This is a genomic window from Streptomyces sp. NBC_01537, assembly GCF_045040445.1.
Taxonomy (GTDB): domain Bacteria; phylum Actinomycetota; class Actinomycetes; order Streptomycetales; family Streptomycetaceae; genus Actinacidiphila.
In genome coordinates this window covers 1,869,416-1,927,086 of sequence record NZ_CP109392.1, presented here as the reverse complement: position 1 = coordinate 1,927,086, position 57,671 = coordinate 1,869,416, and the positions used below count along the sequence as shown (strand labels likewise).

Sequence of the window (57,671 nt, the reverse complement as noted above, 5' to 3'; positions counted from 1 at the left end):
GTTGGGGCGGCTGGACCAGCTGGTGCCGAGCTGGCGCGACGACCCGGAGGAGCTGCCCTGGCTGGGCAATGACGCGGGCCTGTACCTGGGCACGGTGATCATCCGCACGGTGCCGGGGGCCGCCTGGCAGGTGTGGCCGAACGGGCAGCCGGTGGTGACACTCGGCTCCGGACGGGAGATCGACGTGGTGGCGATCGGCCACGACTGGGCGGAGAGCGGTACGCCGGAGCTGTCGCAGGCGTACGCCGAGGCGTCGGAGGTCTGACCGCTCGCAGTTCGACCGCTCGCAGGTCCGACCGTCGGGCGGCGGGTCAGATGACCCGCTCCGCGCCCTCCCGCATCGCCTCGAATTGCCGTTCGAAGCCGTGCGCGAAGGACCCCGGCGGGGTCGTGGAGAGCCGGTACACCAGCGACGAGTTGGGGTCGCTGCGCGCGCCGATGACGGCGGCGAAGGTCGTGCCGTCCAGCCGGATCATCCGCCATACGGGCGGCGCCATGTAACGGTACACCTCCATCTTGAGGGTGCCCTCCTCGGCCAGTTCGGCGAGCAGTTCCTCCGCGAAGCGCAGGCTCGCGGAGAAGAACCGCGGCGTCTCGCCGACCTCCTCGGCGATCCGGGACACCGCCGGGCTCTCGTGGTGCAGGATCAGCACCCGCAGCAGGGGCTCGCATTCACGGCCGACCCTCGTTAACGGCCCCCGCAGCAGCGAATCCCCCATCGCGACCATGCCCAGGGCCCGTACGCCGATCACGTCCACCGCCCCCGCGCTCGCGGCCGCCTGACGGATCTCGGTGAACGCCTCCGGCTTCGTCCGGGCCACCGCCGCCACTTGCGGATGTTCGAACAGGTCCTGCGGACCGGACTGGCTGAAGCGCAGCGGCGCGAGCCCCATGAGCAGCCGCGCGTCGTCCGGCATGCGCAGGCCGGCCGCGATGCGTTCGAAGACATCGATCCGGACCACCACCCGGCGGTTGCGCACGATTTCGTTGACGCGCCCCTGCAACAGCCCGGTGGCGGCGGCTATCCGTGACTGGCTCGCACCGCCGTACTGCTGGGCGAAGCGCAGGATGGCGCCCGCGTCACGGCTCCGCAGAGCCTCACGTATCTCTTCCCGGAGCCAGGCCCAATCGGGGATCTCGACGGAGTCGCCTGAGGACGACGAAGACTGACCGGACATGTGTGAACTCTCCCGCCCGCGCAGACGGCCCCTGGACTTGTTACCAGGAGGTATATCGCCGTGAGAATAGCGCGGGGGTATCGCTTTCACAGGGTCTTCACGGAAAGCTCAGCGCCACCTGCACCATCAATGAGGTGGACAAATGAGTGAAAACCTGGCCGCACAGGCGCCAATCCTCCGAGATACCGGAGAGCAGCCCGGTGAAGAACTACCCCCGCAAGCCCGCCCCGAACCGGTCGCCGGCACCGCCCTCGCCTCCGTCGAGCACATCGAACCCGTGGACTACCCGCCGACCACCCTGCTGGTCGGCGAGGTGTTCCTGCCCTGCGACGAACAGGCTCCCCGGCAGGCCCGCCGGATCCTCGCCGCGACCCTGGACGTGTGGGGCCTGGGGCATCTCCTGGAGACGGCGAGCGTCGTGCTCGCCGAGCTCGTGACCAACGCGGTGCGCCATGCCGGCGGCCGCCAGATAGGCCTGACCCTGTGGCGCAGAATGACCCTGGTGCACATCTCGGTACGCGACTGCTCGCGCTCGCTGCCCTGCCTGATCCTGACCGGCCCGTTCCCCACCACCGCCGAGAGCAGCCGCGGGCTGCAGCTGGTCGCCGCGTACACCTTCCGCTGGGGTACGGAACTCCTCCCGGGCGGCAAGCGTGTCTGGGCCGAGATCGCGGTCTGACGGACCGTCCGGCGGTGCATGATGGCCGCATGGACTCCCTGCAGCAGATGCCGAACATCGGAGCGGTCCTCGCGGATCGCCTGCACCGCGCCGGTGTGACGGACGCCGACGAGCTGCGCCGGCTCGGCGCCGGCCGCGCCTTCGAGAAGATCCGGGAGGGGCTCCCGGAGGACGCCTGCACGCACACCCTGCTCGCCCTGGAGGGCGCGATCCGCGGGACCCGCTGGACCGCCATCCCCAAGCCGGAACGGGACACCCTCGTCCACCGCGTCCTCGGCTGAGCCCGACGACCCGGAGAGCTCCCCGGGTCGTTGCTGTCTGAGGGTCTTTCACGCATTCAAACCACCTTGACCATCCCTTTGCCCAAGCCACAGGTTTGCCATGGGACGGGCATGGTGGGGGCACAGACTGGTCCGCTTGGCTCATGGGTGAACCGATCTCTCCTGGCGTCGAGTACGCCGGACCTTGAGGAGCTACTGACCCATGACTCGTGTCCTGAGGATCCGCCGCCGGACGGCACCCGCAGCCGTCGTACTGCTGGCCGCCTCGACCCTGTTGCTGGCCGGCTGCGGATCGGACTCCTCGTCCAGCAGCGGCACCGGCGCCGGCGGCAACAGCACCGCCTGTCCCTCCGGCGGCCCCGGCGGCGGCCAGGGCGGCTCCGGCGCGCCGTCCGGCGCACCGACCGGCAACATGAGCGGCGCGCCGTCCGGCGCGCCCACCGGCAACGCCTCCGGCATGCCGACCGGTGCCGCCCCCTCCGGTGCCCCCTCCGGCGCCCCCGGCGGCGGCCAGGGTGGTCAGGGCGGCCAGGGTGGCGGCCAGGGCGGCTGCGGCTTCGGCGGCGGCGGCCAGGGCGGCGCCAGCCCGGCGCCCACCAGCTCCTGACGGTTGTTCGATTGCTGAAGCCCCCGGGTCCGACGGCCCGGGGGCTTCGTCATGCCGGGTGCTACGCGGGAGTAACGTTCCGCCGTCCAAGTCATTGACAGTCGTCTCCGGCGCCCCGAATCTGATCACGTCAACGAGGACACAGGCCACAGGGGGGAACAATCATGCGCAGACGTATGCTCGTTCGGGGGGCCGCCGCCTTCGGCGCCGCGATCGCCCTCACCGCCGGCACCGCCCTCCCGGCCGCCGCGCACGGCTCGCAGGGTTCTCCGGGCTCACACGGTGCCCGCGACTACGTCGCACTCGGCGACTCGTACACCTCAGGACCGGTCATCCCGGTCCAGGTCGACGCCAACTGCGCCCGGTCCAGCAGCAACTACCCCAACCTGGTCACCGCGCGGCTGCGACGCACCGCCCTCACCGACGTGAGCTGCGCCGGCGCCACCACCGCCCAGATGTGGCAGGCCCAGGGCACCAACCCACCGCAGCTGGACGCCGTGACGAAGAGCGCCGACCTGGTCACCCTTCAGATCGGCGGCAACGACATCGGCTTCGGCACCATCATCGGTACGTGCGCCTACGTGGCCGCCACCGCCCCCACCGGCAGCCCCTGCCGGGCGTACTACAACGCGAGCGGTACGGATCAGCTGGAGGCGAGCATCGCCCAGACCGCGCCCAAGATCGCGGCGGTCCTCGCGGGCATCCACAAGCGCGCCCCGCATGCCGACGTCGTCGTGGTCGGCTACCCGGACCTGCTGCCCGACAGCGGCGTCGGCTGCCGCCCCGCCGTCCCGTTCGCCGACGGCGACTTCGCGTACCTGCGCGACACCGAGAAGAAGCTCAACGCGATGCTCGCCCGGCAGGCGCGCGCCGCCCACGCCACCTACGTGGACACCTACGCCCCGACCATCGGCCACGACATGTGCACCGCCCCCGGCGTGCGCTGGATCGAGCCGCTGGCCCCGGCCTCGCCCGCCGCCCCCGCGCACCCCAACGCGCTGGGGGAGCAGGCGATGGCGGCGGCCGTCCTGGACCGGCTGCTGTGCGTCAGGCAGGCCGGCTGACCACCACCGAGACCGCGACCAGGGCCGCCAGCAGCAGCCCGGTCGCCAGCACCGGAATGCCGGTGAAGGTCACGGCGAGCACCAGGACGGCGGTGCCCGGGATGAGCAGCGCGTGCGCGAGGCTCACATGGTGCGGCCGGACGTGCAGGACGTACAGGACGAGAAGGAACACCGCGACGGGCACGGTCACGGCGGCCCCTGCGGCGGCGTGCGAGAGGTGGGCGTGGTGGGTGGCGTAGTCGATGTTGACCGCCAGGCCCGCGCCCACCGCCGCCACCGAGGCGAAGACCAGGTAGTGGCCGTATCCCCAGGGAATGCTCACCCGGTTGGAGGTCAGGAACTGGGCGGCCGGCTTGGCGAAGTACAGCCACCACACGGAGAAGACGATCAGCAGCCCGCCCCCGGCCACACCGAACAGCGCGAGCGGCGTCTCCCGTTCGTCCAGCGCCTGCTGCACCGCCAGGGTCGCCGCGAGCACCGACTCGCCCAGAACGATGAGGGTGAACAGGCTGTACCGCTCCGCGATGTGGTGCGGATGCCACGGCGTCTGCCAGGAGGCCTCGGCGATGATCGGTACGCAGACGTCCAGGATGCCCAGGGCCACGAAGGTCGCCGTCCGCCACCCGTCCGGCACGAAGAGCCAGCCGACCCACGCGCACTGGATGACGACGATCCCGGCGGCGTAGCGCAGCGCCGTGGCCCGCCCCTCCGGATGGGAGCGGGCGGCCCGCAGCCACTGCGACACCAGCCCGGTGCGCATGACGACATAGCCGATCACCGGCAGCGTGAAGTCGTGCTCGGCGAAGGCGCGCGGCACCCCGGCGGCCAGCATCAGGATGCCGGTGATCTGCACGAACGTGGTCAGCCGGTAAGGGACGTCATCGATGTCGTACGCGGAGGCGAACCATGTGAACCCCATCCAGGCCCACCAGATGGCGAAGAAGACCATCAGATAGCTGACCAGCCCGGACGACACATGGCCGGCGGACAGCGCGTGGTGCAGCTGGGCTGCGACCTGGGCCACGGCCACCACGAAACACAGGTCGAACAGCAGCTCCAGCGGCGTCGCGGCGCGGTGCGGCTCCGCCGGGTCCCGGGCCGCCATCGGGCGCAGCCAGGGCGATCTCCAGAAGCTGATCTGTGGTTCGCTCACGCGGTCATTCTGCCGTCGCGATGGCCGGACGACTGACCGGTGTGGATGCCGGGCGGGTGACATCGGCGACGACCTCCACCACGTCCGGGCCGTACGCCGTCGAATTGATCACCTTCAGCAGCAGGCAGAACGAGCCGTCGCCCCCGTACTTGCGGGCCAGCCGCGTGTGGTGGCGGACCAGATAGCGCACGGCCGCCTGATTGGTGATCGCCGTCTGGCCGGAGGAGAGAAAGACCGGCCGGCTGTTCCCGGTGTTCTCGTCGGCGGCCAGACGCGCCAGCAGTACGTACTCCACCGACCCCTTGTCCAGCCGGTAGGTCTCCCCGGCGATGGTGAGCGCGCCCCGGTCCGGGCCGAGGTTGTCGGGGTTGACCTCGACGCCGGGCAGCATGGTGCGCAGATGGGCCGCCATCCGCTGGTTGGACACCGGCCCGCCTATGCAGAACTCCGTACGCGCCCCGAAGCCCTGCCACGCCGTGTCGTGCGGCAGGATCTCGGCGTGCGCCCGGCAGTCCTTGACGATCGAGGCCAGCTCGATCAGCGCGAACACGTCGTTGCGCGCCACGCTCCAATCCCGCGATCCCGGGTCGCGGTTGACCACCAGCAGGCACTCGGAGCCGGTGGGCAGCCCGAAGAAGCGCTGCTGGTGGCCGAGTCTGCGCCGCCAGAGGTAGGTGCGGACGAACCAGCCGAGTGCGGCGCTGATGGCGGTCGCGGCCAGGCCCAGGATGATGTTGCGCAGGTCGTCGCTCATGGGCGCGAATGGTAGCGCTGTCCGGGGTATTCGCACTGACGTGCTCCTGACGAGTTGGGCGTGATCCCGATACGCTGCGGGGCACGGTCCGCGGTCGCCCAGGTGGAGGTCCACGTATGCGTCGTCGCAGTGTGTCGCTGTTGGCTGTCGGTGCGGCTCTTGTCTCGGTGGCCGCCGCACCCCCGACGGCTCAGGCGGTACAGCCGGCCCCCGCCAAGGTCCCGGTGGCCGTCGGCTACGGCGGAGCCGTCGCCAGCGTGGACGTGGACGCCTCCGCCGCGGGCATCGAGGTGCTCAAGCACGGCGGCAACGCGGTCGACGCGGCCGTGGCCACCGCCGCCGCGCTCGGCGTGACGGAGCCGTACTCCTCCGGCATCGGCGGTGGCGGCTACTTCGTCTACTACAACGCCAGGACCCACAAGGTCTCCACGATCGACGGCCGCGAGACCGCCCCCGCCTCCGCCACCGACCAGCTCTTCGTCGAGAACGGCCAGGCCATTCCCTTCGCCGACGCCGTCACCAGCGGCCTGAGCGTAGGCGTCCCCGGCACGCCCGCCACCTGGTCGACGGCGCTGAGCACCTGGGGCTCGAAGTCCCTGAAGCAGGTGCTGAAGCCCGCCGAGCACATCGCCCGCGACGGCTTCACCGTCGACGCGACCTTCCGCGACCAGACCAGCGCCAACCAGGCCCGCTTCGCCGACTTCCCCGACACCGCGAAGCTCTTCCTCCCCGGCGGGGCGCTCCCGGTGGTCGGCTCCACCTTCACCAACCCCGACCTCGCCGCCACCTACGAGGAGTTGGGACGCAAGGGCGTCAAGGCGGTCTACGACGGCGACATCGGCGCCGACATCATCAGCACCGTCCGCAATCCGCCGGTCAGCCCGACCTCGACCCGCGTCGTGCGCACCGGCGATCTGAAGGCCTCGGACCTGAAGGCGTACAAGGCCAAGCAGCAGGCGCCCACCAAGATCTCCTACCGGGGCCTGGACGTCTACGGCATCGCCCCCTCCTCCTCCGGCGGCACAACGGTCGGCGAGGCGCTCAACATCCTGGAGGGCACCGACCTCTCCAAGCTGACCGACGCCCAGTACCTGCACCGCTACCTCGAAGCCAGCCGCATCGCCTTCGCCGACCGCGGCCGCTGGGTCGGCGACCCGGCCTTCGAGAACGTCCCGACCGCCGGACTGCTCTCCCAGTCCTACGCCGACTCCCGTGCCTGCCTCATCAAGGACGACGCCGTCCTCACCAGCCCGCTGGCCCCCGGCGACCCCGCGAACCCGGCCGCCTGCGCCACCTCGGGCGACGCCGCCCCGACGACGTACGAGGGCGAGAACACCACCCACCTCACCGTGGCCGACAAGTGGGGCAACGTCGTCTCCTACACCCTGACCATCGAGCAGACCGGCGGCAGCGGCATCACCGTCCCCGGCCGCGGCTTCCTGCTCAACAACGAACTGACCGACTTCTCCTTCGTCCCCGCCAGCGCCACCGTCCACGACCCCAACCTCCCCGGCCCCGGCAAGCGCCCCCGCTCCTCCATCTCCCCGACCATCGTGCTGAAGAACGGCCGCGTGGCCTTCGCACTCGGCTCCCCGGGCGGCTCCACCATCATCACCACCGTCCTGCAGGTCCTCACCGAGCACGTCGACCGCGGCCTCTCCCTTGAGGACGCCATCGCCGTCCCCCGCGCCAGCCAGCGCAACACCGCCGCCACCAGCGTCGAAGCCGCCTTCCTCGGCACCCCTGCCGCCGCCACGCTCGCCGCCCTCGGCCATGTCTTCGCCGCACCCGCCGAGATCGGCGCCGCCACCGGCATCCAGCGCCTCCCCGACGGCCGCTGGCTCGCCGCCGCCGAGCCGGTCCGCCGGGGTGGTGGCTCCGCGCAGGTCGTCCAAGCCAGCGGTACGCCCTAGGTCCCTTCTGCCGGGTCTCCGTGGCGTCGCGGTGTCTGGCACCAGCGCTGGCGGCGTTGTCGTCAGTCAACGACGCTCCGCGTCGCTTCCCTCCTCCGCCTTGCAATCGCAGGCGCCAGCCACCGCTCCTTCCCCCACGGAGACCCGGCAGAAAGGACCAGTCATGGCCGCCACCGTCTGGGTGCTGCTCGTCCTCCTCGGTGGCGCCGCCTACATCGGCTGGCGGCTCCACGCCTACCCCGGCGGCTGGGCCTACGCCTTCGGGGACGCGTACGCCGCCGAGCGGCGCGACCTCGCCGAGGCCCGCCGCGGGGTGCGCGAGCTGGAGCGGGCTGCCCGCCGCGAGCTGTCCGAGGCCAAGGGCAAGGTGCGCGGCGAGGAGACCCGCTACCGCGAGCGCATCCGCGGCGCCGAGCAGCGCCTGAAGGAGCTCCAGAACCCCGGCCGTGGCGAGCTACAGCAGACCCTCGGCGAACTGACGCTCTATCAGCACGTCCTCCGGCACCGCTCCGAGGACATCCCGCTCGCCGGGCTCAAGGTCCGCTTCGAGTCCTCCCGGCACAAGTACTACATAAAGGTCACCCGCCCCAACGGCCGCGTCCGCGACGTCCACTACCCCCGCACCCAGCCCGAGGACGCCGTCCGCCGCTTCGCCGTCCGCATCGAGAACGCCGTCGCCGACGAGAACGACTTCCTGACCCGTCGCAAAGGCCTCATCGCCGACACCGAGACCGAGCTCATACACGCCCGCGCCAACACCCTCTCCCAGGAGGCCGCCCGGGAAGCGCTCGCGCGCGTGACCGCCCGCCACAGCGCGGACGACCGCCTCCCCGCCGCACGGGCCGAACTCGACGCCGCGCGCGGGCGCTGGCACGCGGAGACGGGGCACCTGCCGCGCACGTGATGTTCGACCCGCCGTCACCGTGCCCCTACTGAAAACTCCCCGTAGCCACTCCGTAACACCGCTGGTGTCGAATGCCAGGCGGACCACACGCTTCCGCCGCCCTCGCGCGGCGGACAGGGAGGAGCGACCGTGGAGCGCAGGGCGCGCGCGGGACTCGGTGATGCCACAGGCGGTGCGGTGGCGGAGTTCACGCTCTACTTCCGCTCGCTCGTTGCCGCGGTGGGCGACACGCCCGGCTGGTACGGAGTCTTCGCCTCCCGCGACCCGGAGGGCGTACAGGCGTATCTCGACGGCGCCGACGTGACGCCCTGGGACGTGCTGCTGGCCGTCCTCCACGATGTGGCCGCCCTGCACGGCAGACCGGTCTCCGGGGAGGGGCTGGCACTGGCGGAGCGGCTGTACACCGCCGCCGTGGCCGAACTCGACGCGGCGCCCGGAGCCGAACAGACGCTGCGCGCGCGGCTCGACGCGATGCAGCGCGAACGGCAGTACGCGATGCTGCACGAGCGCGACACCGCCCGCGCGGTCCAGCAGGGCACCGCCGACCCCAACGACCTGGCCTGGGCCCGGGACGACCGTGAGCGGGCCACCGCCCGCTGCCTGGAGCTGCAGGGCCGCCTCGACGCCCTGCCTGCCCCCGTACTGCCCGCCCCGGCCCTGCCCGCTCCGACGAACGCCGCCCAAGCCCCGGCCCCGGACGACTGGTTCCGCGATCCCGAACCGGCCCCGACTGCGAGGGTCCCCGCCCCGCGCACCGAAGAGGCTCCCGCCGCCGTACCCGCCGCCCCGCCGGAGCCGGAGCCCGAGCCCGAGCCGGCGCGCCGCACGAAGCGGGACCGCCCGCGCGGCGGCGCCCGCTACGGGGGCGCGCGCTTCGCAGGGGCGCCCGAGACGCCGACCCCGGCGGCAGCGCCGGAGCCCGAGGCCCCCACCGCACGGGTGGCGCGCGGTGCCCGCTTCGCCGGGGCGCCCGAGGCCCCGAGTGGGCGCAAGGAGGAGCGGCGCGCCGCCGAGGCCCGGGTGGCCCAGGAGCGGCAGGCGCACCGCGTGGCGGCCCAGCAGACCGCCGCCCGGCTCACCGAGCTGCGCCGTGGCGGCCGCAGCGGCGAGGTGTACGTCCTGATGAGCGAGGCCGCCGCCGCCCCCGCCGAGCAGCTGCCCCTGCTGGCCGCCGCCATGGAGCAGAGCGGCCTCGCCGCCGACGTCGGGACCCTCCTGTGGGAGGTTGCCGCCCAGAACCCGCCGCGCCTTGCCGCCGCGGCCGCCGCCCTCGCCGAGTCCGGCCGCCAGGACGACTGCCGCACTCTTCTCAACCAGGCCGCCGCCCGCCCCGCCGCCGACGTCGCCCTCACCGCCGCCGCCCTGGTCGACACCGGCCACCGCTCCGAGGCCGTCACCCTCCTGGTCGCCGTCGTCCGCGCCCGAACCCCGGAGGACGCCGCCGAAATCGTCTACGAACGCCGCGAACTGGCCGGGCCGCTCCTGGACGCCGCCGGCCTGCATTCCGGCTCCCGCCGCCGGGATGTGGCAGCCGCTTTGCGCCGTGCGGGTCTCCCGGACCGCTAAATGTGATCGCCTTCGGTCGGTCCCCTTGGAGTAACGGGCGCGGCAAGGCCACAGTGGGGGAGGGGCTCCCTGGGTCCCCCAGGGTCTTCCAGGGCCTCCCGTACTAAGGAGCTGAGCCGCTCATGCCCAATGTCGTACGTGCCGCGCTCGTCCAGGCCACCTGGACCGGCGACACCGAATCCATGATCGCCAAGCACGAGGAGCACGCCCGCGCTGCTGCCGCAGACGGCGCCAGGATCATCGGCTTCCAGGAGGTCTTCAACGCCCCCTACTTCTGCCAGGTGCAGGAGGCCGAGCACTACAAGTGGGCCGAGCCCGTCCCCGACGGGCCGACCGTCCAGCGCATGCGGGCGCTCGCCCGCGAGACCGGCATGGTCATCGTCGTCCCCGTCTACGAGATCGAGCAGGACGGCTTCTACTACAACACCGCCGCCGTCATCGACGCCGACGGCACCTACCTGGGCAAGTACCGCAAGCACCACATCCCCCAGGTCCACGGCTTCTGGGAGAAGTTCTACTTCAAGCCGGGCAACCTGGGCTGGCCCGTCTTCGACACCGCCGTCGGCAAGGTCGGCGTCTACATCTGCTACGACCGCCACTTCCCCGAGGGCTGGCGAGCCCTGGGCCTGGCCGGCGCCCAACTGGTCTACAACCCGAGCGCCACCCACAGAGGCCTGTCCTCCTACCTCTGGCAGCTGGAGCAGCCCGCGGCCGCCGTCGCGAACGAGTACTTCATCGCCGCGATCAACCGCGTCGGCGTGGAGGAGTACGGCGACAACGACTTCTACGGCACGAGCTACTTCGTCGACCCGCGCGGCCAGTTCGTCGGCGAGGTGGCCTCCGGTAAGGACGAGGAACTCGTCGTCCGCGACCTGGACTTCGACAAGATCACCGAGGTCCGCCAGCAGTGGGCCTTCTACCGGGACCGCCGCCCGGACGCGTACGCCCCCCTGACCCAGGCGTAGCCACGCGGGAGTACGACGGTAATCCCGGAACAGCGGCCCCAGGACGGGATTACCGTCGTAGCCGGCCGAAGCACCCGTAACGCGGAGGAGCGAGACATGGGCACCGTCACGGAGAACGTCCACAGTGCGCTGCACGCCCGCCACCAGGCCGTCATGCCCGACTGGCTTGCCACCTACTACCAGCAGCCCATCGAGCTGACCCATGGTGAGGGCCGCCATGTCTGGGACGCCCAGGGCAACCGCTACCTGGACTTCTTCGGCGGCATCCTGACCACCATCACCGCCCACGCGCTCCCGGAGGTCACGGCGGCCGTGCGCGAGCAGGCCGGCCGGATCCTGCACACGAGCACCCTCTACCTGAGCCGCCAGGCCGTCGACCTCGCCGAGCGCATCGCCCGCCTGTCCGGCATCCCGGACGCCCGGGTCTTCTTCACCACCTCGGGCACCGAGGCCAACGACACCGCGCTCCTCCTGGCCACGACATACCGCCGTTCCAATCAGATCCTCGCGCTGCGCAACAGCTACCACGGCCGTTCCTTCACCGCGATCGGCATCACCGGCAACACCGCCTGGTCCCCGACCAGCCTCTCGCCCCTGCAGACCCTGTACGTCCACGGCGGTGTCCGCACGCGCGGCCCCTACGCCCATCTCTCCGATGCCGAGTTCACCGCCGCCTGCGTCGCCGATCTCGAAGACATCCTCGGCCAGGCCAACGGTCAGGTCGCCGCGCTGATCGCCGAGCCCATCCAGGGCGTCGGCGGCTTCACCTCGGGCCCGGACGGGCTGCTTGCCGCCTTCAAGGAAGTCCTGGACCGGCACGGGATCCTCTGGATCACCGACGAGGTCCAGACCGGCTGGGGCCGTACCGGCGAGCACTTCTGGGGCTGGCAGGCCCACGGCCGGTCCGGGCCGCCCGACATCCTCACCTTCGCCAAGGGCATCGGCAACGGGCTGTCCATGGGCGGGGTCGTCGCCCGCGCCGAGGTCATGAACTGCCTGACCGCCAACTCCATCTCCACCTTCGGCGGCAGTCCCATCACCACGGCCGGTGCCCTGGCCAACCTCCAGTACCTTCTCGACCACGATCTCCAGGGCAACGCCCGCCGCGTCGGCGGCCTCCTCAGGTCCCGCCTCGAAGCCATCGCCGCCGGCAACCCCGCCGTACGCGAGGTGCGCGGCCGCGGCCTCATGCTCGGTATCGAACTCGCCGACGCCGCCACCGCCGGCCTCGTCCTCGAAGCCGCCCGCGAAGGCGGCCTCCTCATCGGCAAGGGCGGCCGGGCGGGCGACGCCCTGCGCATCGCGCCGCCGCTGACCCTGACGGTGTCCGAGGCGGAGGAGGGCGCGGAGATCCTGGAGGCCGCGCTGAAGCAGGCCGGCGAAAGTCAACTCCCGTCCTCCTGAGAGTATCCAGAGCGTTTATTGACCATTCCATTACCCGGTGGCAGGCATGCTTCTGTGAATTCGATATGAGCTGCTGTTCGGTACGGGGTTGGGTGTCATGGCGATTGAACTGCCTGAAGAAGTGGTGTCTTTACTCCAGTTCATCGGCATCAACTGGCCGGACGTCAATGAGGACAAGGTTCGCGAATTCGGCGGCCACGTAAGGGACTTCGCGACCAAACTGGATGATACCCACCAGGATTCCACCGCCCACGTCAAGCAGCTGGCCGACGTGTACCAGGGCGCCTCGTACGACACGCTGATGGAGAAGTGGGACCGGCTGTCGTCCGGCCACATGTCCGAGATGGTCACCGCCTGCCACGCGGTGGCGACCGCGCTGGACGTGGCGGCGGATGTGATCGTGACCATGAAGGGCGTGGCGATCGCCGAACTCATCGGGCTGGCCGTGTCGTTCGTCGCCGACCAGGCCGCCGCCGTGCTGACGTTCGGGCTGGCCGAGGCGGCCGAGGCGCTGATCATCGCGGCGGCGAAGAAGTGCATCGACTATCTCGAACAGCAGCTTGAGCAGCACATCATCGGCGCGGTGATCGAGGCCGCCATCAACCCGCTGGTCGATGTCGTCGGCAAGGCGGTGACCGGGCTGATGTTCGGGGCCGCCGAATCCGGGGGATCGGGCGGCGGCGACAGCGGGGTGGGCAGCGGATTCTCCGTCCACCCGGAGGAGTTGCAGGCGCGCGCCGAGCTGATGCACCAGCAGGCGGAGAAGGTGGCCGCGCACGCGGACGAGTTCACGGCCCGGGTGTCTGGAGTGTCCTTCGCGTGACGAACAAGATCACCCAGGCGCTGGACGACGGCGCCAAGAAGCTCGGCAAGACCATCGGCCAGGACGCCGGCAAGGCCGTCAAGGACCTCTACCACGGCACCGGGACCCGGCTGAAGAAGGTCGCCGCCAACCACGCCGAGACCGACGCCAAGCACGCCTCCGAGCTGGACAAGATCCTCAAGGGCGGCGGCAAGAACGACATGCCCCGCGACCCGCACGCCGGAAGCGGCGGCGGCCACGGCGGCAGCGGCGGCGGCAAGGGCGGCGGCGGGCAGCGCGCCCGCACCCAGGTCGACGACCTGCACCCGCACAACAGCAGCCGCTCGCCCAACTCCGTCAACTCCGGCGGCAGCGACCCCGTCGACATGGCCAGCGGCCGGATGTTCCTCCCGCAGACCGACCTCGTCCTGCCCGGCGCCCTGCCCCTGGCCTTCAACCGCCGCGTCGAGTCCGGCTACCGCGTGGGCCGCTGGTTCGGGCCCTCCTGGTCCTCCACCGCCGACCAGCGCCTGGAACTGGACGACCGGGGCGTCGTCCTGGTCACCGAGGGCGGCCTGCTGCTCTCCTACGCGACCCCGGAACCCGGCGACGAGCCCGTACTGCCCGACAGCGGCCCGCGCTGGCCCCTGACCCGTACCGCCGACGGCGACTGGGCCGTCCACGACCCCGACACCGGCCACACCCGGCACTTCACCGCCGCCGCCCACGACCCGGAACAACTCGCGCTGCTGCACGAGATATCCGACCGCAACGGCAACTGGATCACCTTCGACCACGATCCGGAGACCGGCGCCCCCACCGACATCCGCCACCACGCGGGCCACCACCTCACCCTCACCGCCGAGGACGGCCGGATCACCGCCCTCCAGCTCGGCGGCCAGGAGATCCGGCGCTACGCCTACACCGACGGCCACCTCACCTCCGTCACCGGCCCGGCCGGCGTCTCCCTGCAGCTCGCCTACGACGAGCGGGCCCGCGTCACCTCCTGGACCGACAGCAACGACCGCCGCTACGAGTACCGGTACGACCACCTCGACCGCTGCGTCGCCGAAGGCGGCGAGGCCGGCCACATCACGCTGACCTTCACCTACGACGGCACCGATCCCGCCACGGGCCTGCGCGTCACCACCGCCACCACCGGTGACGGCCACACCACCCGCTACCTGATCAGCGACCGCCTCCGGGTCGTCGCCGAGACCGACCCGCTCGGCAACACCACCCGCACCCCGCACGACGACCGGGACCGCCTCACCGCCGTCATCGACCCGCTGGGCCGCACCACCTCCTTCGAGTACGACGACGCGGGCCGCGTCACCGCCGTCACCCGCCCCGACGGCCTGCGCTCCACCGCCGAGTACAACGACCTCGGCCTGCCCGTCGCCATCACCGACCCCGACGGCACCCTCTGGCAGCAGGAATTCGACGCCCGGGGCAACCGCGTCTCCCTGACCGCCCCCGGCGGGGCCGTCACCCGCTACGCCTACGACGACCGTGGCCGTCCCGTCTCCGTCACCGACCCGCTCGGCCTGACCTCCGGCATCCGCTGCGACGACGCGGGCCTGCCGGTCGCCCTCACCGACCCCCTCGGCGCCGTCACCGTGATCGAGCGCGACGAACTCGGCCAGGTCATCGCCGTCACCGACCCGCTCGGCGCGACCACCCACGTCGTACGGGACGCCGAGGGCAACGTCACCCGCCGCATCGACCCGGACGGCGCCCGCCGCTCCTGGACCTTCGACGGCGAGGGCAACTGCGTCAGCCACACTGACGCCATGGGCGGCGTCACCGCCTTCGAGTACGGCCACTTCGACACCCTGCGCGCCCGCACCGGCCCCGACGGCGTACGCCACGAGTTCGAGCACGACGCCCAGCTCCGCCTCACCCGCGTCACCGACCCGTCCGGCCTCACCTGGGACTACGCGTACGACCCCCTCGGCCGCCTCACCACCGAGACCGACTTCGACGGCCGCACCCTCACCTACACCCACGACGCCGCAGGGCAGCTCACCACCCGCACCGACGCCCTGGGCCAGGTCATCCGCCTCACCTACGACGTCCTCGGCAATGTCACCGAACGCGACGCCGCCGGGCGGATCACCACCTACGCCCACGACGCCGGCTGCCGCCTCGTCCGGGCCGCCGACCCCGACACCGTCCTGGAGTACACCCGCGACCCGGCAACCGGGCAGCTGCTCTCCGAGACCCACAACGGCCGCGTCCTGAGCTTCACCCAGGACATCCTCGGCCGCCGCACCAGCCGCACCACCCCCTCCGGAGCCGTCACCACCTGGGAGTACGACGCCGCCGGCCAGATCGAGCAGCTCACCAGCGCCGGGCGCGCCTTCCGCTTCACCCGTGACGCGGCGGGCCGCGAGACCGCCCGCTCCTTCGGCGCCTGCGAGATCACCCAGACCTGGGACGCCCTCGGCCGCCTCACCGCCCAAAGCCTCACCGGTGGCCAGCACCGTACGTACACCTACCGCCCCGACGGCCACCTCACCGGCATCGACGACCCGGTCCACGGCCCCCAGCGGCACACCCTCGACTCCATGGGCCGCGTCACCGCCGTCACCGCCCAGGACTGGACCGAGAGCTACGCCTACGACGCGGCGGGCAACCAGTCGACCGCCGAGTGGCCCGAGCGCCTCCCCCTCGCCGACACCCGGGGCGAACGCCGCTACGAAGGCACCCGCATCACCTCCGCCGGCAACGTCCGCTACGAGCACGACGCCCTCGGCCGCATGACCCTGCGCCAGCGCAAACGCCTCTCCCACGGCCCCGAGACCTGGACCTACCAGTGGGACGCCGACGACCGCCTCACCCGCCTCACCACCCCCGACGGCGAGACCTGGACCTACCTCTACGACCCCCTCGGCCGCCGCACGGCCAAGCGCCGCCTCGCCGCCGACGGCATCACCGTCGCTGAGGAGACCACCTTCACCTGGGACGGCGCCACCCTCGCCGAACAGACCACGACCAGGGGAGACGACACCCCGGCCGTCTCCATCGCCTGGGACTACAACGGCCTGCGCCCCATCGCCCAGACCGAGCACAAGGCCGGTCAGGACACCGGCCAGGACGAGATCGACAGGCGCTTCTTCGCCATCGTCACCGATCTCGTCGGCACCCCCACCGAACTCGTCGACGAATCCGGCGAGATCACCTGGCGCGCCCGCACCACCCTCTGGGGCGCCACCACCTGGAGCACCGACTCCACCGCGTACACCCCGCTGCGCTTCCCCGGCCAGTACTTCGACGCCGAAAGCGGCCTCCACTACAACTTCCACCGCTACTACGACCCCGCCACCGCCCGCTACCTCAGCCCCGACCCGCTCGGTCTCAGCCCCGCGCCGAACCCGGTCGCGTACGTCGACAACCCGCATTGCATGACCGACCCGCTGGGTCTCGCCCCCTACGTCGACCTCTACCACGGCACGACGCAGTCCGGCGCGGACGCGATCCGCAAGAACGGCATCAACCCGAACTTCAGCGGACGCAACATGGACTTCGGCACGGGTGGCTTCTACACCACCAACAACCGCACCCAGGCCGAGAAATGGGCCAACCGGATCGCCAAGCAGAACAACGACACCCCCGCCGTCCTGCACTACCGTGTCGACAAGGCGGAACTGGACAAACTGAACAACAAGAAGTTCACAGGCAAGAGCGACGAACTCGACGACTTCTTCTACCAGAGCCGAATTGGCAACAACAAGAACCACGGCTACGACAGCGTCGAAGGCCCCATGCTCCTGAACCTCAAGGACTTCATGAAGTGGAAGCCCTCGGTGATCGGCGGCCACCAGATCGCCATCTACACTCCGGAAGCGGCAAAGATCTTCAACAGCGGACTACAGGCGGCCACCTGACCATGCCCGGACCTTCCAGATACCTCATGCACCCCCTGCCCACGGAGGTCGCGGAATACCTCGACGAGATCGCCGACGAGATGGCGACCCGCTACGGCATCCCGCTCGCGGAAGCGATCGCCCGCGTCAACGGCCACTGGCAGGACATGGTCTTCGACGACGAGGACGACCTGATCTTCCACGAACTCCCCGACTACTGGGCCGGCCTCATCTACTACGGCCACGGCGTCCCCTTCTGGGACCCCGACGCCGACTCCTCCTCCTGGCAGCCCAGCCCCGCCCCGCCCGCCGATTCCCCCGCCTGGACGCTCTGACGGCAACAGGCGGGCCCCGCCCCCGGCAGATCGCACTCCGCCCACACCGTCTTCCCGGGCCCGCTCCGACCGCACACCCCCCACCGGTCCGCCAGCACCTCCACCACCAGCAACCCCCGCCCCGTCTCGCTCTCCGGCCGCCCCGGCACGGCGGGGGCCGCCGGCCTGCGCTCGGATCGAGCATCGGCCACCTCGATGCGGAGCTGGGCTTCGCCCAGCCTCAGGCTGACCTCGAAGTCCCTTCCGGCGACCCTGCCGTGCGTTGCGGCGTTCGCCGCCAGCTCCGCGATGATCGCCGCCGCCCGGTCCGACGTCTCGCAGTCGTACGCGATACCCCACTCGTCCAGTTGGTGGAGCGTCAGCAGCCGTGCGAGCCGGGCCCCTTTACGGGTCGAGCTGAAGCGCTGCGTGAACATACGTACGGTGACGGACAACGGGTCCGGTGCTCGCGTCTGCATGGCCCCCACGGTGGGGGCCGGAGCCCCCGCCGCACCAGCTCACCCGCTCGTACGCTGATCGCCGTACGAGCGCACGGGATGGACAGTACGTGTAACGGACCGTGACCATAGGAGGGTTGAGGGCAGCACACCCAGGGGGTCGAGCATGCAGGACGAGCCGGAATCCACGGACAGCCTCAAGGCATTCGGAGCCGTGGTCAAGGTCTTCCGTGAACGCGCGGGGCTCACGCAGGAGCAACTCGCGCCCCTGGTGCGCTACTCGATCCAGACGGTTGCCTCCATCGAGCAGGGCCGCCGCCTCCCGCCGAAGGACTTCATCGACCGGGCGGAGGAGGCTCTTGACGCCTTCAACGTCCTGCGGGCGGCGGCGAAGCATCTGTCCCGGCAGCCGGGGCTGGCGGCGTGGTTCCGGCAGTGGGCCGAACTGGAGCAGACGGCCGTGGCCTTGAACACGTACGAATGCCGCGTGATCCCAGGCCTGTTGCAGACCGAGGCCTACGCCCGCGCGGTCACCCTGAACGTCCCCCCGCCGCCGACCGAGGAACAGGTCGAGCAGCGCGTCGCCGCCCGCCTCGCCCGCCAGGAACTGCTGCACCGCGAGCCGCTCATCGCCTTCAGTTTCATCATCGAACAGGCCGTGATCGAACGCTTCACCGGCGGCACGGAGGTCACCCGGGGCCTCATCGACAACCTGCTGACCTGCGCTGAACTGGTCAACGTCGAGCTCCAGATCATGCCGCTGCGCCAGCCGGACCACGCGGGCACGGACGGGTCGATGCAGCTGCTGGAGACCCCTGAGCACATCTGGCTCGGCTACAGCGAAGGTCAGAAGACGGGCCAGTTGATCTCCAATCCGGATGATGTCAGTGTGCTCAAGATGCGGTATGCGAAACTGCGCTCACAGGCCCTCACGCCCGAGGACTCCGTGAGCCTGGTGAAGCGGATCAGAGGAGCGCTATGAGCACCACCGAACTGGCCTGGTTCAAGAGCAGCTACAGCGGCTCAGAGGGCGACAGCTGCATCGAGGTCGCCACCTGCCCCGCCACCGTCCACGTCCGCGACTCCAAGGACGCCCAGGGCCCCCAGCTCGCCTTCACCCCGCACCAGTGGGCCGCCTTCGTCGGCTACGCCGCCGCCCGCGCCTGACGGTGGAACGCCTCCACCACATCCGGACGCAGCTCATCTCCCGCGCCCGCCACGACGCCCGCATCACCGCCGCTGCCCTCACCGGCTCCGCCGCCCGCGACGCCGAGGACCGCTGGTCCGACGTCGACCTCTTCTTCGGCGTCGCCGCGTCCGTCCCCATCCCGGACGTGCTCGCCGACTGGACCGCGTACGCCTACGCCGAACTCGGCGCCGTCCACCACTTCGACCTCCAGGCCGGCCCGGCGACCTACCGCGCCTTCCTGCTCGCCGAACTGCTCGAAGTCGACCTCGGTTTCGCTTCCGCCCCCGACTTCGGCCCCCTCGGCGACGGCGCCTTCCGCCTCCTCTTCGGCGAAGCCGCACCCCGGGTGCTCGGAACCGCCGACCCGGACCACCTCATCGGCCTCGCCTGGCACCACGTCCTCCACGCCCGCAACTCCATCGAGCGCGGAGCGCTGTGGCAGGCCGAGTACTGGATCAGCGCGCTGCGCGACCACACCCTCACCCTCGCCTGCCTCCGCCTCGGCCTCCCCGACGCGTACGCCAAGGGCGCCGACCGCCTGCCGCCCGAAGTCACCGCCCCGGTACGGCAGGCGCTCGTACGCAGCCTCGACCCTGCCGAGCTTGCCCGCGCCCTGGGCGCGGCGACTGAGGCCCTGCTGGGCGAGCTGCAGGAGACCGACGCCGCCGCTGCCCGCAGGCTTGAGCAGCCGCTCCGCGCGCTCAGCCGCCGTACGGCCGGGTGATCATCTCCAGGTAATGCCCGGACGGATCGAGGAAGTACACCCCGCGTCCGCCGTCATTGTGGTTGATCTCGCCGGGGTATTTGCGGCCGGGATCCGCGAAATACGTGACCCCGGCCTTCTGGATGTGCGCGAACCCCGCGTCGAACTCCTCCTCGGAGACCAGAAACGCGTAGTGCTGCGGGGTGACGCTCTCCTCCGGGCCGACGGTCGCGAAGTCCAGGGTGACCCCGTTGGCGGTCTTGACCGGCAGGAACGGTCCCCAGGCCGTCCCGACCTCCAGGCCCAGGACAGCGGCCAGGAATTCGGCAGAGCTCTGCCGGTCGTGGCAATGGACGATGGTGTGATTCAGCTCGACTGACATGTGTGGAATGCCTCCGTAGGCATCTCACGGGCGCCTCCATGCCTCACCCGGACGGTGACCGACACGCGATGCCGTACCTCGATGCTAACGGTGCGCGCGGTCTGTCGAGCCGAGCCCTCGCAAGCCGGTGGAGCGCAAGGTCCCAGATACGGACGGTGTTGTCGTAGCTGCTGGTGATGGCGTGGGGGCGGTTGTCGATGGTGGTGCATGCGACGGCCCGGGACGGGGCCGGTGAGGGTGGTGCGGGTGGGACGATCCCCTCCGCGACCTGCCCCGAGTGGGCGATGTGGTCGACGTCCACTGCAGTCCGCGCCGGCACAGGATGCACCGGATCACCGTGGTGGAGTCCGTATCCCGCTGACCCACCCGCCTCAGGACTCGTCAGGACCGGGCGCCCCTGGTGCGGGGCGCCCGGTCCGGTTCACGGAGCGGTCGGCGTGTCAGCTGGAGGCGCTGGTGCTGGCGCTCGGGCTGGTGCTCGCGCTCACGGTGGGCGAAGCGCTGACGGTGCCCGTCGGGCTGGTGCCGGTGCTCTGACTCTGACTCTGACTTTGGCTCGGGTTGGTCTGGTTGCCGCCGGAGCTGCTGCTGGGATTGGCGCTTGTGTCGCCGTTCCCATTCCCGGTGCCGGTTCCGGTTCCAGTTCCGTTCCCAGTCCCGGTCCCGCCGGAGTTCTGCCCCGGCGTCGAGGTGGGCTCGGCGGATGCGTGCGTAGCGGAGGTGTCCACGCCGACGGTCAGGGTGGCGGTGTAGCCGTCGGAGGGGTCGTCTCCGACGGCCTCGATGGTGAGCAGGCCGGAAGGGGTGCCGTCGCCGTCGTAGACGGTGTCGTCGTCGAGGAGGGTCTCGGTCGTGGTGTTGTCGGAGTACGGGGAGAGCTCCTGGACGGTGGCGTTGATGTCCGGGTCGAAGAACAACTCGCCGGTGTGGACCACAGTGCCGCCGCTGTAGGTGTCGTCGACGAAGGTGACATCGGTGTGCACCCGAATGTGCACATGTACGGCGCGTCCCTCGTAGTGGCCGGGCCAGATGGAGGTGAAGAGCACCTGGCCGTCGCTGTCGGTGATGTTGCCGCCGCGCAGCCACGTACTGTCGTCGTCCTCGGTGTTGCCGTGCTCGCCGACGAAACCGGAGTACTCGCCCAGGGCGTCGCACTGCCAGATTTCCACCAGGGCGTCGCTCAGGGGTGCGCAGTCGTTGGCGGTGTCGACGACCGTGAAGGTGTAGTCGATCTGGACGCCTTCCTTGTCCTCCCGGATGTCCTGCCGGGTCAGCGCGCCGGTCAGCGCGTAGTCGTCCTCCGTGGCCTCGGCGGTGAGGGTGCAGACGCCGCTGCCCGACGATGTCCCGGATGTTCCGGTGCCGGCCTCCGCCGATGTGCCGCTGTTGGTCGCGGCTCCGGCCAGGCCCGCGATTCCCAGTCCCGCGGCTGCCGCGATCGCGCTGCCGCCTAACACGACACGGCGTCGGCTGATGAGCGAACCGGCCTTGTGCCTGGGCTTGTTGGGTCCGTTGTTGTCCGTGGTGGTGTTGTTGTGTGTCATGGGCAAGGAAGCTATGGACACAGGCTGTCGCTGGGGCCTCAGTCACCTGTGGTTGAACTGTTTTTACTTATGCAGGGCAAACAGCATATGAAAAACCCTCATACAGGACAGTGCGTGCTGCGCTCGAACCGTGGCAAACCGGGCGTAGGGTGGGTGCCCGGTCCGGCGGTGACACGTGGTGTCCGGAGGGAAACGTGATCGTCTCCGGCGATTAACGGCAGCGGTATTGCCGCGTCGGCTGACGTGCCCTTAGCTAATCCACCACGGCCGGGGTCTACGTGCGTAGAGTCGTTCTGACGTAGCGTCGGGAACGCATTCGGAACCGGCCCACTGAGCCATCGGGAAGGAGTGGGAGAGCATGAGCCGCACAGTCGTCCGTGGCGGACTGGTCATCACCGCCGCGGAGGAGATCCACGCCGACGTCCTCGTCGAGGGGGGCAGGATCGCCGCTCTCGCCTCGCACGACAGCGAGTTCGCGCAGAGCTGGACCGAGTCCGCCGACCGGGTGATCGACGCGACCGGCAAGTACGTCATCCCGGGCGGAGTGGACGCGCACACCCACATGGAGCTGCCCTTCGGCGGCACCTTCGCCTCCGACACGTTCGAGACGGGCACGCGCGCCGCGGCCTGGGGCGGGACCACGACCATCGTGGACTTCGCGGTGCAGTCGGTGGGGGAGAGCCTGCGCGGCGGGCTGGACGCGTGGCATGCCAAGGCGGACGCGAAGTGCGCCGTCGACTACGCGTTCCACATGATCATGTCGGACGTCAACGAGGACACCCTGAAGGAGATGGACGTCCTCGTCCAGGAAGGCGTCACCTCCTTCAAGCTCTTCATGGCCTACCCGGGCGTCTTCTACAGCGACGACGGCAAGATCCTGCGCGCGATGCAGCGCGGCGCCGCCAACGGCGGCCTGATCATGATGCACGCCGAGAACGGCATCGCCATCGACGTCCTCGTCGAGCAGGCGCTCGCGGCCGGGAAGACCGACCCGCGCTACCACGGCGAGGTGCGGCGCGCCCTCCTTGAGGCCGAGGCCACCCACCGCGCCATTCGCCTCGCGCAGGTCGCCGGATCCCCGCTGTACGTGGTCCACGTGTCGGCGGAGGAGGCGCTCGCCGAGCTCGCGCAGGCGCGGGACAAGGGGCTCAACGTCTTCGGCGAGACCTGCCCGCAGTACCTCTTCCTGTCCACGGACAACCTGGCGGAGCCGGACTTCGAGGGCGCGAAGTACGTGTGCTCGACGCCGCTCCGCCCCAAGGAGCACCAGGCGGCGCTGTGGCGCGGCCTGCGCACGAACGATCTGCAGGTGGTCTCCACGGACCACTGCCCGTTCTGCTTCAGCGGGCAGAAGGAGCTGGGCCGGGGCGACTTCTCCAAGATTCCCAACGGCCTGCCCGGCGTCGAGAACCGCATGGACCTGCTCCACCAGGCGGTGGTCGACGGCCACATCTCGCGCCGCCGCTGGATCGAGATCGCCTGCGCGACCCCGGCCCGGATGTTCGGCCTCTACCCGCGCAAGGGCACGATCGCGCCAGGGGCTGACGCGGACATCGTCATCTACGACCCGAACGCCGAGCAGACCATCTCGGCCGAGACCCACCACATGAACGTGGACTACTCGGCCTACGAGGGCAAGCGCATCACCGGGCAGGTCGAGTCCGTCCTGTCGCGCGGCGAGCCGGTCATCACCGAGCGGGCGTACGTGGGCCGGGCCGGACACGGCCAGTACACCCCTCGCGGCACCTGTCAGTACCTCATCTAGGAGCAGCGCCAATGGACTTCGGACTCGTACTCCAGGCCGATCCGCCCGCGTCGTATGTCGTCGAGCTGATGAAGCGCGCGGAGAGCCAGGGCTTCACCTACGGCTGGACCTTCGACTCGGCCGTGCTGTGGCAGGAGCCGTTCGTCATCTACAGCCAGATCCTCGCCCAGACGGAACGGATGATCATCGGGCCGATGGTCACCAACCCCGGCACCCGCACCTGGGAGGTCACCGCCTCCACCTTCGCCACCCTCAACGACATGTTCGGCAACCGGACGGTCTGCGGCATCGGCCGCGGCGACTCCGCGATGCGTGTCGCGGGCCGCAAGCCCAACACCCTGGCCCGCATCGACGAGGCCATGCATGTCATCCGCGACCTCGCCGAGGGCCGCGAGGCCGACCTCGGCGGCACGGTGATCCGGATCCCGTGGATCAAGGACGGCAAGCTGCCGGTGTGGATGGCGGCGTACGGCCCCAAGGCCCTCGCCATGGCCGGTGCGAAGGCCGATGGGTTCATCCTGCAGCTCGCCGACCTCTACCTCACCGAGTGGATGGTCAAGGCGGTCAAGGACGCGGCCGTCGCCGCCGGCCGGAACCCCGACGACGTCAAGGTCTGCGTGGCCGCGCCCGCGTACGTCACCGAGGACGACTCGCCGGAGGCGCTGGCCCACGCGCGCGAGCAGTGCCGCTGGTTCGGCGGCATGGTCGGCAACCATGTGGCCGACCTGGTCGGCAAGTACGGCGAGCACTCCTCGATGGTCCCGGAGGAGCTGACCGAGTACATCAAGGCCCGGGAGGGCTACGACTACTCCCACCACGGCCGGACCGGAAACCCGGACACGGCCTTCGTGCCCGACGAGATCGTGGACCGCTTCTGCCTGATCGGCACCGCCGAGCAGCACATCGAGAAGCTGAAGGCGCTGCGCGACCTGGGCGTGGACCAGTTCGCGATCTACAACATGCAGGACGCCAAGGAGGCGACGATCGACGTCTACGGCACGACCGTCATGCCGGCAGTCAACGCCTGAGCCCCTTCGGCGACGGCTGCCGGACGGAAGCCGCACGGGCGCAGACGGCGGCGGGAACCTGGAGCAGCGTCAGCAGGAGCCATCCCCACAGGAAGATCTCCCAGCGCAGCTGCAAGGCGAGCAGCGCGGTGAGCACGGTGAAACCGAACGCCTCGGCGGCGGCCGTGACGACCGCCGCCGCGGCGCAGAAGTGCCAGGTCGCCGGGCGGCCCCCCCGGCGGGCGGCCGACGCGGCCAGCGCCAGAGCGGGCATGACGCCGAGGGCTGTCGTGGCCATCGCCAGCGGTATGGCGACGAACGGCGTCTCCGCGAGGCCCGGACCGGGCAGCGCGCGGGTCCCGTCGGCCGCCGGGGCCGGTTCGAGGGCCAGCACGATCACGCGCAGGACGATCGCTGTGGCGTAGACCGTCGCCGCGGCCGTCCAGAACGCCGCACCCGCCCTGCCGCCGATCGGCGCGCTGGGCGGGACACTCCAGCGGCTGGACCGTTGTTCGGACACGTCTGGCTCCCGTCGCGGAAGGGGTGGGACCGCTGGGAGGCAGTATCCCCGCGGGGGGACGGCATTGCACTCGTCGATCTGGTCTGATGTACGAGTGATCGATGACGCACTCCTCACAGCCGTCGAAGACGCCGTACGAGCGGTCGCCGCCGCGGAGATCCTGCCGCGGTGGCGGCGGCTCGGGGCGGGCGAGGTCAAGCAGAAGACCGGGCCCCGCGATCTGGTGACGGTCGCGGACCGGGACGCGGAGGCGCGGCTGACCGAGCTGCTGCCCGCGCTGCTGCCGGGGTCGGTGGTGCTGGGGGAGGAGGCGGTGCACGCGGATCCGGGGGTGCTGAAGCGGATCGGCGGGGCGGAGCCGGTGTGGATCGTGGACCCGGTGGACGGGACGGCCAACTTCGTGGCGGGCAAGGAGCACTTCGCGACGCTGGTCGCGCTCGCGCAGGGCGGCGAGGTGCTGGCGTCGTGGACGTACGCGCCACGGCTCGGCCTGATGGCGACCGCGCGGCGGGGGGCGGGGGCGCTGCTGGACGGGGAGCCGATCCGTACCGCGCGGGCGGCGGAGGGGGAGGTGCTGCGCGTGGCGACCTCGCAGTTCGCGTATCTGGACGAGCAGGAGCGGCGGCAGTTCGAGGGGCTGGCGGCGGAGGGGCTGCACGCGCGGCAGTGCACCTGCGCGGGGCTGGACTACCTGGAGGTCGCGCGGGGCGCGCTGGACGCGGTGGCCTTCACGTGGGAGGCGCCGTGGGACCACGCGGCGGGGCTGCTGCTGGTGGCCGAGGCGGGCGGGGCGAGCGTCACGGCGGCGGGTGAGCCGTTCCGGATCGGCGGCGGCAACGCCTTTCCGTACGCGGTGGCACGGGACGAGGAGACGGCCCGGCGGGTCGTGGAGCTGATGGGCAGGACGGGGGAGCGATGAGCAGGGCACATGTGGTGGACGCGATCATCGTCGGGGCGGGCCCGAACGGGCTCACCGCGGCCGTCGAGCTGGCCCGGGCCGGGCTGTCGGTCGAGGTCTACGAGGCGGGCCAGGTCATCGGCGGCGGGGCCCGCACCGAGGAGCTGACGCTGCCCGGTTTCCGGCACGACCCGTGCTCGGCCGCGCACCCCTTCGGCATCGGCTCGCCCGCCTTCGACGCGATGCCGCTCGCCGAACACGGCCTGAAGTGGCTGCACGCCGCGCTGCCGATGGCCCACCCCTTCGACGACGGCACGGCCGCCGTGCTGGCCAGGAGCGTCGGCGAGACGGCGGCGTCCTTCGGGGCGCGGGACGCGGGCACGTACCGGCGGCTCATCGCGCCCTTCGCCGGGCACTGGAACGCCATCGCGACGGACTTCCTGCGCCCGCAGTGGCTCGGCCTGCCCCGCGACCCCTACCGCTTCGTCCGCTTCGGGCTCACCGGCCTGCCGCCCGCCGCGCTGCTCGCCCGGCTCTTCCGGGGCCCGAAGGCGCGCGGCTGGCTCGCCGGGCTCGCCGCGCATGCCATCGCCCCGCTCACCGCGCCGACCACCGGCGCCCTGGCCCTGATGTTCGCCCTCGCCGGGCACGACCGGGGGTGGCCCGTCGCGCGCGGCGGCTCCCAGGCGATCTCCGACGCGCTCGGCTCGTACCTGAAGGAGCTCGGCGGGATCATCCACACCGGAGTGACCGTGCGCAAGCTGGACGAACTGCCGCCTGCGCGCGCGTACGTCTTCGACACCTCCCCGACCGCGCTCGCGCGCATCGCCGGGCTGGGCGACGCCTATCGCGGCTACCGCTACGGGCCCTCCGCCTTCAAGATCGACTACGCGCTCGACGGGCCCGTTCCCTGGACGGCCCCGGACGTCCGGCGGGCCGGCACGGTCCACATCGGCCCCAGCTACGGGGAGATCGGCGACGCGCTGAGCCGCGCGATCGGCGGACAGCCGCCCCGCACGCCGTTCCTGATCACCTCCCAGCCCACGGTCGTGGATCCGTCACGCGCACCGCAGGGCAAGCACATCCTGTGGGCGTACGGGCATGTGCCGAACGGCTGGGAAGGCGACGCCACGGAAGCCGTGGAGCGGCAGATCGAGCGCTTCGCGCCCGGCTTCCGGGATCTCGTCCTTGCGCGTGCCGTGTCCGGCCCGGCGGAACTCGCCGCGCGCAACGCGAACTACGTGGGCGGCGACATCGCCTGCGGCGCCTTCGTCGGGCTGCAGGCCGCCTTCCGGCCGAAGCTGAAGGTGGTGCCGTACACCACCTCCCGCCCGGACGTCTTCATCTGCTCCGCCGCCACCCCGCCCGGCCCCGGCGTCCACGGAATGTCCGGACACCATGCGGCGCGGTCCGTGCTGCGCTCGCTCGGGGTCAAGGTTGAGGCCCGCTCAGCGCCCACAGGCTGACGCAGACCGTCGCCCCGGCGAGGGGGAGGGCGACAGCCCCCACGAGGCCGAGGTCGCCCGACCAGAGGCCGATCATGATTCCGAACGCCGCGCCCAGCGCGGCGAACACCGCGCCCTGCCGCCACCAGGACCCGGCGGCGGCGGGCAGCGGATCGGCCCCGGCCGGGAGGATGAAGGCGTCCCGCAGATCGGCCCGGACGGCGGACCGCTCGTCCAGCATCAGCCGCTGCGGGACGCGGCGCCGCCGCAGGCCGAACGGCACCGGGCGGCTGCCGTCCGGCAGTTCGGCCACGACCGGGCGGCGCTTGCGCGGATTCCCGTGCACGGTCACCGCGACCGGACCGGACACCTGATCCAGCGCCGGATGCCACATGACGCGCTGGCAGCGGATCACCGGCCCCGGCGGGTCCACCTCCGACAGGGCCAGCCAGACGGAGCCCGGTACCACCCGGATCCGTCCCGCACCGCTGAGCACCACCGCGGTCATCGGGCGGCCCGGCAGCCGCCGCACTCGCCGGAAGCGCCGGCCGCGCCGGGCCCAGGCGCCGCAGTAGACGGCCACCGCGATGCCCCCGAGCATGATCGGCACTTGGAGGTCGTCCTCGGCGCCGGTCTCGTCCGGGTCGGCTGGAAAACCCTGGGGATCCGCCTGCCCGGGGTCGTACGCGACGTCGAAGCGGCTGCCCTTGGTGTAGCGGTCCGTGTCGTAGGCCCCGAAGCGCTCGACATGCTGCCGGCCCGCGCGGTCGGTCCACCGCACCCGGATGTCGTCATCGGCGCCGACGCCGTCCTCGATCACCAGCCCGACGGCCGTCGCGGTCGCGCGGTCGCGGGCGCTGCCGTACGCGGACGCGTGCACCCCCAGCCAGACCGCGAGCAGCGCGTAACCCGCCACGGCGGTCGTCATTCCCAGCAGCGCGACCCGCAGCGCGGGCGCGGACCGGAGCCGTTTCACGCCGCCACCCCGGTCCCTGCAGCCGACTGCAGCAACTCCCGTACGGGGCCGGGGTCGCCGGTGTCCAGGGCGGTGGTGAGCATGTCGTGGACGTCCACCACCGTTGTGCCGTCCGGGGCGGCCAGCACACTGCCCAGCCAGCGCCCCGCGTGCTCCCAGCCGGCGTCGCGCAGGGCATCGCCCAGGACCCGGCCGACGCAGCCGGCCACCGCCTCGCGGGCGGCGACCGGGCGGGCGGCGGGCGGGGCCCACCGCAGCCTGGGTTCGAGGCGCCGGGCGAGGCGCGGCCAGCTTCCGTCGGCGACGGCGTCCAGGGCGGCGGCCAGGGCCTCGGCGCGGGAGTCCCGGCGGGTCACGGCCAGCAGTTCCGCCAGGTCCTCCCCGGAGGGCCGGAAGTACCGCTCGGGGTCGGTGGCCAGGATCCGGACCGGCTTGAGGCCGTCGGCGCCGTCGAGCCCGGCGAGACCGGCGGCGCACCACCGCTCGATCTCCTTCGCGCCCCGCAGCGGCACCGGCTCGCCGCCGTAGGAGACCTCACCGCCGACGTCGGGCAGCGCGGCGATGCGCTGCGCGAACGGCGGGTGGCTCGCCGCCGCGTACGGGTCCAGGGCGTCGGACTCGGCCGCCACCCGCACGGCCCGGCGCGCCACGTACGGATCCTCGAACGCGGCGTCGAAGGCCTCGTAGAAATCCACCGGATAGGCGTTCTCCTCGTCCAGGCCGGCCAGCCACCTCCCGCCCAGCGCCTCGAACGCCGCGTCCAGCGGCCCGGTCAGCTCCAGGGCGCCGCGCGCGGCGGCGGTGCCCGCTACCCGGGCCGAGTCGGAGTCGGCGGCGAACTCTGACTCCCAGGCCCTGTGCTGGGAGGCCCGCAGCAGCGGCGCGGCGAGCGGCGCCAGCGGGCGGAAGCGGCCGTCGAGCCGGTCGGCGAGGGCCCCCCGCGAGGCCGCCAGCCGCGCCCGGCGGCGGTCGCTCACATGCTGCTCGTGGGCCAGTTCGTGTGCGACCACGGCGGCCAGTTGCGCGGCGCTGAGCCCGCGCAACAGCGGCAGCCCCAGCACCAGAGCGAAGGCCCGCACCCCCGACACCTTGGCCGGGCCGAGCGCGGCCTGCGGCACCGGCACCACCCGGACCAGCAGCGGTGACCGGAACCCGAGCCGCTCGGCCACATCCCTGACCAGCTCGGTCAGTTCGGGCTCCTCGCCCGGCCGCACGACCCTGCCCGGCAGCCGGGCGCCGTCCCGTCGGTCCTTGATCATCCCGACGAACACCCCCACCGCCACGGGCGGGATGGCCAGAGCCCAGTGACCGAGCAGCACCGCCGAACCGATCAGCGCCGCGCCGAAGAGGAGCCACGGCAGCCACGCGAGTGTCGTCATGGCGGTGATGAGCAGCCACTCGCGCGTGCCCCGGGATATGCCGACGTCCATAACGCTGAGTCATACCACCCGCCGTACCACGCGCAGTAGATACTCGTCGCGGTTGAGCGGATCGTGATCCGTGCGCGGCCGCTCCGGCGGCGTGCCCCGTACCGGCTCATAGCGGTCGAAGGCGGACTCCAGTACGCCCTCGCCGCTGGTCAGCGTCGGCAGTTGCAGCTGCAGCCCGTGGACATGGGCCGCCGGGATGTCCCCCTCCAGGGTGTACGACGACGAGCCGTGCGCGGCCGGTGCCCCAGGGACGGCGCGCAGCCGCGCCAGCAGGGGCAGCAGCGATCCCAGGGCGTCGGAGGGAAGGCCCTCGATGCGGAAGCGGTGCACCGGCTCGCAGACCGTGGTCCCGGCCCGCCGCAGGGCGTCCATCAGCACCAGCGGCGTCAGGTTGCGGAAGTCCCCGGCGGTGCTGGACATGCTCTTGTCGAAGGTGCCGTGGGCGTGGCTCTGCCGGGGCCAGTAGCCGGAATGCGTCATGGTGACCGTGCAGTCGGGGACCTGCCAGCCGTGCAGGCCCTGCTGAAGGGTGGTCCGCACGGTCTCCTCGACCGCCTTGAAGAACGCGTACGGCATCGATCCGAGCTCGACCTCCAGCCGGAAGGCCACGCCCGAGCCGACCGGCGCGGGATCGACCCGCAGTCCCACGGTGGCGAGAAACGGGTTGGGCTCCTTGTCGATGATCTCGAAGGCCGAACCGCTGCCGGCCGGCCGCTCGACACAGATGGTCGTGGTCTCGCGGAAGGTGACGTCGATGCCGAAGTCGTCCGCCAGCGTCGCCTGGATGACCTCCTTCTGCACCTCGCCGTAGAGCGAGACGGAGACCTCCTTGCGGATGTCGTCCTGCCGCAGGTTGATCAGCGGGTCCTGCTCCGCGAGCTGGGTGAGCGCGAGGTGCAGTTCGCCCCGGTCGGCCGGGCCGGAGGGGACGACGACCGTTTCCAGCGTCGGCGGGGCGAAGTACCCGTGCCGTGCGGCGGGCGCCGGGGACTCGCCGACCGGGTCGCCGATCCGCACGTCGGCGAGCCCCCAGAGCCTGCCGATCCGCCCCGCGGCGACCGACGCGCGCCGCACGGCCGAGCCGTGCTCGAAGACGCTGATCGCGGTGACCTTCCCCTCGCGGCCTCCCCCGTCCGCCTCGCCTCCCTCGCCGAAGGGCACCCGGTCACGGGTCCGTACGGTCCCCGAGAACATCCGGACGTACGCGATCTTCTCCCCGGCCGCCCCGCGCTCGACCTTGAAGACGGTGCCCGAGACCGGGCCGTCGGCATCGCCCTCGGCCGCCGGCAGCAGCTCCCTGATGCCGGCGGTCAGCGCGTCCACCCCCGCGCCCGTGATCGCCGAGCCGAAGTACACCGGATGCACCAGCGCCCGCCCGGTCTGCGCCGCCAGCTGGGCGCGCAGCCGGTCGTACGGGACGGCCCCGTCGCCCTCGACGTACGCCGCGAGCAGCGCGTCGTCGTGGTCGGCGAGCAGCTCGGCCAGCCGCGCGGTGAACCGGGCGTCCGTGCGGTCGTAGGGCGTGAAGCGGGCGCCGCTCGCGCCCATGCCGTCGGCCGTGCCCATCGCGATGGCGGCGGGGGCCAGCTTCTCGGCGATGCCGCGCAGGGAGTGCTCGTACCGCGCGCCACGGCGGTCGATCTTGTTGACGAAGACGAGAGTCGGGATGCGCAGCCTGCGCAGCGCGCGCATCAGCACACGGGTCTGCGCCTGAACGCCCTCCACGGCGGAAACGACCATCACCGCGCCGTCGAGCACGCTGAGCACCCGCTCCACCTCGGCGATGAAGTCCGGGTGGCCGGGCGTGTCGATCAGGTTGACGGTGGTGTCGTCGATGGCGAAGGACACGACGGCGGACTTGATGGTGATGCCGCGCTGCCGTTCGAGCGCCAGGGAATCGGTCTGGGTACTGCCGTCATCGACGCTGCCGATCTCGTCGATGACCCCGGCGGCGTGCAGCAGCCGCTCGGTCAGGCTGGTCTTACCGGCGTCGATGTGGGCCAGGATTCCCAGGTTGAGCGTACGCACTGAGTGTCATGTCCTCTGAGTAGGTGGCGATTCCCTTCTTCTGGATGGACATCGACGCCTCGCGCATTGCCGTCTCCTTCGCTTGCCGGTACCGGGGGTTGTGTCGTCGGTTAGGGCCTGTCCGGCGGATCTCCGTGGCGTCGCGTGCCCTGGCACCAGCGCTCGCGGCGTTGCCGACTGCGACATCAGCCGCTGGCGCGGCGGGCCCACAGGAAACCACCCTGTGGGCGCTCCGGCGCCTTGCGATCACAGGCGCCGCAGTGACATCAGCCGCTGGCGCGGCGGGCCGCTCCTTCACCCACGGAGATCCCCCGGAAAGGCCCTAGTGCAGCAGGCGGCCGCCCTGCCCGGCAACCGGATTTCCCGGGTGGCCGATTAGTGTTATCGGACCGGGCGTCGTGCGTCTCCTGAACGGGGGCCGGAGCCCGACGACGGTGCGGAGTGCGGAGTGCGCGTGGAGATACGGCAGTGGAGCGAACTGGTCGCGGCTGCGCAGGCCGGTGAGCCGGCGGCGCTGGACGAGCTGGTGGCCGCGTATCTGCCGCTGGTCTACAACATCGTCGGCCGGGCGCTCGACGGCCACCTGGACGTGGACGATGTCGTGCAGGAGACCATGCTGCGCGCCGTCAACGGCCTGGACGGCCTCCGCGACCCGGACAGCTTCCGCTCCTGGCTGGTGGCGATAGCCATGCGCCAGGTGCGCGACCGCGCCCGGGACCGGCGCGGCGCCGCCCTGGCCGTGCTGGACGAGGAACGGGACCGGGCCGACCCCGGGGCGGACTTCGTCGACCTCACCATCCTGCGGCTGCACCTGGAGGGACAGCGGCAGGAGGTCGCGGAGGCCACCCGCTGGCTGGACGAGGACGACCGGCAGTTGCTGTCGCTGTGGTGGCTGGAGGTCGCCGGCGAGCTGACCCGCCGCGAGCTGGCGACAGCGATGGAGCTGACACCGCAGCATGCCGCCGTGCGCGTGCAGCGTCTGAAGGCGCAGCTGGAGGCCGCCCGCTCGGTCGTACGCGCGCTGTACGCCGTCCCGCGCTGCTACGAGCTGGCCTCGCTCACCCTGGAGTGGGAGGGCCGGCCCTCCCCCCTGTGGCGCAAGCGGCTGGCACGCCACACGCGCGCATGCCCGGACTGCGGCGGCACGCGGCCCGACCTGGTGCCGGCGGAGCGGCTGCTGGTGGGGCTCGCGCTCGTGCCGCTGCCCGTGGGGTTCACCATCGCCTGGCAGCTGCTGCCGGGAGCCGCCGCCGCGCATGCGGCCGCCGCCCATGTGGCCGGCACGGGGCTGGCCAAGGCGGGGCTGGCCAAGGCCGGGCTGCTGCAGGTGCTGCTCAAGCCCGCCGTGGTGGTCACGGCGGGCGTCACGCTCGCCGCGGGCGGCGCGGTGGTGGCGTACGAGACCTCGCACAGCGCCGGTCGGCCGGTGACCCGCGCGGCCGCCGCGCCCTCGCCGTCCGTCGTTTCCACGCATGTGCAGGCTGCCCCCACGACGGCTTCGCCCAGCCCCTCGCCCACCCCGTCGCCCTCCTCGCTGTACGGAACCGTGGTGGACCTCGCCGACACCGCGCCCGCCAAGGACGCCGTGCCCGGCGCGCTGCCCAGGCGGCCCGAGGGCACCCTGGTCAGCTCCGCCGGCCACATGGCCGTCATGCAGTGGGCCGGGAACACCGTCACCCTCACGGGCCGGGGCTACTTCCGGGTCCGCTGGCAGCTCGGCGCCTCCACCCGCAAGGGCACCATCACCATGCCGACCTGGACCGGGCTGAAGGGCAAGCTGTTCCACGTCGCCTCCGGCGGCGGCCTGCGCATGGACGAGCACGGGGCCTGGCCCGGCTTCTCGGTGCCCGCGGGCGCCCAGCAGATGTGGCAGAACGAGTACTACTACGTCGACGGCGAGGTCACCCTCCACCAGAACGAGACCGGCGCCGTCGACTACGGCATGACCGTCCAGGTCATGAACTGGGACAGCATCAACGCCGACGTCAACACCGGCCCGCCGGGCGTGCTCCGCTACGGCCTGGTCCGCGACACCGGCGGCGACGACGCCCCCGTACCGCAGTACCTCACCCGGTCCGCGCCCGCCGACCAGAGCACGGTGGCGCAGCGCTCGCAGGTGACGTCCTCGTAGGAGCAGGCGTCCTCGTAGGATCAGCGGCATGGAACAGCGTGTATTGGGCAGGACCGGCCGTGAGGTCTCCGTCGTAGGACTCGGCACCTGGCAACTGGGCGCCGACTGGGGCGACGTACGGGAGGAGGACGCCCTCGCCGTCCTCGACGCGGCGGTCGCGGAGGGCGTCACCTTCTTCGACACCGCCGACGTGTACGGGGACGGGCGCAGCGAGCAGCTGATCGGCCGTTACCTGGCGGAGCGGCCGGACGCCGGGATCTTCGTCGCCACGAAGATGGGCCGCCGCCAGGCCCAGGTCCCGGAGAACTACGTCCTGGACAACTTCCGTGCCTGGAACGACCGTTCGCGCCGCAACCTCGGCGTCGACACCCTGGACCTGGTCCAGCTGCACTGCCCGCCGACCCCGGTCTACTCCTCGGACGCCGTCTTCGACGCCCTCGACACCCTCGTCGAGGAGCAGCGCATCGCCGCGTACGCGGTGAGCGTCGAGACCTGCGAGGAGGCGCTCACCGCCATCGCCCGGCCCGGCACGGCGAGCGTGCAGATCATCCTCAACCCCTTCCGCCTCAAGCCCCTCGAGGCGGTCCTCCCGGCGGCGGAGAAGGCCGGCGTCGGCATCATCGCGCGCGTGCCGCTCGCCTCCGGGCTGCTGTCCGGCAAGTACACCAAGGACACCGTCTTCGCCCAGGACGACCACCGCACCTACAACCGCCACGGCGAGTCCTTCGACCAGGGCGAGACCTTCTCCGGCGTCGACTACGACACCGGCCTCGAAGCCGCCGCCGAATTCGCCGCCCTCGCCACCGGCGGCGCCACCCCCGCCCAGACCGCCCTGCGCTGGATCATCCAGCAGCCCGGCGTCACCTCCGTCATCCCCGGCGCCCGCTCGGTCGAGCAGGCCCGCGCGAACGCGGCCGCCGCCGGGCTGCCGCCGCTCACGGAGGCCACGCTCGACGCGGTGCGAGACCTCTACGACCGCCGGATCAAGGCACAGGTCCACGGGCGCTGGTAACGCGTCAGTGCTGGGCGCCGGCTCCGTGCCGCCGGACGGAGTCCGGCGCAGCCGTCCCGAAGCCTGCGGAGCAGTGCGAGGGCGGCAGAAGGAGGTTCGGCCACGCGGATCAAGGCGCAGGTGCACGGCCGCTGGTAGCGGCGATCCCGTCCAGCAGCGCGGGCAGCGCGCTGCCGATCGGCTCCCGTACGACCTCATCGGCGATGGGGTCGTACGGAGTCGGCTCGGCGTTGACGATCACCAGCCGCGCCCCGTGCTCCGCCGCGATCCCGGCCAGTGAGGCGGCGGGCTGCACCCGCAGGCTCGTACCCACGGCGATCATGATCTGGCAGCCCTTCGCCACCGCCATCGCGTTCCCCAGCACCACCGGGTCCAGCCGCTGCCCGAACATCACCGTCGCCGACTTAAGGATCCCGCCGCACGCCAGGCACGCCGGATCGGCCTCCCCGGCCGCGACCCGCTCCAGGGCCCCCGCCATGGCCGAGCGCTCGTGGCACTTCGTGCACACCACCGCCCGCGCCGTCCCGTGCAGCTCCAGGACCTTGCGCTCCGGCAGCCCCGCCAACTGGTGCAGCCCGTCCACGTTCTGCGTGATCACCCGCACCGGCACGCCCGCCCGCTCCAGCCGCACCACCGCCTCATGCGCCGCGTTCGGCCGCGCCCGCAGCGCCTCGCTGTCCCGCCGCATCAGCCACGCCCGCCGCCGGATCTGCGGATCCGTCATGTAGTGGTCGTACGTGACCAGCTTCTCGGCCTCCGGGTCGCGCCGCCACAGGCCGTTCGGCCCCCGGTAGTCGGGGATTCCGGAGTCCGTCGAGATGCCCGCGCCGCTGAGGATCGCGACGAGCGGCGGCTTGTCGTTGCTGCCCATGCCCCGACGGTAACCGCAGGCCGTCGCCGGTGCCCCTCGATTAACGCCTGAGCTGCAGCCGGGCGCGTACGTCGGCGACCAGCGCCGCCGCTGCCTCCACCGCCTTCGCGGGGTCGCCGAGCCCGGACAGGACGGCCTCGGCGCGGACCCGGAAGTCCGGCGGGGCGGCCGGCAGGGCGGCGGCGGAGGCCAGGGCGCCCTTCTCGTTGAGGCACCAGGTGCGATGGTGCGCGTGCAGGGACTGGGCGAGGACGCCGATGGCGCGGGACAGGCACAGCGCGGCGTGCAGGATGTCGCCGCCGGCGGCCGACTTGGCAGCGATGTGCACGGAGAAGTCGGCCTCCCAAGCGGCCTCGACGAGGGCGGTGCGCAGCGGCTCCGGATAGTGGCGGGTCTGCTCCCGCAGCGCGGTCAGCTCACCGGCCGGGTCGGCCAGTACGCGGCCGAGCGCGACCTCGCCCGCGTACACCGGCGACCAGAAGCCGAGCGGATGCCCGGGCTGGTGGCCCACTTCGTAGCGGCCCTCCCGGCAGTCGGCCCATACGCGCCGGATGCGGTCCACGTCGCGCAGGATCCAGTCGACCTGCTCGCCGTCCACCGTCAGCCACGCCCCGCCGTTCACCCAGGGGCCCCAGCCGCCCGGTCCCGCGACCTCGACCGGCCCGCCGGTCACCTCGGCGGCGAGTGCCCGCAGCGCGTCCAGGTCCGGCTCGCCCCGGTAGTACACCCCGAGGTCCCAGTCCGAGTCCGGCCGGTGTGTGCCCCGGGCGCGGCTGCCGCCGAGCATGACGCCGACGATGCCGGGAATGCGGACGAGCCGGTCGGCCATGGCCTGGGTGGTGGTCACGGGGCGTGAGCCTAGACGTCCGGCCGGTTCCGGCGCGTGCCGTTTTTCCCGGGAGGTCCGTCATGAGACACCGGCCGGGGTCTGCGGGGTGCCGACCTCGCCGGTGCGCTTGAGCTTCTGCCAGCGCAGGCGGCCGCCGGTCATGGCGGTGACGCAGGAGTGGATGAGCACGAGGTACATCAGCTGGCGGTAGGCGATCTGCTGGAGCGGGAGCATCAGCAGATAGCGGTAGCGCTCGCGGTCGAGGCGGAAGGCGTACGCCGCGCAGACGAGCTGGACGGCGAGGACGGCCAGCCAGGCCAGCAGGGAGGCCTCGAAGTCGACGAAGACCATCGCGTAGACGGTGAAGACGTCGATGAGGGGTGCGAAGAGCGGGGTGACGATCTGGAAGAGGACAACGAGCGGCATGCCGACGCGTCCGAAGCGGCCTGAGGGGCCCCGGTCGGTGATGGACTTGCGGTGCTTCCACAGGGCCTGCATGGTGCCGTAGCTCCAGCGGTAGCGCTGCCGCCACAGCTGGGCGACGGTGGCCGGGGCCTCGGTCCAGGCGCGGGCGTGCTCCTGGTAGACGACCTGCCAGCCGGCGCGGTGCAGGGCGATGGTGATGTCGGTGTCCTCGGCGAGGGTGTCCTCGCTCATGCCGCCTGCCTGGAGGACGGCCTCGCGGCGGAAGGCGCCGATCGCGCCGGGGATGGTGGGCATGCAGCGCAGCACGTCGTACATCCGGCGGTCGAGGTTGAAGCCCATGACGTACTCGATGTGCTGCCAGGCCCCGATCATCTTCTTCCGGTTGCCGACCTTGGCGTTGCCGGCGACCGCGCCCACGCCGTCGTCGGCGAAGGGCTTGACGAGCTGGTGCACGGCGTCCGGTTCGAAGACGGTGTCGCCGTCCATCATCACGACGAGGTCGTAACTGGCGTTGCGCACGCCGTTGTTCAGTGCGGCGGGTTTGCCCGCGTTGGGCTGGCGGATGACGCGGACATTGGGCAGGCGCATCGCCTCGACGATGTCGGCCGTGCCGTCGGTGGATCCGTCGTCCACGACGATGATCTCGATCGGATGGGTGCTGGCGGCGAGCGAGTTCACCGTGTTGGCGATGCACTCCTTCTCGTTGTACGCGGGCACGATCACGCTCACCGGCCGGGTGACCTCCGGCCCCCAGCTGAACGGCCGCTTGTTGCGCCGCCGTTGGTGCCGGGCGGCCAGCACCACCATCATCCCGAATCGGCCGAGCACGGCCACTCCGACCACCGACAGCAGCGCGGACAGCCCCGGCACCGCGTACTCGGCCACCGCGACGGCGGCGATCAGCGCCTTGCCCTGCCACACGGCGGAGCCGGTGACGGTGCGCACGGCGCTGGGCTCGTTGGTCGCGCCGCTGACGGTGGTGAAGCTGTAGCCCTTGGCGCGCATGGTCTTGATGTAGGTGCCGAGCGCGGCGACCGTCTGGCTGCGGTCGTCACCCGCGTCGTGGAAGAGGACCACCGCGCCCTTGCCGCTCTTCGGGGTCGCGTTCGCGATGATCTTCTTGACGCCGGGCAGCTCCCAGTCCTCGCTGTCCTCGTCGGTGAAGACTGTGGTGTAGCCCAGCTCCCCGACCTGCTCGTACACGGGCCAGCTGTAGTTGTCGATGGCGTCCGTCGAGGAGGAGTACGGAGCGCGGAAGAGCGTGGTGTTGATGCCCGCCGCGCCGGCCAGCGCCAGCTGGGTCTGGTTGAGTTCGCGGGTGATCCGGGCGGTCGACTGGTAGGAGAGGTCCACGTGCGTGAAGGTGTGGACGCCGACCTCGTTGCCCTGGTCCACCATGTCCTTCACGATGTCCGGATAGCGGGAGACCATCGACCCGACGACGAAGAAGGTGCCGGGCACGTCGTTCTCCTCCAGCACCGCGAGCACCTGCTCGGTCCACTCCGGGTCCGGGCCGTCGTCGAAGGTCAGCGCGATCGTCTTGTCCGGGATCTCGCTGGTGCTCGGCTCACGGGTCTGCGCGGTCGTCGCGGTCTCCGCCGACTGCCCGTTCTGCCCGTTCTCTCCGGGCTGTCCGGCGCCCTGGCCGCCCTGACCGCCTTGGGTCCCCTGGCCGCCTTGGCTCCCCTGACCGGCGCTGGTCCGGAAGGACAGGACCGGGCCGCCGTCCAGTACGTCGTCGGGCACGTCGTCGGCGCTCGCCCCGCTGCGTACGCGGTCGTCGCTGCCGACCTCCGAGCGCAGATAGCCGTCGAGCAGCAGCACGCTGGCCAGGCCCAGCAGGAGCAACAGGGCCAGGACGAGGCGGGGTTTGGGGGCGGAGATCTGGCCGACGCGCTCGATCCGGCCGGGCATGTGGTGCCTGCCGCGCCGCCTCATGAGGCCGAGGGGGACGGGTACGGAGACGGGGACCGCGTGCCGCGGAGTCCGCCGGGACCGCCGGGAGGCGAGCTGCGGTCCGGCTGCGAGGCCCCCGTCTGGGCGCCGGGGCCGAGGCCGAACGGCAACAGCCCGGACGGGGTGAGCGACGAGCCGCCCCAGCCCATGAAGGCCATGCCCAGCACGGCGGCGTAACCGATGCAGGCGACGCCGAGCAGGATGCCGGCTCGCCGAAGTAACCGGGCCCGGCGCCCGGAGGAGTCGACGAATACCGGTCCGGGCGGCGGCTCGCTGTTCACGATGACAGGCTCGGAATTCATTGCGGCATATTAGGGCCGAGGCGTCCTTTGAAAAGCTCATCCGTTTTTTCCGGGAACGGAGAAAACGGGTAATCCGCCCCGGCCGGTCATGCGCTATTGCCCCGAATTGGGTGCTGATTGCGGCTGTTCTGACCGTATTGGCCGTGGCTTCTGTATGAGAAACCTGTGAATTCTCTCCGAGCCTCTCCGTGCGGGAAGTTGGGTAAAACGGAGAGTTGCATCGCATTGATTCTGGTACAGAGGCAGCAGCCACGAGAGAGCAGGTGCATGTGCAATGCGGAGTTTCGCCGGTTCGGCCTCCGGGTTAGTTCTTGTCACGATACTGGCGCTGACCAGCACGGCTTGTTCGGCGGACAGCGGTGACCCGCAGGCGCCTCCGTCCCCCATTGCGCGGGCGTCCGCAGCGCCGTCCGCCGCCGAGAGCGCCGCACCCGGCATCGCCTTCGCCCCCTACGTCAGCGCCACCGAGGCCGCCGACACCGACACGACCGGTGGCCCGGACGCGTACAACCTCGCCTTCGCCGTCGCGAAGAGCGCGAATTCCTGCACCCCTGTGTGGGGCAGCTCAACGGCCCTCACCGACACGGCCGTCGCCGCCCGGGTGAAGGCGCTCAAGGCCGCGGGCAGCCAGATCCGGATCTCCTTCGGCGGCGCCTCCGGCACGGAACTGGCCAGTGCCTGCGACAGCGTCGCCGACCTCGCCGACGCCTACGCCGACGTCCTGGACGCCACCGGCGCCACCCTCGCCGACTTCGACATAGAGGGCGACGCGCTCGGCGACACCGCCTCCGTGACCCGTCGCGCCCAGGCCGTCGCCAAGCTCCAGAAGTCGCGTGAGCTGCGGGTCTCGTACACCCTGCCGGTGCTGCCCGCAGGCCTGCAGGACGACAGCCTGAAGCTGATCGAGGTCTCCAACAACCATGACGTCCAGATGGACACGGTCAACCTCATGGCCATGAACTACGGCACCTCCTACACCGACGACATGGGCGACTACGCCGAACAGGCCGTCGCCGCCGCGCACACCCAGCTCATGGACGCCCTCGGCCTCTCCACCGACGCCGCCTGGCACGGCCTCGCCGTCACCGCGATGATCGGCGTCAACAACGTCGCGGGGGAGACCTTCACCCTCGATGACGCGGCCGGGCTGCGCGAGTTCGCCGCGGCGAAGGGCCTGGCCTGGGTGTCGATGTGGGCCGCCTTCCGCGACCAGGAGTGCGCCGGCGGAGCCACCACCGAGGTGAGCGAGAGCTGCAGCGGCGTCGAGCAGGATGCGGGCGCGTTCGCGACCGCGCTCGGCGGCTAGCGACAGGCGCGTTGGTGACAGGTGCGCTAGCGACCCGCCGCGTACCCCTGCATCCCGCGCGGGTTGGCGGCCGCGGACAGCACGCCGGTCTCCGGGTCGCGGGCGACCGCGCACATCCGCCCCTCCGACCAGGGGTGGCCGACGGTGACGTCATGACCGCGGCGCCGCAGTTCGCCGATGACGGCGTCGCCGATCCGGGACTCGACGGTGACGCTGCCCGGCCGCATCGTGCGGGGGTGGAAGGAGCCGGGGAAGCTGTCGTTGTGCCAGTTCGGGGCGTCGATCGCGCCCTGGAGGTCGAGTCCGCCGCGTACGGGGGCGCGCAGCGCCGCGGCGAGGAAGAAGTGCAGGGACCACTGGTCCTGCTGGTCGCCGCCGGGGGTGCCGAAGGCGAGGACGGGCACGCCGTCGCGCAGGGCGAGGGAGGGGGTGAGGGTGGTGCGGGGACGGCGGCCGGGGGTGAGGGAGTTGGGCAGGCCGGGTTCGAGCCAGGTCATCTGGAGGCGGCTGCCGAGGGGGAAGCCGAGGCCGGGAATGACCGGGTTGGACTGCAGCCAGCCGCCGCTGGGGGTGGCGGCGACCATGTTGCCCCAGCGGTCCACCACATCCAGGTGGCAGGTGTCGCCCCGGGTCAGCCCGCTGGAGGCCACGGTCGGCTCGCCGACCGGGCTGCCGGCATCCCCGAAGCCGTAGCGCGGCAGCCTCGGTGCCCGTCCCCCGGGGCTGCCCGGCCGCAGCTCGTACGAGGCCTTGCCGGCGTCCACGAGGGCGCGGCGCCCGGCGTTGTACGCGGGTGAGAGCAGCTCCGCGACCGGCACCTGGTCGTCGTGGGCGTCGCCGTACCAGGCCTCGCGGTCGGCCATGGCGAGCTTCGCGCCCTCGATGAGGGTGTGGACGTAGTCCGGTGTCCCGTAGGCCGAGGGGGCCAGGTCGTCGGGCAGCAGGGCGAGTTGCTGGAGGAAGACCGGGCCCTGGCTCCATGGCCCCGCCTTGCAGACGGTCCAGCCGTTCCAGTCGAAGGGGACCGGGGGCTCGTACTGTGCCGCGTAGGCGGTCAGATCATCTCCGGTGAGAGTGGCGGCGTGCCGTTCACCGGTGGTGTCCATCGCGGGGCGGGCCGCGAAGGCCGCGATCGCCTCGCCGATGAAGCCCTCGCGCCAGACGCGGCGGGCCGCCTCGATCTGCGCCTCCCGGTCCCCAGTGGACGTTTCCCGCAGCAGCCGGCGCCAGGTCGCCGCCAGCGCCGGGTTCCTGAACAGCTCCCCGGGCCGGGGCGCGGGCAGATACACGGCGGCCGAGGTGGTCCACTCCGTCTCGAACAGCTCGCGCACCGAGCCGATGGTCGCCCCGATCCCCTCCACCGCCGGATGCCCGTGCTCGGCGTACCCGATGGCGTACGCCAGCACCTCCGCCAGGGACTTCGTGCCGTAGTCCCGCAGCAGCACCATCCACGCGTCGAACGCCCCCGGCACGGCCGCCGCCAGCGGCCCGGTCCCCGGGACGAGGTCCAGGCCGAGCGACCGGTAGTGCTCCACGCTCGCCCCGCGCGGGGCCGGGCCCTGCCCGCACAGCACCCGTACGCCGCCTCCGGCCGGGGCGAGGATGATCGGGACCTCGCCGGCGGGCCCGTTGAGGTGTGGCTCCACGACCTGCAGTACGAATCCGGCGGCGACGGCCGCGTCGTACGCGTTGCCGCCGCCCTCCAGGACGGCCATCGCGCACTGCGAGGCCAGCCAGTGCGTGGACGATGCCATACCGAAGGTGCCCTGCAGGGTGGGGCGCGTCGTGAACATGGCCCGAGGCTACTAGGGCCTGTCCGGGGGATCTCCGTGGCGTCGCGTGCCCTGGCACCTGGGGGCACCTCCCAGCCCCCAGGGGCTGGGGGAGCTCGCGGCGTTGCCGAAACGCCCACAGGAAACCACCCTGTGGGCGCTCCGGCGCCTTGCGATCGCAGGCACCAGACCCCGCTCCTTCACCCACGGAGATCCCCCGGACAGGCCCTAGCGCGCCGCCGCCGCCTCGATGAGCCGTTGCAGATCCTGCAGGTCGGCCTCGAACTCGGCCTCCCAGTCGACGGGTTCCTCCAGCCAGCGGGCGAGCTCGGTGTGGGCGGGGAGGGCGCCGTCGGGCAGTTGGCCGCGGCGGCCGCGGGGGTCGAGGCGGCCGGGGCCGAAGCGGCCGCCGGCCTCGGAGGCGGCGAAGCCGATGATGAAGGTGCTCACCAGGCGTTCCAGGCGCGGGACTTCGCGGGGCGGGACGCCGGCGTCGAGCAGGGCCGCGTAGATGCCGTCGATGGTCCGCACGGCGCCGGGGTCGACGCCGGGGCGGGAGAACAGGAGCACGGCGGCCCAGGGATGGTGCTGGGTCATCGCCCGGGCGGCGTGGCCGAGGACGCGCAGCCGCTCGCGCCAGTCGGGGGCCCCGGTCCACGCGGCGTCCTGGGGGAGCGGGGCGAGCAGCCGCCCGATCATGCCGTCGAGGAGGGCGTCCTTGCTGCCGCCGACGTGCGGATACAGGGCCATCGGGGTCAGTCCCACCCGCTCCGCGACAGCGCGCATGGACACCGCCTTCAGCCCGCGCTCGTCGGCGATGGCGACTGCCGCGTCCAGAATCTCTTCCCGTCGTCCGCTCATGGCTATACACTGTAGATCTATACAGCGTAGATCATTTACATGGAGGGGTGTGATCCGGGCATGCTCATCGCCGATGGACTCGCCAAGCGCTACGGCACCGTCCGCGCGCTCGACGGCTTCGACCTCACCGTCCGGCCCGGGGAGGTCACCGGGCTCATCGGGCACAACGGAGCCGGCAAGACGACCTTCGTCGAGGTCGTCACCGGCCTCGTCCGCCCCGACGCCGGCCGCGTCACCCTCGGCGGCGCCTTCGGCGTCGCCCCGCAGGAGCCCGCCCTCTACCCCAGCGCCACCGTCGCCGAGAACCTCCGGCTCTTCGGCGCGCTGGCAGGGCTGCGCCGCGCCGCCCTGCACCGGGCCATCGGCGCCGTGGCCGAGGAGCTGATGCTCGGCGGCGACGTACTGGACCGGCCCACCGGCCTGCTCTCCGGCGGCCAGCGCCGCCGCGCCCAGGCCGCCGTCGCCCTGATCGCGGACCCGCCGCTCCTCCTGCTCGACGAGCCGACGGCAGGCGCCGACCCCGAGACCCGCACCGCTCTGCTCGACGCCGTACGCCGCCGGGCCGCCGCCGGCACGGCCGTCCTCTACACCACCCACTACCTTCCCGAACTCGCCGACCTCGGCGCCACCCTGGCCGTCGCCCGGGCCGGCCGGATCGTCGCGCGCGGCACCCAGGAAGCCCTGACCGAGGGACTCCCCGGCGAACTGCGGCTGCGCCTGGCCGACCCCGCGCAGCGCGCGCACGTCCCCTCCGTGATCGCCCGCCGTACCCGCGAGGCGGACGGTGAGCTACGGATCGCCAGCCACGACACACCCGCCGACCTCGCCGCGCTCCTGGCCGCCGGCTGTGTCCCGGCCGCCGTCGACCTGCGCAGGCCGGATCTGGACGACCTCTACAACGCGCTCGCGCTCACAGTCGAGGACACAACCGAGGAGGCGTCCCGTGATGCCGCGTGAATCCGCCGGATCCGCCCTGCGCACGACGGCCCTGGTCCGCCACAACGCCCTGCTCCTGCTGCGCGAACCCGGCCCGCTGCTCAGCCGCATGATCCTGCCGCTGGTCTTCATCGCGATCCTGCGCCCTCTTTACGTCTCCGCCCAGGGCGACCGGGCCGGCACCTCCCAGGCTGTCATGGGCACCCTCGTCACCTTCTCGCTCCTCGCCATGGGCACCGTCGGCGCCTCCCTCCTCACCGAACGCCTCTGGCACACCTGGGACCGTCTGCGCACCACCCCCACCCGCCCCGCCGAACTCCTCCTCGGCAAAGGCCTCCCCGTCATGGCCGCCATGCTCACCCAGCAGGCCGCCATCCTCGCCTTCGGCATCCTCGTCCTGCGCATGCCGGTCGCCGATCCGCCCCTCCTCGTGCTCGCCGTCCTCTCCTGGACCGCCGCTCTCCTCGGCATGGGCGCCGCCCTCGGCGTCATCGCCCGCAGCTTCGGCGAGCTCTCCGCCGGCTACGACATCGGCGGCATGCTGCTGAGCAGCCTCGGCGGCGCCCTCGTCCCGCTGGCCTCCATGCCCGCCTGGATCCGTGCCATCGCCCCCGCCTCGCCCGGCTACTGGGGCGTATCCGCGCTGCGGGCCGCGCTGCACGGCTCCGCAGCCGACACCCTGCGGGCCTGCGCCCTGCTCGCCGCCTTCGCCGTCGCCTTCGGCGCGCTGGCGGCGTACCGCGCCGGGCGGGGCGGCGGCCGTTCGGCGAAGCTGTGAGCGCTATGAGCCGACGGGGTACCCGTCCTCCAGCTCGGCCGTGCGCGCGCCGTGTTCCAGCGCGGTCAGCGCGGCCCGGATGCGCCGGTACAGGTTGTCGGACACGTAGCCTTCCGCCTCCGCCGGAGTGACCATCCGCCACTGCGACAGCTCCTCCGCCTGCAGCACGATCGCGGCCTGCCGCGCCTCGTCCAGCACCCCGCCGTCGTACAGATACGCCACCGCCGGTGGCCTGCCCGGCCCGCGCACCCAGTCCACCGCGAGGAGCCGTCCCGGCTCCACGTCCAGCCCGATCTCCTCCAGCGTCTCGCGACGCGCCCCCTGACGCGGCGATTCCCCCGAATCCGACTCGACGGTGCCGCCCGGCAGCGTCCACCTGCCGTCCTCGCGGTAGGTCGTCTCCGCGATGAGAACGCGGCCCCCGGCGTCCCGGAACAGCACGGCGGCGCCGGAGAGCACCCTGGGCAGACTTGCGATGTATTCGCTGTATGTCTGTGTCTCTGTCACACGCCTCAACCTACGTCGAGCGCCTCCACGGCCGCCGTCACTTCGGCCACCGTCATGCTGCCGGGTGACCTGCGCTCCCGCGCCGCCGCGTTCGCCAGCCGCTGCAACGTCTCGTTGACCGGCGTCGGCACCGCGTACTGCCTGCCCAGCAGCACGATCTCCCCGTTGAGATAGTCCGCCTCGATCGACCCCGTCCCCCGGGCCAGGCTCTGCCACGACGACCCGCCGAGGTGCGCACTTCCCTCCACCGGCCGGATCTCCACCTGTTCGCCCCGCAGCTCGGCCTGCTCCGCCTCGCTCGTGTACACGATGCCGGCGGCGTCCAGGACGGCGGCGCCCTCGGCATACGTACGCCTGCGCAGGGCCTCGTCGGCCTCGCCGACGGGCGGGCCGCACAGGGCGCGGATGGCGTTGCCCAGGTTGGAGAGGAGCTTGGCGTACTTCCAGCGCATCACGTCGGGCACGACGGGAGCCAGGAAGCGCGACTTCTCCAGGCCGGCGGCGACGCGCAGCGCGGTGTCATCCGTGCCGCCCTGCGCACGGCCGATATGGAGCATGCCGGTGAACGGGGCGGCGGGAGCGACGATCTCGCCGGGCTCGAGATACGAGGACGGCAGCCACACGCACATCCCGTACACGCGGGCGAACCTGCGCAGCGCGATGCGCTCGCTCTCGACGCCGTTCTGCGCACACACGAGCGGGAGATGCGCGGCGGTCGGCGCCCAGGCGTCCAGGGCCGCCGTCGTGTCCTGCGTCTTCACGGACAGCACCAGCACGTCGTCCTCGCGCACCGCGAGGGCTTCCGGCCCGTCCACGACCGGCACGGGCAGCTTCAGAACGTCCTCCGGGGTGCGCAGGGTCAGCCCCCGGTCGCGTATCGCCTCGTAATGCGTTCCGCGCGCGACGAGAACGACTTCGTGACCGCTCGCGTGGAGCCGTCCGCCGATGGAACCGCCGACCGCTCCGGCGCCGATGATGATGTATCGCACAGGCGGTGAGCCTACGAGATGAGCCGTAGGCGGCGGGAGCCCGGCTCGATGATCTTCACGCCGTCGAAATGATCAGGCCAGAGCCAGCCGCAGCGTTCTGGCGGCCAGCTCGCTGATCCTTGCCCCGTCGAAACCGAAAACCGCACTGCGCACGCGGTCCTCCAGCGGCTGCGTCCACTGTGGCGGGATCGCGGCGGCGCCGCACAGCACGCCTGCCACCGAGCCGGCGGTGGCGCCGCTCGAATCGGTGTCGAGGCCGCCGCGCACGGTCAGGGAGATGGTGGCGGTGAAGTCGCCGTCGCCGTAGAGAAGGCCGGCCGCGATGAGGGCGGCGTTGGGGACGGTGTGGATCCAGTGGAGGCGGCCGAGGTCCTTGTCGAGCTCGTCGAGGGCGTCCGCCCAGCCGATCCCGGAGTCGTGGAGGGCGGCGGTGCGGCGGAGGGTGCGGGCGAGGCGGCTGCTCGGGGGGATGTGGTCGAGGGCGGAGTTGAGGGCGGCATGCGCATGCGGCGCGGTGAAGGCGGCGGCGATCAGGGCGGCGGCCCACATGGCGCCGTAGACGCTAAAACCCCGTTCTTGAAGCTCGTCGGTCAGAACCCTGATTCGGGACCGCAGGGGCGGTCCTGCTGGCTCCGCCCGTGTCCACACCCGCTCAAGCCGCTTGAATACGTGCTGCTGGGGAGTGTCATGAATCAGGTGTGGTCCTCCCCGAAGGAGTTACCTGATGAGCACGACGACGGATCACCAGATTGAGACCGTGGACGGCGTGTCGCTTGCCGGGGCCGGTGAGAGCCCCGAAGGTGCCGACGTGAAGTCAATGCCGGTGTCGCAGAACGGTCTGTCCAGCGAGCTGCTGGAGGAGTTGGCCGCGCTCGCGGCGGAGAAGGTCCAGCTGGGTGGACTGCGGCTGATGGGCGAGGGCGGGATCCTGCCCGAGCTGGCCCAGCACCTGATGCAGGCCGCCCTGGAAGCGGAGATGGACGAGCACCTGGCCGCCGGGGCCGGCCGGGCCGGCGGGCGCGGATCCCGCTCGGGCGGCAACATGCGCAACGGCTACCGGGCCAAGAAGGTCATGACGGAGGTCGGCACCGTGACGGTGCAGGTCCCCCGGGACCGGCTGGGTACCTTCCGGCCCCGGATGCTGCCCGCCTACGCCCGGCGCACGGGCGCCCTGGACGATCTGGTGATCTCGCTGACCGCAAAGGGCCTGACCTCCGGCGAGATCGTCTCCCACCTCGCCCAGACGTACGGGATGACGACCACGAAGGAGACCATCTCCACGATCACGGACAAGGCCCTGGAGGCGATGGCGGACTGGCGCACCCGCCCGCTCGACGCGGTCTACCCGGTCGTCTTCATCGACGCCATCCACGTCAAGATCCGCGACGGGCACGTCGCCAACCGGCCCGTCTACGTGGCCGTCGCGGTCACCGCCGACGGCTACCGCGAGATCCTCGGCCTGTGGGCCGGCGACGGCGGCGAGGGTGCCAAGTACTGGCAGACCGTCCTGACCGAGATCAAGAACAGAGGCGTGCGCGATGTGCTCATGCTGGTCTGCGACGGGCTGAGCGCCCTGCCCGACGCGGTGAACACCGTCTGGCCACAGATCGTCGTGCAGACCTGCGTGGTCCACCTCATCCGCGCCAGCCTGCGCTACGCATCGCGCCGGGACTGGGCCGAGGTCGCCCGCGACCTCAAGCCCGTCTACACCGCCGTCAACGAGGACGAGGCCCGGCAACGGCTCGCCGACTTCGACGCCGTGTGGGGCAAGCGCTACCCGTCGATCGCCGGGACCTGGGAGCGGGCCTGGAGCGAGTTCGTGGACTTTGCGCGCCCTCAGTATTGGCGCCGGCGGCCCTATGGATCGCGGCCGCGAAGCGTTCCGCAAGGCCCCGTTCAGTCCGCCGGGATGCCGGACCGTGAGCGCGGCGGAGAGCCCGAATATGGAAGAGCAGGCTGACAGCGAAGCGGAGCGTGGCAGCCGCGCGCGTCAACCGCAAGCGGCTCTCCGGGGCGGTGGCGACCGCCTCGGCTTCCGCAGCCCATTCGAGTTGGGTGCGTATCTTGCCGGGGTGACTCTTTGGGGTGGTTCGCGGGGGTTCGGTATGTCTGTGATCGCTGTGGCCTCCTAGCGTCGGTGGTGGGCTGCCCGGTGTCGGAGCGGGCGATGGTGTCGTGAGGGTGGGGTGTCGTGCCGTCGTTGATGGAAGCGCTTGCGGCCAGGGAGGCAGTGGCGCGTGGTCGGGTCGAGGAACTGCGTGGGCAGTTGGAGGCGGCCGAGGCGGAGGTGTCCCGGCTGGTGATCACGCGGCAGACGGTGGATGAGGTGCTGGCCGTCCCGTCGTCGGCTCCGCCGCGGGTGCTGGAAGTGTTGGAGCCGGTTCCGGTGGCTGGGCTGGTGCAGGCCGCGGCGGTGCTGGTGGCCGCGGAGGCGGGCGGGGACCAGACGGTTACCTCGCCGGCCTACCGGCGGATCGCCGCGGTGTTCGCCGGAGCTGACGGTCCACTGCGGTGCAAGGACGTGTTGTCCGCGCTGGGGGAGGCGGAAGTGACGGCCTCGCAGGTGGAGACGATGCGGTCGAAGCTCAAGCGTCTTGCCGCCCGCTCGGTGCTGGTCGAGGTCTCGCCCGGGCTGTTCGCGCTGGCCGGCCCGGGTGAGCGGTGAACGCCCCGGGAACGGCGGGGCCGGGTGCGCTGGCTGCCGCCGAAGACGCGTTCGCCGCCTCGCGGGGGCTGTTCGAGCAGGTGGCGGCCGATCTTTCCGGGCCGGGCACCGCGGCGATGACGCACTCCCAACTGGAGGTGATGCTGGGCGCGCGGATGCGGGAGGTGACCCGGGCTCTGTTCCAGGACCATCTGAACCTGCGGGCGCTGACCGAGAGCCGTGTCGCCGATGTGGTGGACGCGAACGGCGTGGAGCGCACCAGGATCGAGCACGGCCGCAAGCGCATCCTGGCCACGGTGTTCGGGAAGGTCACCGCGACCCGGATCGCCTACCGGGGCACTGGGGTCGCGGATCTGCACGTCGCGGACGCGGCGTTGAACATGCCGGCCGGGATGCACTCGCACGGGGTGGCGAAACTGGCCGCGATCGAGGCCGCCCGCGGCTCGTTCGCCGATGCGTCCGAGCGTGTCAACGCGCTGACCGGCGCCGGGGTCGGCCACCGGCAGGTCCAGGAACTGGCCATCGCCGCCGCCGGGGACATCGACGCCTTCTACGATGCGCTGGTCCCCGCGCCGTGCACGAACACGACGCTGCTGGTGATCTCGGCCAGGAGCAGCGGCCGGTGGCCGTGGAGTCCGCGCTCATGCAGTTCTCCAGCCCGCGCGACGCCGCCACGATTGCGGCGTTCCTGCGCACCCGGGTCTACCGGCCCGAATCCCTGGTGTGGCTGGAGGGCTTCCAGGCACTGCGGCGCTGGCGGGCCGAGAACGGCATCCACGGCCTGTACGCCGTCCCGTACGACACCGAGGTCACCCTGGGCGTCACGGTGTTCCCACTCGGGCGCTGGGTCCACCAGCAGCGCCGTGCCTACCGGGCCGGTGAGCTCGAAGACCACCGCCGCCTCCAGCTGGACGAGGAGGGCATGATCTGGGAGCCCGGAGACGAGGCTTGGGAGAGCAAGCTCGCCTCGATCCGCAGCTTCCACCGCGCCCACGGGCACCTCGCCCCCCGCCAGGACGCCCTCTGGCTGGACGAACCCATCGGACAGCACATGGCCAACCTCCGCAGGAAGGGCGGCCTGGGCAAAGACCCGGAGCGCGCGGAAGCCCGGGCCGGGCAGTTGGCGGCAATCGATCCCGACTGGAACTGTTCCTGGCCGCTGGACTGGCAGCGGCACTACGCCGTGCTGCGCGACCTGGTTGCCGCCGACGGAGTCCTGCCCGACATCCAGCCCGGCGTCCTGTTCGAGGGCGACGACATCGGACGCTGGACGGAACGGCAGGCCCGGGACTGGCACACGCTCAGCCAGCCGCAACGGGAGCGGCTGTCGGCGCTGGGGATGGAAGCCGCTGAGCGCCCCGCTGTGGCCCCGGCCGCCAAGGGCGGGCAAGGGGTCCAGGCGTGTTCTCAGCCGTGTTCACACGCGGTGTGGCGGCTCTCCCCTCGCGCAGTACATCGCGCGGGAAGGCGACATCCCCATCCCACGCGGGCACGAGGAACTGCTGCCCGACGGCACCCTCGTCAAACTCGGCGTATTCCACAGCAACCACAAGAACCGCCGCGACAAGCTCACCCAAGAGCAGCGCGCCGCGTTCGCGGAACTGGGCGTTGAGTGGGCATGAGCCGGAGGGTCCGTCGGTGGTCCTGCCGGGTGACCGGCAGGTAACGGTTCTCCAGACCGGTGCCGACCATCCGAACAGCAGAACGCAGCCCGTTTCGGGCTGACAACGACAGACGATGGCAGACGGCCGGGTGGCACTGGTCACCTGCCTGGTCTCCCTACCGCCACGCAGCTTCTGTGGGGTTCCAGTTTCCCTTCACCGAGCCGTCGAGCAGCGGGTTCATAGGACCACCAGGACCAGCCCGCCCAGTGCACCTCACTCAAGCCCAACAACAAAACGGACATCAGCCCTCGAATCGCCATCTTATGGAACTCCTCGAAGCTCCTGGCTGCGTTGGTGCGGGCGGATTCCGGGAATTGCACATCTTGTCCGATTTTTGATCTTTGGCTTGATTTACCGTAAAGCCTAGATCAAACCTCGCAACCCGCATAGCCCAATGAGTCACCTCGGTTGTAAATCATAAATACCGACAAAATGCACCATAGCGCACACTCGCGCATGGGGTTCAATCTTCTTCCTTTACTCCCACTTGGCCTAATGTGTGGTCTCTGAGCAGGGTCTTATGTGGGTCATGTGAAGATCTGGCACGCCATGTCTCCACATTGAGTAAAGCCCTGGGGGGTTGTTCGTGCGCCACCGATCCAGATCCAGTTTCCGGCCATTCCGCATACCGACGTCATCCATGTTCAAGAGGGGATTGCGTCAACTTTCCCTCGCCACTGCGGCGTTGATGATGGTCGAGGCGGCGGTGACTGTGGCTACGACAGGGGCGGCGGTCGCCGCCACCTCGGACGTCGAGCAGACAGCTACAGCTGCGTCGGCTACCAAGTCCTACGGTGCGGCGGAGGCGCAGGATGAGACGTCCGCGTCTTTGATGGCGCGGTTGCAGGACCGGAACATCGAGGTGCTGAGCGACCGTACGTCGGATTCGACGACCTACGCGCTACCGGACGGGACGTTCTCGACGGAGTCGTACGCGGGTCCGGTGCGGGTCAAGCAGGACGGCAAGTGGACGGACATCGACACGTCGCTGTCCGATACCGGTTCCGACATCACCCCGGTCGCGGCAGCCGCCGATATCGCTGTCTCGGACGGCGGGGACAAGGAACTGGCCTCGGTGACGAAGGGGAAGGACTCCTTCGGGCTGGGGTGGGAGGACAAGCTCCCTACGCCGACGGTGAAGGGCAGCACGGCCTCGTACGATCTGGGCAGCGGCCAGACCTTGAGCGTGACGGCGCTGGCGCAGGGCTTTTCGGAGAACATCAAGCTCGCCCAGCAGCCCGACAGCGGCACGGTCTCCTACCGGATACCGCTGAACCTGGACGGGCTCAAGCTGTTCCAGGCCGACTCCGGCCACCTGTTGCTGAAGGACTCCGGCGGGAAGCTGGTGGCAGAGGCCCCGGCGCCGATGATGTGGGACGCCTCCAAGGACGCGGCGTCCGGTGAGTCGGCGCACCAGGAGCAGGTCGCCACGAAGGTCGAGACCGCGGACGACGGGTCGCAGACCCTGGTACTCACACCGGACGCCGACTTCCTGGCCACGGCGACCTACCCCGTGACGGTCGACCCGACCTCCACCCTGGCGGTCACCACCGACACCTGGGTGCAGACCCCGGACTACACCGACTCGCAGGTCTCCTCGACCGAGCTGAAGTCGGGCACATACGACTCCGGCAGCGATGTGGCCCGCGCCTACCTGAAGTTCGACGTCTCGAAGTTCACGGGCAAGCACATCACCTCGGCGACGATGTCGCTGTACAACTACTACTCCGCCACCTGCTCCACCTCCGGAGCGGTGACCCAGGCCCGGCGGATCACCTCCACCTGGTCCTCGTCCTCGGTGACCTGGAGCGGCCAGCCGTCGACCACCACCACGGGCGTGGCGAACAACACCGGGCACTGGGGCTACAGCTCCTCCTGCCCGGCCACCTACTCCAACTGGAACCTGCAGAGCATCGTGCAGGCCTGGGCGGACGGCTCGACCAACTACGGCCTCCAGATCCGCAGCGCGGACGAGAACGACTCCACCACCTGGCGCCGCTTCCGCTCCGCGAACTACACCACCTCCGGCTATGCGCCCAAACTGGTCGTGAACTACAACTCCTACCCGGGCACGCCGACCGCCGTCGCGGTCTCTCCTTCGTCGGTGAATTCATACAGCGGCAAGCGTTACGTGACCACGTACACCCCGACCCTGTCGGCGAAGGTCACGGACCCGGACGCCTCGACGGTCAAGGCGCAGTTCGAAATCAGCAACGACCCCGCCTACACCGGCGAGACCTCCTACTCCTACACCGCCACGTCCTCCTCCGTCGCATCCGGCGGTACCGCGGCCCTGACCATCCCGTCCGCATCCCAACTGGCCGGAGCGCATTTGCGTCTGAGGGTGCGCGGCTATGACAGCACCGACTACGGGGCCTGGTCGGGCTACACCTACTTCGTGCCGAACGTCGCCAAGCCCAACGCCCCGGCAGTCTCCTGCGACTCCTACCCTGCCGGTGCCTGGACCGACCAGGTCGCCACCGGTGCGACCTGCACCTTCGACACCTCGTCGACGGACGGGCAGGGCTACAAGTGGGGCCTGGACGACCCTAAGCTGCCGAACTCGGTCTACGACACCGCCGACGGCAATGGCGGCGACCCGCTGACGGTGACCATCAAGCCCGCCAAGGGCTCGCACACGCTTTTCGTCCAGACCGTCGACTCGGGCGGCAACCTGTCGACGTCCACCACCCAGTACGCCTTCGGCGTCGGCAAGGCGAGCCTGAGTTCCCCCGTCACCGGTGACACCACGGACGACGACGTGACGCTGTCGGCGACCCAGTCCGGAGCGTTCACCGGGGTGACGTACCAGTATCGGCTCGGTGCCGGTGACCCCCTCGGGTGGCAGTCGGTCCCGCTGACGAACGTGACCAAGTCTGCGGACGAGTCGGCGATCTCCTCCTGGCCACTGTCCTTCTCCGCCTCCAGCCAGCCCGGCGACCTGGACTGGGCGGCCACCACGACGCTGGACGACGACGGCCCGGTACAGGTGCGGGCGCTGTTCACCGACGGCACCAACACCTACGCCACCGACCCGGCCACCGTCACGATCAACCGCAAGGCCGACAACGCCCCCACCACTGAAGTCGGCCCCGGCGGCCAGGTGAACCTGCTGACCGGCGACTACGGACTGTCCGCCACCGACGCGTCCGCGTTCGGCATGACGATCACCCGGAACTCTTCCTCCCGCGACCCTCAGGGCGCGGCTGGGCAGGACGGCCAAGTCTCCATCTTCGGCCCCAACTGGACCTCTGGGATCACCGCCGCGACATCGTCCTGGTCGTACATCAAACAGACCTCGGCCAGCTCGGTCGCCCTGGTGGATTCCACCGGTGCCCAGACCGGCTTCACCGCCACTGCCACGGCCGGGTCCTGGACCCCGCAGCCGGGCTCGGAGAACCTGACCCTGACCGGAACCACGGACGGCGCATCCTTCACCCTGAAGGACACCGACGGCACCACCGCCACCTTCACCAAGACCTCCGGCACCCTGCCGACCTGGCAGCTCGCCACCTCCTACACCGTCAACAACAGTTCGACCAACACCACCACCGTGGTGTCCCACAACATCCAGATCTCCTCGACCGAGTCCCTGGCCGAGCCGCAGTACGTCATCGCACCGTCCCCCGCAGTCAGCGCCGCCACCTGCGCCGCCACCCCGTCCACCGCCGGCTGCAGGCTGCTGGAGTTCCTCTACGCACCCGCCACCACCGCCACCTCCTCCGCCCCCGGCGACTACCTCGGCCAGGTGCAGCAGATCAGGCTGTGGGCCACCGCGCCCGGCGCATCCACGAGCACCTCCACCGTGATCGCGCAGTACGACTACACCAGCGGCGGCCAGCTCGCCCATGCCTGGGACCCCCGCCTGACCACCCCGCTCAAAACCAGCTACACCTACGACAGCGCCGGCCGCGTCGCCACCCTCACCCCGCCCGGCCAACTGGCCTGGACCTTCACCTACGACCAGGTCGGCACCGGCGGTGACAGCGGCCTCGGCATGCTGCTCTCGGCCTCACGGCCGACCCTGCAGCAGGGCACCACCGCCACCACGGACGGCGGCACCGCCACGACCAGCATCGTCTACGACGTCCCGCTGTCCGGCAGCGCCGCCCCGTACTCCATGGACTCCGCCGCCACCTCGGCCTGGGGCCAGCACGACAACCCGGTCTACGCGACCGCTGTCTTCCCCCTCGGTTCCCTCCCTTCGTCCCACGACGGCTCGACACTCGCCTCCGGCGCCTACACCCGTGCCACGATCACCTATCTGGACGAAAACGGCCGCGAAGTCAACACCGCCGGCCCCGGCGGGCACATCACGACCACCGAGTTCGACGACCAGGGCAACACCACCCGCGAACTGACCGCCGCCAACCGCGAACTCGCTCTGGGGACAACCACAAGCACCGACCCGCTGCTGGCCGGCGCCCTGACGAACGCGGGCGGCACAGCCGCAGCCGCCCAGTTGCTGTCCACCACCACCCAATACACCACCGCAAGCGACGGCTCCGAGCTGGAATCCGACGTCTACGGACCGCTGCACACGGTCACCTTGCGGCACACCCTGCCCGGCGGTACCAGTGCCGCCGACCTGCCGGCCGGCACCGAGACCGTGGCCCGGACCCACACTGCCGAGGCATACGACGAGAATCGCCCGAGTTCCGCCACCGTCTCCGACGAGCTGACCTCCACAACCCTCGGTGCAGCGGTACCCGACTACTCCACGGACGGCGACAAACAGACCACCGCCACCACCTACGACTGGGCCACCGGCCTGGCACTGACCACCGTCACCGACCCGTCGGGCCTGGCCATCACCACCACCTACACCTACGACAGCGACGGCAACCAGATCAAGGAAGTCCAGCCCACCTCCACCGGCTCCGACGCCAAGACCACCGTCACCACCTACTACGCGGCCACCGGCACCGGCACCTGCAACGGCCACCCAGAATGGGCCGGACTGGTGTGCACCACCGCCCCCGCCGGGACCATCACCAGCGGCGGAAGCAACCCCACCCAGCTGATCACCAAGACCTACACCTACGACCGCTACGGGCAGGCACTCACCCTCACCGAAGCAGCCAACGGCACCACCCGCACCACCACCATGACCTACGACGCCGCCGAACGCCCCCTCACCGTCACCATCACCGGCGGCACCGGCACCACAACCCCCGCCACCACCTACACCTACGACACCGCCACCGGCGCGGTCTCCACGGTGGCGTCCAACAGCGAGACCACCACTTCCACCTACGACAAGCTGGGCCGCCAGGCCACGTACAACGACGGCGCCGGCAACACCACAAACACCGCGTACGACAGCCAGAACCGCCCGGTCACCGTGACCGACTCGGCACCGTCGACCACCACCTACACCTACGACTCCAACACCGGACTGCCAGCAACGCTGACCGACTCCGTCGCCGGCACCTTCACCGCCACCGGCTACGACGCCGACGGCAACCTCACCGGCGAGAAGCTGCCCGGCAACTACACCCTCACCCAGACATACGACCCGGCCGGCGAACAGACCAGCCGCAACTACGCCGACTCCACCAGCACCCCGGTCCTGACCGACGCCGCCGACTACACCGCCGACGGCCAGCAGGCCGACCACACCGAGAACAACGGTGCCACCACCACCTCCGGCTACACCTACGACGCCGCCAACCGCCTCACCCAGGCGCAGGACGACACCGGCAGCGCCTGCACCACCCGCACCTACGCCTTCGGCGGCAACGCAAGCTTCAACCGCACAGGCGCGGCCACCGGCGTGAGCACTGCAGACTGTGCCGACACCACCAGCTCCACCACCACGACCACCTCCGCCACACACACCTACGACAGCGCCGATCGCATCACTGATTCCGGCTACGGCTACGACGCCTTCAGCCGGACCACCGCCGCCCCGGACGGCAGCACACTGGCCTACTACACCAACGACCTGGTCCAGCAGGAAACCACCAGCACCACCAAGCAGACGTGGACCCTCGACGCCGTCCACCGCCTCGCTGCCTCAGCCACTCAGACTCTGAGCGGCGGAACCTGGACCACCACGGCCAGCGCAACCAATCACTACGCCGACAACAGCGACAGTCCCAGTTGGACAAGCGAAGGAACCAGCGGTGACATCACGCGCGATGTCACCGACCTCGCCGGCGGTTTCGCCTCCTCCACCACCGCGACCGGCGGCACCGTGCTCCAGCTCGCCAATCTCCATGGTGACATCGCAGTCCAGCTCGAACTGAGCACCACGACCGCGACCGCGTTCACCTACGATGAGTACGGCAACACTGTCAGCACGCCTCGCTACGGCTGGCTCGGCGCAGACGAACGCTCCTCCCAGACCCCGACCAACCTCACGCTCATGGGCGTACGGCTCTACTCACCCCAGACAGGCCGCTTCCTCCAGACCGACCCGGTGTCCGGTGGCAACGCCAATAGCTACGACTACTGTCACCAGAACCCGGTGTCCTGCACTGACCTGAGCGGCGCCTACTCTTACTCCTTCACCTACGACATCGGGTACTACTTCAGTTCCACCAGCACAGTCTTCCGGTGGATACGAACCCACTTCTGGGTGTTCCCGCTCTCTGGCTGCGGTGCGACCCTCAGCTACGGAGAACGGTGCAACCTGGCCTACGGGAAGGGCCCCGTGCGGGTGATAGCTCTCGGCAGCACGTCCTGGACGTTCCTCTCCCTCCCCGGGCACGTGGAAGGGTCTGGAAAACACATCAGGTTCTCGTTCTCCAAGAGTTGGGGAATGCTCAAGATGACGGTGAAGGCATGGGGGACGAACAACACCTGGTGCAACAAGAGCAAACCCTGCTCTGCGCTGAACAACAACGTCTTCGCGCGAGGCATG

Annotated in this window: 47 protein-coding genes and 1 pseudogene (2 of these 48 running past the window's edge); 29 read left to right on the top strand and 19 right to left on the bottom strand. The window is 71.1% G+C overall.

Translation table 11 applies throughout. The features are described from left to right. Positions 1–265: the 3' portion of a DUF6278 family protein gene (locus OG607_RS08955; protein ID WP_405720949.1), read on the top strand. It extends 176 nt beyond the left edge of the window; 265 of the gene's 441 nt are visible here — the last part of the coding sequence; the start codon falls outside the window, past its left edge; the stop codon is at positions 263–265. A 46-nt stretch (positions 266–311) separates the two neighbouring features. Here OG607_RS08955 and OG607_RS08950 read toward each other — a convergent pair whose 3' ends face one another. After that, complete coding sequence (locus OG607_RS08950) at positions 312–1,178, bottom strand: XRE family transcriptional regulator (RefSeq protein WP_405720946.1); 867 nt, start codon at positions 1,176–1,178, stop codon at positions 312–314. A gap of 142 nt (positions 1,179–1,320) precedes the next feature. Between OG607_RS08950 and OG607_RS08945 the strand changes: the two genes are divergently transcribed. The 4 genes from OG607_RS08945 (at position 1,321) to OG607_RS08930 (ending at position 3,809) form a co-directional block, all read left to right on the top strand. Then, positions 1,321–1,857: an ATP-binding protein gene (locus OG607_RS08945; protein WP_405720943.1), complete on the top strand. Its 537-nt coding sequence runs from the start codon at positions 1,321–1,323 to the stop codon at positions 1,855–1,857. A gap of 29 nt (positions 1,858–1,886) precedes the next feature. Further along, complete coding sequence (locus OG607_RS08940; RefSeq protein ID WP_405720940.1) at positions 1,887–2,138, top strand: TfoX/Sxy family DNA transformation protein; 252 nt, start codon at positions 1,887–1,889, stop codon at positions 2,136–2,138. A gap of 202 nt (positions 2,139–2,340) precedes the next feature. Next, positions 2,341–2,745: a hypothetical protein gene (locus OG607_RS08935; protein WP_405720937.1), complete on the top strand. Its 405-nt coding sequence runs from the start codon at positions 2,341–2,343 to the stop codon at positions 2,743–2,745. Positions 2,746–2,909: 164 nt separating this feature from the next. Next, entirely contained in the window at positions 2,910–3,809 is a 900-nt protein-coding gene (locus OG607_RS08930) for an SGNH/GDSL hydrolase family protein (RefSeq protein ID WP_405720934.1), read from the top strand. Here the strand turns inward: OG607_RS08930 and OG607_RS08925 are convergent. Continuing rightward, complete coding sequence (locus tag OG607_RS08925) at positions 3,793–4,962, bottom strand: low temperature requirement protein A (RefSeq protein ID WP_405720931.1); 1,170 nt, start codon at positions 4,960–4,962, stop codon at positions 3,793–3,795. The two genes, OG607_RS08930 and OG607_RS08925, sit on opposite strands and share 17 nt — an antisense overlap. Positions 4,963–4,966: 4 nt before the next feature. Further along, entirely contained in the window at positions 4,967–5,716 is a 750-nt protein-coding gene (locus tag OG607_RS08920; protein ID WP_405720928.1) for a hypothetical protein, read from the bottom strand. 116 nt (positions 5,717–5,832) lie between these two features. Between OG607_RS08920 and ggt the strand changes: the two genes are divergently transcribed. The 8 genes from ggt to OG607_RS08880 all read left to right on the top strand — a co-directional run bounded on the left by ggt (position 5,833) and on the right by OG607_RS08880 (position 17,474). After that, positions 5,833–7,629: a gamma-glutamyltransferase gene (gene ggt / locus OG607_RS08915; protein WP_405720925.1), complete on the top strand. Its 1,797-nt coding sequence runs from the start codon at positions 5,833–5,835 to the stop codon at positions 7,627–7,629. A gap of 163 nt (positions 7,630–7,792) precedes the next feature. Continuing rightward, complete coding sequence (locus OG607_RS08910) at positions 7,793–8,533, top strand: hypothetical protein (RefSeq protein ID WP_405720923.1); 741 nt, start codon at positions 7,793–7,795, stop codon at positions 8,531–8,533. A gap of 129 nt (positions 8,534–8,662) precedes the next feature. Further along, on the top strand, positions 8,663–10,099 hold the full coding sequence (locus OG607_RS08905) for a hypothetical protein (RefSeq protein WP_405720920.1): 1,437 nt from the start codon (positions 8,663–8,665) through the stop codon (positions 10,097–10,099). Between the two features lie 122 nt (positions 10,100–10,221). Then, positions 10,222–11,064, top strand: a complete 843-nt coding sequence (locus OG607_RS08900) for a nitrilase-related carbon-nitrogen hydrolase (RefSeq protein WP_405720917.1) — start codon at positions 10,222–10,224, stop codon at positions 11,062–11,064. A 96-nt stretch (positions 11,065–11,160) separates the two neighbouring features. Further along, on the top strand, positions 11,161–12,468 hold the full coding sequence (locus tag OG607_RS08895; protein WP_405720914.1) for an aspartate aminotransferase family protein: 1,308 nt from the start codon (positions 11,161–11,163) through the stop codon (positions 12,466–12,468). Positions 12,469–12,565: 97 nt separating this feature from the next. Next, a complete protein-coding gene (locus OG607_RS08890) occupies positions 12,566–13,291 on the top strand; it encodes a WXG100 family type VII secretion target (protein WP_405720911.1) in 726 nt (241 codons plus the stop codon). Further along, the gene (locus OG607_RS08885; RefSeq protein WP_405720908.1) at positions 13,288–17,160 is read left to right on the top strand and encodes an RHS repeat-associated core domain-containing protein; all 3,873 of its coding nucleotides are present in this window, start codon (positions 13,288–13,290) and stop codon (positions 17,158–17,160) included. Before OG607_RS08890 ends, OG607_RS08885 begins: the two co-directional genes overlap by 4 nt. A 2-nt stretch (positions 17,161–17,162) precedes the next feature. Beyond that, on the top strand, positions 17,163–17,474 hold the full coding sequence (locus tag OG607_RS08880) for a hypothetical protein (RefSeq protein WP_405720907.1): 312 nt from the start codon (positions 17,163–17,165) through the stop codon (positions 17,472–17,474). Here the strand turns inward: OG607_RS08880 and OG607_RS08875 are convergent. Continuing rightward, the gene (locus tag OG607_RS08875) at positions 17,375–17,932 is read right to left on the bottom strand and encodes an ATP-binding protein (RefSeq protein ID WP_405720905.1); all 558 of its coding nucleotides are present in this window, start codon (positions 17,930–17,932) and stop codon (positions 17,375–17,377) included. The two genes, OG607_RS08880 and OG607_RS08875, sit on opposite strands and share 100 nt — an antisense overlap. A 145-nt stretch (positions 17,933–18,077) precedes the next feature. Here OG607_RS08875 and OG607_RS08870 point away from each other — a divergent pair, with 145 nt between their 5' ends. From OG607_RS08870 to OG607_RS08860, 3 genes are read left to right on the top strand one after another with little or no spacing between them, the layout of a single operon-like run. Then, positions 18,078–18,893: a Scr1 family TA system antitoxin-like transcriptional regulator gene (locus OG607_RS08870; protein WP_405720902.1), complete on the top strand. Its 816-nt coding sequence runs from the start codon at positions 18,078–18,080 to the stop codon at positions 18,891–18,893. Beyond that, complete coding sequence (locus OG607_RS08865) at positions 18,890–19,078, top strand: DUF397 domain-containing protein (protein WP_405720900.1); 189 nt, start codon at positions 18,890–18,892, stop codon at positions 19,076–19,078. Before OG607_RS08870 ends, OG607_RS08865 begins: the two co-directional genes overlap by 4 nt. Next, positions 19,039–19,824, top strand: coding sequence for a hypothetical protein (locus tag OG607_RS08860; RefSeq protein WP_405720897.1), 786 nt, complete (start codon positions 19,039–19,041; stop codon positions 19,822–19,824). The genes OG607_RS08865 and OG607_RS08860 overlap by 40 nt, the downstream gene beginning before the upstream one ends. Here OG607_RS08860 and OG607_RS08855 read toward each other — a convergent pair. Next, on the bottom strand, positions 19,802–20,185 hold the full coding sequence (locus OG607_RS08855; protein ID WP_405720895.1) for a VOC family protein: 384 nt from the start codon (positions 20,183–20,185) through the stop codon (positions 19,802–19,804). The genes OG607_RS08860 and OG607_RS08855 overlap by 23 nt on opposite strands. 440 nt (positions 20,186–20,625) lie before the next feature. After that, positions 20,626–21,729 (bottom strand): intradiol ring-cleavage dioxygenase, encoded by a 1,104-nt coding sequence (locus OG607_RS08850; RefSeq protein ID WP_405720892.1) that lies wholly within the window; start codon positions 21,727–21,729, stop codon positions 20,626–20,628. Between the two features lie 358 nt (positions 21,730–22,087). Between OG607_RS08850 and hydA the strand changes: the two genes are divergently transcribed. Both hydA and OG607_RS08840 read left to right on the top strand, forming a co-directional pair. Then, positions 22,088–23,494 carry a dihydropyrimidinase gene (hydA, locus tag OG607_RS08845; protein ID WP_405720890.1) on the top strand — a complete coding sequence of 469 codons (1,407 nt, stop codon included), beginning with the start codon at positions 22,088–22,090 and terminating at the stop codon, positions 23,492–23,494. 11 nt (positions 23,495–23,505) lie between these two features. Then, positions 23,506–24,522: a TIGR03842 family LLM class F420-dependent oxidoreductase gene (locus tag OG607_RS08840; RefSeq protein ID WP_405720887.1), complete on the top strand. Its 1,017-nt coding sequence runs from the start codon at positions 23,506–23,508 to the stop codon at positions 24,520–24,522. Here the strand turns inward: OG607_RS08840 and OG607_RS08835 are convergent. Further along, complete coding sequence (locus tag OG607_RS08835; protein ID WP_405720884.1) at positions 24,512–25,021, bottom strand: hypothetical protein; 510 nt, start codon at positions 25,019–25,021, stop codon at positions 24,512–24,514. The genes OG607_RS08840 and OG607_RS08835 overlap by 11 nt on opposite strands. A gap of 94 nt (positions 25,022–25,115) precedes the next feature. Between OG607_RS08835 and OG607_RS08830 the strand changes: the two genes are divergently transcribed. Then, positions 25,116–25,940 (top strand): inositol monophosphatase family protein, encoded by an 825-nt coding sequence (locus OG607_RS08830; RefSeq protein WP_405720881.1) that lies wholly within the window; start codon positions 25,116–25,118, stop codon positions 25,938–25,940. Then, positions 25,937–27,385, top strand: coding sequence for a phytoene desaturase family protein (locus OG607_RS08825; protein WP_405720878.1), 1,449 nt, complete (start codon positions 25,937–25,939; stop codon positions 27,383–27,385). Before OG607_RS08830 ends, OG607_RS08825 begins: the two co-directional genes overlap by 4 nt. Here OG607_RS08825 and OG607_RS08820 read toward each other — a convergent pair. The 3 genes from OG607_RS08820 to OG607_RS08810 are packed head-to-tail and all read right to left on the bottom strand — an operon-like array spanning position 27,351 to position 31,798. Continuing rightward, entirely contained in the window at positions 27,351–28,340 is a 990-nt protein-coding gene (locus OG607_RS08820) for a hypothetical protein (RefSeq protein WP_405720875.1), read from the bottom strand. The genes OG607_RS08825 and OG607_RS08820 overlap by 35 nt on opposite strands. Next, positions 28,337–29,770, bottom strand: a complete 1,434-nt coding sequence (locus OG607_RS08815) for a M48 family metallopeptidase (protein WP_405720873.1) — start codon at positions 29,768–29,770, stop codon at positions 28,337–28,339. The genes OG607_RS08820 and OG607_RS08815 overlap by 4 nt, the downstream gene beginning before the upstream one ends. Positions 29,771–29,779: 9 nt before the next feature. Continuing rightward, entirely contained in the window at positions 29,780–31,798 is a 2,019-nt protein-coding gene (locus OG607_RS08810) for a GTP-binding protein (RefSeq protein WP_405720870.1), read from the bottom strand. 454 nt (positions 31,799–32,252) lie between these two features. On the opposite strand from OG607_RS08810, the gene OG607_RS08805 reads away from it, so the two are divergent. Together OG607_RS08805 and OG607_RS08800 are read left to right on the top strand one after the other, a co-directional pair. After that, positions 32,253–33,929: a sigma-70 family RNA polymerase sigma factor gene (locus OG607_RS08805; protein WP_405720867.1), complete on the top strand. Its 1,677-nt coding sequence runs from the start codon at positions 32,253–32,255 to the stop codon at positions 33,927–33,929. A gap of 28 nt (positions 33,930–33,957) precedes the next feature. After that, positions 33,958–34,941, top strand: coding sequence for an aldo/keto reductase (locus OG607_RS08800; RefSeq protein ID WP_405720865.1), 984 nt, complete (start codon positions 33,958–33,960; stop codon positions 34,939–34,941). A 109-nt stretch (positions 34,942–35,050) separates the two neighbouring features. Here the strand turns inward: OG607_RS08800 and OG607_RS08795 are convergent, their stop codons facing one another. The 4 genes from OG607_RS08795 to OG607_RS08780 form a co-directional block, all read right to left on the bottom strand. Then, on the bottom strand, positions 35,051–35,812 hold the full coding sequence (locus OG607_RS08795) for an SIR2 family NAD-dependent protein deacylase (protein WP_405720863.1): 762 nt from the start codon (positions 35,810–35,812) through the stop codon (positions 35,051–35,053). A 40-nt stretch (positions 35,813–35,852) separates the two neighbouring features. Then, entirely contained in the window at positions 35,853–36,641 is a 789-nt protein-coding gene (locus OG607_RS08790; protein WP_405736634.1) for a nucleotidyltransferase domain-containing protein, read from the bottom strand. Between the two features lie 78 nt (positions 36,642–36,719). Continuing rightward, positions 36,720–38,981, bottom strand: a complete 2,262-nt coding sequence (locus tag OG607_RS08785; RefSeq protein WP_405720861.1) for a bifunctional polysaccharide deacetylase/glycosyltransferase family 2 protein — start codon at positions 38,979–38,981, stop codon at positions 36,720–36,722. 20 nt (positions 38,982–39,001) lie between these two features. Continuing rightward, on the bottom strand, positions 39,002–39,325 hold the full coding sequence (locus OG607_RS08780; protein WP_405720858.1) for a hypothetical protein: 324 nt from the start codon (positions 39,323–39,325) through the stop codon (positions 39,002–39,004). A 274-nt stretch (positions 39,326–39,599) separates the two neighbouring features. On the opposite strand from OG607_RS08780, the gene OG607_RS08775 reads away from it, so the two are divergent. After that, the gene (locus OG607_RS08775) at positions 39,600–40,631 is read left to right on the top strand and encodes a chitinase (protein WP_405720855.1); all 1,032 of its coding nucleotides are present in this window, start codon (positions 39,600–39,602) and stop codon (positions 40,629–40,631) included. 26 nt (positions 40,632–40,657) lie between these two features. Here the strand turns inward: OG607_RS08775 and OG607_RS08770 are convergent, their stop codons facing one another. Together OG607_RS08770 and OG607_RS08765 are read right to left on the bottom strand one after the other, a co-directional pair. Beyond that, entirely contained in the window at positions 40,658–42,424 is a 1,767-nt protein-coding gene (locus OG607_RS08770; protein WP_405720852.1) for a gamma-glutamyltransferase family protein, read from the bottom strand. A gap of 207 nt (positions 42,425–42,631) precedes the next feature. Next, entirely contained in the window at positions 42,632–43,264 is a 633-nt protein-coding gene (locus OG607_RS08765; protein WP_405720850.1) for a TetR/AcrR family transcriptional regulator, read from the bottom strand. Between the two features lie 60 nt (positions 43,265–43,324). Here OG607_RS08765 and OG607_RS08760 point away from each other — a divergent pair, with 60 nt between their 5' ends. Continuing rightward, positions 43,325–44,221 carry an ABC transporter ATP-binding protein gene (locus OG607_RS08760; RefSeq protein WP_405720847.1) on the top strand — a complete coding sequence of 299 codons (897 nt, stop codon included), beginning with the start codon at positions 43,325–43,327 and terminating at the stop codon, positions 44,219–44,221. Beyond that, positions 44,211–44,978, top strand: a complete 768-nt coding sequence (locus OG607_RS08755; RefSeq protein WP_405720844.1) for an ABC transporter permease — start codon at positions 44,211–44,213, stop codon at positions 44,976–44,978. The genes OG607_RS08760 and OG607_RS08755 overlap by 11 nt, the downstream gene beginning before the upstream one ends. Before the next feature lie 3 nt (positions 44,979–44,981). On the opposite strand, the gene OG607_RS08750 is transcribed toward OG607_RS08755, so the two are convergent. The 3 genes and pseudogenes from OG607_RS08750 to OG607_RS08740 form a co-directional block, all read right to left on the bottom strand. Then, a complete protein-coding gene (locus OG607_RS08750) occupies positions 44,982–45,485 on the bottom strand; it encodes an NUDIX domain-containing protein (RefSeq protein WP_405720841.1) in 504 nt (167 codons plus the stop codon). Between the two features lie 5 nt (positions 45,486–45,490). After that, positions 45,491–46,474 carry a ketopantoate reductase family protein gene (locus OG607_RS08745; protein ID WP_405720839.1) on the bottom strand — a complete coding sequence of 328 codons (984 nt, stop codon included), beginning with the start codon at positions 46,472–46,474 and terminating at the stop codon, positions 45,491–45,493. Positions 46,475–46,546: 72 nt separating this feature from the next. Continuing rightward, positions 46,547–47,164, bottom strand: a pseudogene (locus tag OG607_RS08740) (ADP-ribosylglycohydrolase family protein); the annotation flags it as partial. 34 nt (positions 47,165–47,198) lie between these two features. On the opposite strand from OG607_RS08740, the gene OG607_RS08735 reads away from it, so the two are divergent. The 4 genes from OG607_RS08735 to OG607_RS08720 form a co-directional block, all read left to right on the top strand. After that, complete coding sequence (locus tag OG607_RS08735) at positions 47,199–48,434, top strand: IS256 family transposase (protein ID WP_405720836.1); 1,236 nt, start codon at positions 47,199–47,201, stop codon at positions 48,432–48,434. A 231-nt stretch (positions 48,435–48,665) separates the two neighbouring features. Further along, a complete protein-coding gene (locus tag OG607_RS08730) occupies positions 48,666–49,139 on the top strand; it encodes a hypothetical protein (RefSeq protein WP_405720833.1) in 474 nt (157 codons plus the stop codon). A gap of 574 nt (positions 49,140–49,713) precedes the next feature. Continuing rightward, on the top strand, positions 49,714–50,751 hold the full coding sequence (locus tag OG607_RS08725; protein WP_405720830.1) for a helicase associated domain-containing protein: 1,038 nt from the start codon (positions 49,714–49,716) through the stop codon (positions 50,749–50,751). Positions 50,752–51,515: 764 nt separating this feature from the next. Next, a protein-coding gene (locus OG607_RS08720; protein WP_405720827.1) for a DNRLRE domain-containing protein crosses the window boundary here: on the top strand, positions 51,516–57,671 show its 5' portion. It continues 57 nt past the right edge of the window; only the first 6,156 of its 6,213 coding nucleotides appear in the window; the start codon lies at positions 51,516–51,518; its stop codon lies off the right edge, out of view.

Excerpts from the sequence above, each read along its gene's own strand:
- OG607_RS08755 (WP_405720844.1), top strand. The coding sequence starts at position 44,211 with ATGCCGCGTGAATCCGCCGGATCCGCCCTGCGCACGACGGCCCTGGTC.
- OG607_RS08770 (WP_405720852.1), bottom strand. The coding sequence starts at position 42,424 with ATGTTCACGACGCGCCCCACCCTGCAGGGCACCTTCGGTATGGCATCG.
- OG607_RS08940 (WP_405720940.1), top strand. The coding sequence starts at position 1,887 with ATGGACTCCCTGCAGCAGATGCCGAACATCGGAGCGGTCCTCGCGGAT.
- OG607_RS08735 (WP_405720836.1), top strand. The coding sequence starts at position 47,199 with ATGAGCACGACGACGGATCACCAGATTGAGACCGTGGACGGCGTGTCG.
- OG607_RS08795 (WP_405720863.1), bottom strand. The coding sequence starts at position 35,812 with ATGGGCAGCAACGACAAGCCGCCGCTCGTCGCGATCCTCAGCGGCGCG.
- OG607_RS08800 (WP_405720865.1), top strand. The coding sequence starts at position 33,958 with ATGGAACAGCGTGTATTGGGCAGGACCGGCCGTGAGGTCTCCGTCGTA.
- OG607_RS08870 (WP_405720902.1), top strand. The coding sequence starts at position 18,078 with ATGCAGGACGAGCCGGAATCCACGGACAGCCTCAAGGCATTCGGAGCC.
- OG607_RS08855 (WP_405720895.1), bottom strand. The coding sequence starts at position 20,185 with ATGTCAGTCGAGCTGAATCACACCATCGTCCATTGCCACGACCGGCAG.
- OG607_RS08880 (WP_405720907.1), top strand. The coding sequence starts at position 17,163 with ATGCCCGGACCTTCCAGATACCTCATGCACCCCCTGCCCACGGAGGTC.
- OG607_RS08775 (WP_405720855.1), top strand. The coding sequence starts at position 39,600 with ATGCGGAGTTTCGCCGGTTCGGCCTCCGGGTTAGTTCTTGTCACGATA.
- OG607_RS08760 (WP_405720847.1), top strand. The coding sequence starts at position 43,325 with ATGCTCATCGCCGATGGACTCGCCAAGCGCTACGGCACCGTCCGCGCG.
- OG607_RS08920 (WP_405720928.1), bottom strand. The coding sequence starts at position 5,716 with ATGAGCGACGACCTGCGCAACATCATCCTGGGCCTGGCCGCGACCGCC.
- OG607_RS08840 (WP_405720887.1), top strand. The coding sequence starts at position 23,506 with ATGGACTTCGGACTCGTACTCCAGGCCGATCCGCCCGCGTCGTATGTC.
- OG607_RS08875 (WP_405720905.1), bottom strand. The coding sequence starts at position 17,932 with ATGCAGACGCGAGCACCGGACCCGTTGTCCGTCACCGTACGTATGTTC.
- OG607_RS08895 (WP_405720914.1), top strand. The coding sequence starts at position 11,161 with ATGGGCACCGTCACGGAGAACGTCCACAGTGCGCTGCACGCCCGCCAC.
- OG607_RS08930 (WP_405720934.1), top strand. The coding sequence starts at position 2,910 with ATGCGCAGACGTATGCTCGTTCGGGGGGCCGCCGCCTTCGGCGCCGCG.
- ggt (WP_405720925.1), top strand. The coding sequence starts at position 5,833 with ATGCGTCGTCGCAGTGTGTCGCTGTTGGCTGTCGGTGCGGCTCTTGTC.
- OG607_RS08785 (WP_405720861.1), bottom strand. The coding sequence starts at position 38,981 with ATGCCCGGCCGGATCGAGCGCGTCGGCCAGATCTCCGCCCCCAAACCC.
- OG607_RS08825 (WP_405720878.1), top strand. The coding sequence starts at position 25,937 with ATGAGCAGGGCACATGTGGTGGACGCGATCATCGTCGGGGCGGGCCCG.
- OG607_RS08900 (WP_405720917.1), top strand. The coding sequence starts at position 10,222 with ATGCCCAATGTCGTACGTGCCGCGCTCGTCCAGGCCACCTGGACCGGC.
- hydA (WP_405720890.1), top strand. The coding sequence starts at position 22,088 with ATGAGCCGCACAGTCGTCCGTGGCGGACTGGTCATCACCGCCGCGGAG.
- OG607_RS08790 (WP_405736634.1), bottom strand. The coding sequence starts at position 36,641 with ATGGCCGACCGGCTCGTCCGCATTCCCGGCATCGTCGGCGTCATGCTC.
- OG607_RS08945 (WP_405720943.1), top strand. The coding sequence starts at position 1,321 with ATGAGTGAAAACCTGGCCGCACAGGCGCCAATCCTCCGAGATACCGGA.
- OG607_RS08910 (WP_405720923.1), top strand. The coding sequence starts at position 7,793 with ATGGCCGCCACCGTCTGGGTGCTGCTCGTCCTCCTCGGTGGCGCCGCC.
- OG607_RS08815 (WP_405720873.1), bottom strand. The coding sequence starts at position 29,770 with ATGGACGTCGGCATATCCCGGGGCACGCGCGAGTGGCTGCTCATCACC.
- OG607_RS08890 (WP_405720911.1), top strand. The coding sequence starts at position 12,566 with ATGGCGATTGAACTGCCTGAAGAAGTGGTGTCTTTACTCCAGTTCATC.
- OG607_RS08950 (WP_405720946.1), bottom strand. The coding sequence starts at position 1,178 with ATGTCCGGTCAGTCTTCGTCGTCCTCAGGCGACTCCGTCGAGATCCCC.
- OG607_RS08780 (WP_405720858.1), bottom strand. The coding sequence starts at position 39,325 with ATGAATTCCGAGCCTGTCATCGTGAACAGCGAGCCGCCGCCCGGACCG.
- OG607_RS08935 (WP_405720937.1), top strand. The coding sequence starts at position 2,341 with ATGACTCGTGTCCTGAGGATCCGCCGCCGGACGGCACCCGCAGCCGTC.
- OG607_RS08850 (WP_405720892.1), bottom strand. The coding sequence starts at position 21,729 with ATGACACACAACAACACCACCACGGACAACAACGGACCCAACAAGCCC.
- OG607_RS08765 (WP_405720850.1), bottom strand. The coding sequence starts at position 43,264 with ATGAGCGGACGACGGGAAGAGATTCTGGACGCGGCAGTCGCCATCGCC.
- OG607_RS08865 (WP_405720900.1), top strand. The coding sequence starts at position 18,890 with ATGAGCACCACCGAACTGGCCTGGTTCAAGAGCAGCTACAGCGGCTCA.